Below are 56723 nucleotides of genomic sequence, written 5' to 3' on the forward strand. Positions count from 1 at the left end.
CGGCGGAGATGGGGGGGTCCCCCCCGCGCCCCCAGTTCCCGTCCCGACCGGGGGGCCGGCCCCCGGACCCCCGCTCCTCAAACGCCGGAGGGGCTGAGTTTTTGGCGGAGGGGCTGATTTTTCGCCGGCCGGGGTCTGATCTTTTCAGCCCGTCCGGCGTTTGGGGACGAGGCCGTTCAGGCCGAAAGGGGGGTCTGGGGGCGGCAGCCCCCCGGGTCGGGACGGGAAGGGGCGGCGGGGGCGAGAACATTCGTAGGTTCCACCGAATGCACCCGTGGCGCTGGCCTGCACGAATCGCCAGTAGAATCCGTACACGTGACTTCCGCTCCCGCCAAGCCCCGCATCCCGAACGTCCTCGCCGGACGCTACGCCTCCGCCGAGCTCGCCACGCTCTGGTCGCCCGAGCAGAAGGTGAAGCTGGAGCGGCAGCTCTGGCTCGCCGTACTCAAGGCCCAGAAGGACCTCGGCATCGAGGTGCCGGACACGGCGATCGCCGACTACGAGCGGGTCCTCGACACCGTCGACCTGGCCTCCATCGCCGAGCGCGAGAAGGTCACGCGGCACGACGTGAAGGCGCGGATCGAGGAGTTCAACGACCTCGCAGGGCACGAGCACGTGCACAAGGGCATGACCTCCCGCGACCTCACCGAGAACGTCGAGCAGCTGCAGATCCGGCTCTCGCTGGAGCTGATGCGCGACCGCACGGTGGCGGTCCTGGCCCGCCTGGGCAAGCTGGCGGGCGAGTACGGCGAGCTGGTCATGGCCGGCCGCTCCCACAATGTGGCGGCGCAGGCCACCACCCTCGGCAAGCGCTTCGCGACCGCCGCCGACGAGCTGCTCGTCGCGTACGGCCGGGTGGAGGAGCTCCTCGGCCGCTACCCCCTGCGTGGCATCAAGGGCCCGGTCGGCACGGCGCAGGACATGCTCGATCTGCTCGGCGGTGACGCGGGCAAGCTGGCCGACCTGGAGAACCGGATCGCCCAGCACCTCGGCTTCTCGCAGGCGTTCACCTCGGTCGGCCAGGTCTACCCGCGCTCCCTCGACTACGAGGTCGTCACCGCGCTGGTGCAGCTGGCGGCGGCCCCTTCCTCGCTCGCGAAGACGATCCGTCTGATGGCCGGGCACGAGCTGGTGACCGAGGGCTTCAAGCCGGGCCAGGTCGGCTCCTCGGCGATGCCGCACAAGATGAACACCCGCTCCTGCGAGCGCGTCAACGGCCTGATGGTCATCCTGCGCGGCTATGCGTCGATGACCGGCGAGCTGGCCGGCGACCAGTGGAACGAGGGCGACGTGTCCTGCTCGGTGGTGCGCCGGGTCGCGCTGCCGGACGCGTTCTTCGCGCTGGACGGTCTGCTGGAGACGTTCCTGACCGTGCTGGACGAGTTCGGTGCCTTCCCGGCGGTCGTGGCCCGTGAGCTGGACCGCTACCTTCCCTTCCTGGCCACGACCAAGGTGCTGATGGGTGCGGTGCGCGCGGGAGTGGGCCGTGAGGTGGCGCACGAGGCCATCAAGGAGAACGCCGTCGCCTCCGCCCTCGCGATGCGCGAGCAGGGCGCGGAGCGCAACGAGCTCCTCGACAAGCTGGCCGCCGACGAGCGCATCCCGCTCGACCGTGGGCAGCTGGACGCGCTGATGGCGGACAAGCTGTCCTTCACGGGCGCCGCAGCCGACCAGGTCGGCGTCGTCGTCGGCCGCATCGAGGAGATCGTCAAGCAGCACCCGGAGGCGGCGGGCTACACGCCGGGGGCGATCCTCTGACCCGCTTCACCGCGGCGGACCTGGAGGCCGCCCGCGACCGCCTCGTCCCGGACGTGGTCGCGGACGGCCTTTCTGTACTCTTTTGCGGCATAAATCCCGGCCTCATGACGGCGGCCACGGGACATCACTTCGCCCGCCCCGGCAACCGCTTCTGGCCGGTGCTGCACCGGTCGGGCTTCACGCCCAGGCTCATGAAGCCGTCGGAGCAGGGCGAGTTGCTGTCGTACGGGCTGGGCATCACGAACGTCGTGGCCAGGGCGACGGCGCGGGCCGACGAGCTCGGTCCGCGGGAGTACCGCGAGGGCGGGCGGCTGCTGGCGCTGAAGGTGGCACGGCTGCGGCCGCGCTGGCTGGCGGTGGTGGGAGTCACCGCGTACCGGGCGGCGTTCGACGACCGCAGGGCCCAGGTGGGGCCGCAGGAGCGGACGTTCGGCCGGACGCGGGTGTGGGTGCTGCCGAATCCGAGCGGGCTGAACGCGCACTGGACGGTGGAGACGATGGTGGAGGAGTTCGCGCGCTTGAAGGCGGCGGCGGGCTCCTGAAGCTCAGACGGGGTCTATGTCCGAGGCAACGGCGAGCAGGCGGGCCTCCTCGGTTTCACCCCGATCGGCGATCCCGAGGGCGATCCAGCGTTCGGTGCCGGGCAGCTGCCACAGGTTCAGCTGCTGCGTGAGGATGCTCGTCGCCAGCCAGGGTTCCGGTATGTCCTCGCCGCGATCGATGCGCACGCGGAGCGTGGGCATGCCCCATGGGTGGTGCTGCTCGCCCCAACGGGCGTTCAGCACCTGGGAGATCCACTCTCCGAGCACATGCACGTCGTCCACGTCCACTAACCGCACGATGCGGTAACCGGATCCCGCCAGGAACAGATCCGACCCGATGTACTCCGCGGAGAGATCCGCGGTGCACAGCGCATCGATCGTGGCGAGGTGCTTGTCCATGTCCATGTGATCCAGTATTGCGGCCGCCACTGACAATTGGCGGCGCGTCATCCGCCTTCAGCCGTCAGGCATCGCGCCGCCGCAGGCTCCACGCCCCCGCGAGCAGCGCGGCCGCCGTCCAAAGCCCCGTCACCGCAAGCCCGGTCCACGGGCCGAGGGCGCCGTCCCACCTCCCGTGGAACACCACCTGCCCCGCCCGGTCCGGCAGGACGTCCGCCACGGAACCGGACATGTCCCCGATGACGAAGGACACCATGAGCAGGAACGGGATCAGGATGCTCAGCGTGGCGACACCGCTGCGCAGCACGGCTGTCAGGCCTGCCGCGAGCAGCGCCATCAACGTCAGATAGAGGGCGCAGCCGACGACTCCCCGCAGTTCCTCGCCCCAGGTCAGCCCGTCCGCCTTCGTCCCGAGCACCGCCCTGCCGGCAGCGAGGCTCGCTCCTCCCGTCGCCAGACCCACCCCGAGCACGGGCACGGCGATCGCCACCGCCTTGGCGACGAACCACCGGCCTCGCCGCGGCACCGCGGCCAACGTGACGCGCAGGGCGCCGCCCCGGAACTCGGACGACACGGCGGTCGTACCGAAGGCGATCGCCGCGATCTGCCCGAAACTGACGCCGAAGAACACCGAGAACAGCGGGTCGAAGTCCGCTCCATCGCTGTCGCTTGCGGCGAGCGCCGAGAACGCGGCGGTGGCGAGCAGGACCGCGGCCAGACTGCCGAGCAGCGAGCGCAGTGTGCGGATCTTGAGCCACTCCGAGTGGAGCAAGGGCGTGCATTCCATGGTCAGGCCTCCTGGTGCTGTGCGGTGAACTCGGTTTCTGCGCCGGTCAGGTCCAGATAGGCCTGCTCCAACGTGCCCTCTTCCGCCGCCAGTTCGAGCAGCGGCACACCGGCGGCGGAGGCGAGGCGACCGATGTCGTCCACGCGTGCGTGGTCCACGATCCAGCGCCCGTCCTCGTGCTCGACGGCGTCGTGGCCGTGCCGGGCGAGCGCGCTCTTGAGTGCCGTGGGGTCCGTCGTCCGGATCCGCACGCGTGGCCGCACGCGCGCGTCGATGAAGTCCCGCATCGGGCTGTCGGCCAGCAGGCGTCCGCGTCCCAGGACGACGAGGTGGTCGGCGAAGGACGCGGTCTCGGTCATGAGATGGCTGGAGACCAGGACCGTACGGCCCTCGCCCGCGAGCCGGCGCAGCAAGGCGCGGATCCAGATGATGCCTTCGGGGTCGAGGCCGTTGGAGGGTTCGTCGAGCATGACCACCTGGGGCTCGCCCAGCAGCGCGGCGGCGATGCCCAGGCGCTGGCGCATGCCGAGGGAGTACGTCTTCACGCGGCGTCGCGCCACCGATGCGAGCCCGGTCTCCGCGAGCACCTCGTCGACGCGGCGCCGCGGGATGCGGTTGCTCGCCGCCAGTATGCGCAGGTGGTCGCGGCCGGTGCGGGAGCCGTGCGCGGCCCGGGCGTCGAGCAGGGCGCCGACGTGGCGCAGCGGTTCGTGCAGCGCGGCGTAGGGGCGGGCACCGATCGTGGCGGAGCCGGAGGTGGGCCGGTCGAGGCCGAGGACGAGCCGCATGGTGGTGGACTTTCCGGCGCCGTTGGGGCCGAGGAAGCCGGTGACACGGCCGGGGCGGACGCTGAAGGTCAGGTCGTCCACGGCACGCACGCTGCCGTACTCCTTGGTGAGGTTCTGGACGTCGATGCTGGTCATGGCAGCAGCGTCGCCGCTCGGGCGGGGTGTTCTCCTCCCCCGCCGGTGGAGAGCGGCTCCCCCACGCGGGGGAGGTCCGTTGTCAGTGGCGGCTGGCACGATGACGAAATGGCCCGCCTTCTGCGCCCGTTGCTCCGGGGGACGACGTACACACGCCTGCTGCACCTGTGGGTGCCGATGCTCGTCGTGAGCGTGTGGCTGTTCATCGACATGTCGACGCCCTGGGTGCCTGCGGCCGTCCTGGTCCCGGTCGGGCTCATCCCTGCCGTGCGCATGGGCGAGGGCGTGCAGGCGCGGCTGCTGCTGACGCCGGGCGAGCAGGATTCGGGCATCTCCGTGAACCCGTCCGCGACCTGGCGGGACCGGCTGCGCACCGTGCTGTGGCTCGAGGTGCGGATGGGGCTGGGCGCAGTGGCGACGGCGAGCTGCGTCTGGCTGCCGGCGCTGGTCTACGAGCTGGTCCGCGTCGCGCTCGGACACGCACCGGACGCCACCATCCCCGTACTGCGCGAGGCCCAACCGCACTGGGTGTACGCCCTGTTGGTGCCGTTGCCGCTGCTCGCGCTGTACGGGGTCGTGGTCGGCCTGGGCGAGCTGATCACCGCGATCGCCCGCCGGCTTCTGGGCCCGTCCACGGCCGAGCGTCTCGCGGCCCTGGAGGAGCGCACGGATCAGCTCCTGGAGCGCAACCGCATCGCCCGCGAGCTGCACGACTCCATCGGCCATGCCCTGACGGTGGCGGTCGTGCAGGCGGGCGCGGCCCGCGCGGCGGGCGACCCCGAGTTCACCGACCGGGCCCTGGGGGCCATCGAGGACACCGGGCGCGCCGCCCTGGAGGACCTGGAGCGCGTGCTCGCTGTGCTGCGCGAGGCGGAGCGGCCGGTGAGCAGCCGTCCGACGCTGGCCGAGGCGGACCGGCTCCTGGAGTCCGCGCGCGCATCCGGCGCGAAGATCGACATGGAGGTGTCCGGAGCGCTGGAGTCGATACCCGGCCCGGTCTCACGGGAGGGCTATCGCATCCTCCAGGAGGCCCTGACCAATGTGCTCCGGCACGCGGGATCCGTCCCCGTGCACGTCCGTGTCGACGTCACGGACAGCGCGCTCGCCCTGGAAGTGCGCAATCCGCTGACCGCCGACATACCCGGGCCCGGACGGGGCAGCGGGTTGCGCGGCATAAGGGAGCGCGCGGCGCTGCTCGGCGGCCGCGCGCGAACCGGACCGGACGAGGGCGACTGGCAGGTACATGTAGAGCTGCCGTTGAGTTGATCTAGGCTGGCCGGATGCCGGTGACCGTTCTCCTCGTCGACGACGAACCCCTCGTACGCGCCGGTCTGCGGGCCGTCCTGGAGGCACAGCCCGACATCGAGGTCGTGGGGGAGGCAGCCGACGGGGCAGCTGTGATCCCACTCGTGCGGCAGCTGCGACCGGACGTGGTCGCCATGGACGTACGGATGCCGCTGATGGACGGCATCGAGGCCACGCGTGCGGTGCTGCGGACGGTCGACGATCCGCCGAAGATCCTCGTCGTGACGACGTTCGAGAACGACGAGTACGTGTACGAGGCACTGCGGGCGGGCGCCGACGGGTTCCTGCTGAAGCGGGCCCGTCCGGCCGAGATCGTGCACGCGGTGCGCCTGGTCGCCGAGGGCGAGTCGCTGCTGTTCCCCGCGTCGGTACGGCAGTTGGCCGCCGATTACGGCGACAGTGGCGGGAACCGCGCCGCCCGCGCAGCGATGGAGCGGGCCCGCCTGACCGAACGGGAGGCCGAGGTGCTTCGGCTGATGGCCCGGGGCCTGTCCAACGCCGAGATCGCCACCCGCCTGATCGTCGGCACGGAGACGGTGAAGTCCCACGTCAGCGCCGTACTGGCCAAGCTGGGGGCCCGGGACCGCACCCAGGCGGTGATCGCAGCGTACGAGTCCGGTTTCGTGGCGCCAGGGTGAACGGCAGCGCGCCCCCAAACGGGCGCGGGGCTGTGACATCAGCGGCTCCGCCACGGGGCGCGACCAGCCACGACGGCGCGACAGACAAAAGACGCCCCAGCGCGGCACCACCAAGCGGCCCAACCCGGCGGAGCGACCCGGTACGATCCGGCCAACACGCGCACGAGCTGGGAGGACGGGACGTTGGGGCGGCTGACCGGCGGGGATCCCTCGCTGCTGCGAAGGATCAACTCCGCGGTGGTGCTGCATGCGCTGCGTGCCACGGACGCGGCGACACTGACGGAGATCACCCGGGTGACCGGGCTGTCCCGGCCGACCGTCGAGGGCGTCGTCGAGGGCCTCATCGAGGCGGGCTATGTCGTCGAGAAGGCGGCGGACGAGAGCGAGGTGCGACGTCAGGGGCGGCCTGCGCGGCGCTTCCGGTTCCGGGCCGAGGCCGGGCATCTGCTGGGCCTTGACATCGGCTCCCACCGGGTTGCCGCGCTCCTCGCCGATCTGGACGGGCGGGTGCTCGGCTCGGTCGCCAAGGACGTCGACGAGACCGCTCCGGCCGACGAGCGCCTGGAGCGGCTGCGCACCGCGGTGGCCGAGCTGCTGCGCCGCGCCGGGGTCGCACGCGACTCGCTGCGGGCCGTGGGGGTCGCCTCCCCCGGCATCGTCGAGGCCGACGGCACGGTGCGGCTGTGCGCGGCGCTGCCCGAGTGGACGGGGCTGCGTCTCGGCGAGCGGCTGAGCCGGTCCTTCAAGTGCCCGGTGCTGGTCGAGAACGACGCCAACGCCGCGGCCGTCGCCGAGCACTGGAAGGGCGCGGCGACCGAGTCCGACGACGTGGTGTTCGTGCTGGCCGGGCTGAGTCCCGGAGCCGGTTCGCTGATCGGCGGGCAGCTGCACCGCGGATACGGCGGGGCGGCCGGCGAGATCGGCGCGCTGCATCTGCTGGGCCGCGAGGTGACCCCGGAGACGCTGCTGTCCACCACGGACGAGCCGCTGCACCCCCTCGACGAACAGGCCGTCGCCGAGGTCTTCGCGCAGGCCCGCGAGGGCGACCAGCGGGCCCGCGCGGCCGTCGACCGCTTCATCCAGCGGCTGGTCCACGACGTGGCCGCCCTGGTCCTGGCGCTCGACCCGGAACTCGTCGTCGTCGGCGGCTGGGCGGCCGGTCTGGACGGCGTCCTTGCGCCCCTGCGCCGCGAGTTGGCGCGCTACTGCCTGCGCCCGCCGAAGGTGGCGCTGTCGCTGCTGGGCGAGGCGGCGGTGGCGACGGGCGCGCTGCGGCTCGCCCTGGACCACGTGGAGGAGCAGCTGTTCGCGGTCGAGGGCACGGTGACGGGACGGCGCTGAGCCGGCGGCGCCGCAACGCGCTGTGCCCCGGAGAGTTCCGGGGCACAGCAGGTCGGTCGGGACCGGGGCTCAGGAGGCCTGGCGCTCGGGCCCCTGGTGGATCTCCACGCCGCCCGAGTCGCCGAAGGTCAGACGGCAGGTGTCCGCACGGTAGGTGGCGACGGAGAGCGCCGCGGTGCGGCCCTCGGCGAGGAAGCGGGTGGTGACCACGAGGACGGGCGCCCCGGGGAGGCGGTCCAGTTCCTTGGCGTCGTCCGCGCGGGCGGAGCCCAGCTCGACGGCGCTCTCCCGGCCCTCCAGCTCAAGGCGCTGCAGCTCGCGCAGCACGGCACGCGCGCGTGCCGGTCCGGACGGCGCGTCTATGGCGGAGAGCTCGGGCACCGACGACTCCGGGACGTAGAGCAGCTCCGCGGCGACGGGCTGGCCCTGGGAGACGCGGGAGCGGCGCACCGTGTACACGGTGTCCTCCGGGCCCGTCTCCAGCGCGGCGGCGACGGACGCCGGCGGGGCCGCGGGCATGCAGTCGACGGCCTGCCAGACGTCCCCGGAGGCCCCCGGCCAGGCGTGCTGCTCGGTGCCGACCGCGACGCCCACGCGCGGCGGGGCGACGGTCGTCCCGACACCGCGGCGGCGCTGCAGCCTGCCTTCCAGTTCGAGCTGCTCCAGGGCCTGGCGGAGCGTGGCGCGCGCGACGCCGAAGCGGGCGGCCAGATCGCGTTCGTTGGGCAGGATCTCGCCCACGGAGAACTCGGAGTCCAATGCCTCACTGAGCACGGTCCTGAGATGCCAGTACTTCGGTTCCGGCACCGATTCCAACTGCGTGGTCCCCACCCTGTCCTCCGCAATCGCCGTGGTCCGGCGGCGTTTTAGCGCCCTTGTTTATTAAAGGTTGTTGCACTTATCTGCGACCATAGGGCGGCCCAAACCCTTGGTCAAGACCAATCCTCGATCCCATGGGCGCGACACAGGGCGCTCGCCGCACAGGGTTCACAAGGTGTTCGTACGGGACCGTCCTCGGCGCCTACGCGGAGGCCAGCGAGAGCAGCTTGTCCGGGTTGCGAATGATGTAGAGCGACTGGATGCGCCCCTCGAAGACGTCCACCTGGAAGACACTGTCCGGCTTGCCCGCCGACAGCACGACGGCCGCGAGGCCGCCGTTGAGCTCCATGAACCGGAAGGACTGGTCCGGCACGCCCTTCTGGGCGACCCCGACGAGGAAGCGGCCCACCTTGTCGGCGCTCTCCAGGACCCGCAACGGCGCCCTCGATTTGCCGCCGCTGTCACCCACCAGCCGTACGTCGGGCGCGAGCAGCGCCATGAGCCCTTCCAGGTCCCCCTCCGCCGCGGCGGCGAGGAACCGCTCGGTCAGTTCACGGCGCCGGCCGGGGTCGACCTCGTAGCGCGGCCGCCGCTCCTCGACATGCTTGCGGGCCCGCCCGGCGAGCTGGCGCACCGCCGCCTCACCGCGGTCGAGCATCACGGCGATGTCGGCGTACGGGTAGCCGAAGGCCTCGCGGAGCACGAACACCGCCCGCTCCAGGGGCGACAGCGACTCCAGGACGACGAGGACGGCGAGCGAGACGGAGTCGGCGAGCACGGCCCGTTCGGCCGTGTCCGGGACGGCGTCCCCGAAGTCGGTCGCATAGGGCTCGGGCAGCCACGGGCCGACATACGTCTCGCCCCGCGCCTTGATCTGGCGCAGCCGGTCGATGGCGAGGCGGGTGGTGATGCGCACCAGGTAGCCGCGCGGTTCGCGCACCTCGCTGCGGTCGGCGCCGGACCAGCGCAGCCAGGCCTCCTGGACGACGTCCTCCGCGTCGGCCACCCGCCCGAGCATGCGGTAGGCGACCCCCAGCAGGACGGGGCGGTGCGCTTCGAAGACGTCGGTCTCGGTGTCGGTGGTCACGGTCCCATCCCATGCGACGCGTCCGGGCATGTCCAGGAGAAATCCGCGTGTCCCGGAGCAGAATGACCGCGGGCCCGCCGGCGGTCGGCGGCCGGACTTCGGAGGTGACCATGCGGTACGCGGTTCTGGGCACGGGTGACGTCGGCCGCACGCTCGGCGGCAGGCTGGCACAGCTGGGCCACGAGGTGACACTGGGCTCACGCACAAAGGACAATCCCGCGGCCCTGGAGTGGGCGCGCAGCGCGGGCCCACAGGCACGGGCCGGCACCTTCGCCGAGGCGGCCTCGTCCGCCGAGGTGGTGGTGGTCGCCGTCGGCGGGCGGGTGGCGCTCGCCGCGCTGGAGGCGGCCGGGGCGGCGAATCTGGACGGGAAGGTCGTCGTCGACGTCTCCAACCCGATGGCGTTCGAGGACGGGGAGGTGCGGCTGTCCCCCGTGGAGTCGGACAGCGTGGGCGAGCAGATCCAGCGCGCCTTTCCGCACGCGCGCGTGGTGAAGACGCTCAACACGGTCAACTGCAAGGTGATGGTCGATCCCGCGCTGGTGCCGGGCGAGCACCAGGTCTTCGTGTGCGGTGCAGACGCGGAGGCCAAGGAGCAGGTCAGGGGCATGCTCGGGGAGTTCGGGTGGCCGCCGCACCGGGTGCTCGACCTGGGCGGCATCCGGTCGGCACGCAGTGTGGAGATGCTGCTGCCGCTGTGGCTCGATCTCTTCCGGCATCTCGGGCATGCGGAGTTCAACCTGGAGGTGCGCAGGGGTCATTGAAGGCCGTCCGGCCGGGTGGTCGGCCACCGCCAGGGGCTACCCGTCGGTAGCAATTGCTGACAAGCTGTCTACACGGCGTCCGCCGGCGAGCCCAGACGAGGAGCACCCCCATGTCCGCCACCGTCTCCTTCAAGGTCCCCACCCCCAGCGGCCCACAGGCCGTGACCGTCTCCTACGCGCGCGTAGGCCGCGGCGAACCGCTGCTCCTGCTGCACGGCATCGGTCACCACCGGCAGGCCTGGGACCCGGTGGTGGACATCCTGGCGACCGAGCGCGACGTGATCGCCGTGGATCTGCCCGGCTTCGGCCTCTCCCCGGCCCTGCCGGACGGGCTCGCCTACGACCTGCCCACGACGACGGCCGTCTTCGGCGCGTTCTGCGAGGCGCTGGAGCTCGACCGTCCGCATGTGGCGGGCAACTCGCTCGGCGGTCTGCTCGCCCTGGAACTCGGCCGCGAGCAGCTCGTGCGGTCCGTGACCGCCCTGTCCCCGGCCGGGTTCTGGTCCGAGGCCGAGCGGCGCTACGCCTTCGCCGTGCTGCTCACCATGCGGCACATCTCCCGGCGGCTGCCGCTGCCCCTGGTGGAGCGGCTGTCCCGCTCGGCGGCCGGCCGCACCATGCTGACGAGCACCATCTACGCCCGCCCGGGCCGCCGTTCACCCGAGGCCGTGGTCGCCGAGACGCTGGCCCTGGCACAGGCGACGGGCTTCGACGCGACCCTGCGGGCCGGCAACGCCGTCCGGTTCACCGACGACATCCCCACCATCCCGGTCACCGTGGCCTGGGGCACCAGGGACATGCTGCTCGTACGGCGTCAGGGGGTGCGCGCCAAGCGGATCGTCCCCCGGGCCCGGCTGGTGCGGCTGCCCGGCTGCGGGCACTGCCCGATGAACGACGATCCGGCGCTGGTCGCCCGCGTCATCCTCGACGGCAGCCGCTGACCGGGCCCGCCTCAGGCTCAGCGCACCCGATCCGAGGGCGACTCCGGCGCCGACCAGCGCACTGCCGACGGCCTGTGCGGCCCCGTAGGACCCCTTGTCGACGAGCGGGGCCGTGCAGGCGGCGGCGACCGGGATCAGGCCGGAGAACAGCGTGGCGCGCTCGGCGCCGAGCCGCTGCATGCCCATGTACCAGCACACGAAGCCGACGACGGTGACGACCGCCGCCTGCCACAGCAGCGCGGCGGTCTCCGTGGCATGGGGGCGCCGCAGCCACGCCGTGCCGTCCGCCAGGAGTCCGGCCGCCGCGGACTCGACCGCTGCCAGGCCGCACACCGTGGCGGACAGCAGCCGGGGCCCCAGAGGCCGCAGAACGGGCACGGCGAGGACGGCGAAACCGACCTCGCCGGCCAATGCGCAGGCCGAGAAGCCGATCCCCGTGCCGTCCGTACGCCCCCACCCCTGGACCGTGAAGGCACCGCAGGCGACCAGCAACGCCCCGTGCAGGACCCGGCGTTGGGGACGGCGGCCGTCCAGGAGCGGAACGACGACGGCCACCACCACGGGCGCGCATCCCACGAAGACGCCGGGCACCGCCGGTTCCGCGGAGCGTTCGGCCGCGATGACGGCCAGGTTGAAGCCGACCATCCCGACTGCGGCGAGCAGGGCGAGACGGGCCCACTGGCGGGGCGCGAGCAGCCGCAGCCGCGCCGGCGCTCCCGCCCCGGTCAGCGGGAGCAGCAGCAGACAGGCGAGGCCGTAGCGCAGGAACTGGCCGCCCGCGTACGGGTAGTGGCCAAGGACGCTGTTCGCGGTGAAGGACCCGCCGACGAGGACACAGGCGAGCGCGGCGAGGAGGGCTCCGCGGGTGGTGGGGGCGTTCATGGCAGCGACGCTAGGCAGCGCCGCGGTCCGGTTTAAGGTCCATTTCCATGACGCCATCGGAGACCAATCGGGCCGGCACCCCCGCCTGGGAGCTGCTTGTGCCGGCCGCCTCCGCGCCGGCACGCACGCGTGGACGTTCGCTGCAGGCGGCGCTGCGTGAGGCGGTGCGCACGGGGAGGCTCGCCCCGGGCACCCGGCTGCCGTCGAGCCGGGATCTCGCCGCCGATCTCGGGGTGTCGCGGGGTCTGATCACCGAGGCGTACGAGCAGCTGACGGCGGAGGGCTATCTGCGCAGCGGGCGAGGTGCGGGCACCTGGGTGGGAGGCGCGGTGCGGGCGGCGCCGCCACGCGCGCGTGACCTCGCCCCGCGCTCCCCCGGCGCACGCGCCGACTTCGTGCCCGGCACACCGGATCTGTCGCTGTTCCCGCGCGCCGCCTGGGCCGCGGCGCAGCGCGCGGTGCTGGCCGAAATGCCCCACCAGGACCTCGGCTACCCCGACCCCCGGGGGCTGCCCCAGTTGCGTACCGCCCTGGCGGAGCTGCTGGCGCGCCGCCGGGGTGTGGTCGCGGATCCGGAGCGGATCGTGGTCGTCTCCGGGGTGGCACAGGCGACGACGCTGCTGGGATTCGCGCTCCACGCGCGCGGGTTGCGCACGGTCGGCGTCGAGGATCCCGGCAGCCCCCAGCACGACGCGCTGTATGCCTCGGCCGGTGTCACCACCGTGCCCCTGCCCCTGGACGAGGAGGGGATCGTCGTCGGAGCGCTGCGGGACTCGGGCGTACGGGCCGTCGTGACCACGCCCTCCCACCAGTTCCCCACCGGGATCGCGTACTCCGCGCGGCGCCGCACCGAACTGCTCGACTGGGCACGGTCCGCGGACGGGCTCGTCCTGGAGGACGACTACGACGGCGACTTCCGCTACGACCGTGCCCCCGTGGGCGCGCTGCAAGGACTCGACCCGGAACACGTGGCCTACACGGGCTCGGTCAGCAAGTCCCTCGCCCCGGGCCTGCGGCTGGGCTGGCTGCTGGTGCCCGAGGCGCTGGCCGGGGACGTCGTCGAGCGCAAGCGCACCATGGACCTCGGCCATCCCACCCTCGACCAGGCGCTGTTCGCCCGCTTCGTGGAGCGCGGCGACTACGACCGCCAACTGCGCCGCTGCCAGCGGGCGTACCGCGAACGGCGTGATGCGCTCGTGGCCGCGTTGCAGGAGCACTTCCCGGGCGCACAGGTCGCCGGGATCGCGGCGGGACTGCACGTCATCGCCCGGCTGCCGGAACGCTACGGACCCCTGGAGCGGTTCCTCGATCGGGTGACGGCGGCCGGAGTGGCCGTACGCGGGCTGGCGGACTACACGCACAGGCACGTCGAGACCGGGGACGTGCAACTGGTTCTGGGGTACGCGCATCAGCCACCCGCACGAATCCGGGACGGCGTAAGGCTGATGGCCCAGGCCGCCGCCGTATGACCGTCGGCTGACCGGCAGACGGCTCAACCCTTGCGTCGACGGGGCCACTGATACCGCACTCCAGTTCCCTTGCCTCAGTGGTCAGTTGTTCACCTCTGGTTTCCGTGTGCGCTGCGGCGCCCGAGTAGTTGTGGCACCGCACACTGGCCGGATCCCGTCCTGGAGGCCCCCCATGTCCCTTTCGCTCCCTGGTCGTCGCAGCGTCCTGCGCGGCTCCCTCGCCGCGTCGGCGGCCCTGACCCTGCCCACCTCCCTCGGCGCGGCACCGGCGTTCGCCCTGTCGGGGCGCCCCACGGCGGGCTGGGGCGTCCAGGCGGGGGACGTGACCTGCGACTCGGGGCTGGTGTGGGTGCGCTCCGACCGTCCGGCCCGGATGATCGTCGAGACGTCCGCGACCGAGTCCTTCCGCAACCCGCACAGATGGCACGGTCCGCTGCTCGGCGCGGACTCGGACTTCACCGGCACCACCCGGCTGCGCGGGCTGCCGGCCGGGGAGCAGATCCACTACCGCGTACTGCTGGCCGACCCGGACGACCCGCGCCGCACCGGTGAGCCGGTGACCGGCACGTTCCGTACCGCCCCGTCGAAGCGTCGCCAGGGCGTGAGGTTCGTATGGTCCGGCGACCTGGCCGGGCAGGGCTGGGGCATCAACGAGTCCATCGGCGGCTACCGCATCTTCGACGCGATGGCGAAGGTGGACCCGGACTTCTTCCTGTGCAGCGGCGACAACATCTACGCCGACGGCCCGATCTCCGCCACCGCCACGCTTCCGGACGGCAGCATCTACCGGAATGTCACCACCGAGGAGAAGTCGCACGTCGCGACCACCCTGGACGACTACCGGGGCAACTTCCGCTACAACCTGCTCGACCGGGCGCTGCGCCGGTTCAACGCCCAGGTGCCGAACATCATCCAGTGGGACGACCACGAGGTCCGCAACAACTGGTACCCGGGCGAGGTCATCGGCACCGGCACGCCCTACCCGGCCGGCACCAGGCTCGACGACCTGGCACTGCGCTCCCGGCAGGCCTTCTCGGAGTACTTCCCGATCTCGACCCTCAGCGGGCGCCCGGACGGCCGGATCTACCGCAAGGTCAGCCACGGCCCGCTGCTGGACGTGTTCGTGCTCGACATGCGCACCTACCGCAACGCCAACTCGCCGGACGACCAGACCACGGACCCGGTCGGCATCCTCGGCCGCGAGCAGCTGGAGTGGCTCAAGCGGGAACTCGCCCGGTCCCGCGCGGTGTGGAAGGTGATCGCCAACGACATGCCCCTCGGACTCGTCGTGCCCGACCCGGTCGAGGGCAAGCCGAACTTCGAGGCGGTCGCGCAGGGCGACCCGGGCGCCCCGCTGGGCCGCGAGCTGCAGATCGCCGAACTGCTGCGGTTCATCAAACACCGCCGGATCACCGGCACCGTGTGGCTGACGGCCGACGTGCACCACACCTCCGCCCAGCACTACGACCCCTCACGGGCCGCGTTCAAGGACTTCGAGCCGTTCTGGGAGTTCGTCTCCGGCCCGCTCAACGCCGGCGCCTTCCCGGCCAACGCACTGGACGGCACCTTCGGCCCGGACCGGGTGTTCGTGAAGGCGCCACCGACCGCGAACGTCTCGCCGGCCCAGGGCTACCAGTTCTTCGGCGAGGTCGACATCGACGGGGACAGCGGCGAGTTGACGGTGCGGCTGCGCGAATACGACGGCACCGTGCTGTTCACGCAGGTGCTGCAGCCGGGCCGGGTCGGCCAGTAGCTCCCGTACCCTTTCCCATGGGCCGCGCACCGGCGTCATCCCCCGGTGCGCGGTGCCGCTCCGCAGCCGCGAGCTCACCGTTTCGTACGCATGTTCGCAGCCATAAAAGGAGCATAACGACACTTTACCGATCAGTCACAAAGCGTTCGTGATCACGCAACACCTTCCCTTCACAGTGGTTGCATGACTCGAGAAATGTCTGATGTGACCCGTGCGAGGCACGGCCGTCCCGTACACCACTGGCGGCGCGACGTCGTCGAACTCGCCGCCCTGTTCACGTCCGTCGCGGTGGCCGACGGCGTGGCGAACCTGGTCGGGCACGGGCCCGACGGCCCGGCGCTGCTGGTGATCTCGGCGGTCACCCTGGCCGCCACGGCGGCGTTCCACACCTGGTGGACACGTCGCCACGGTCATGCACCTCCGGCCGGCGATACCGGCGCCCGGTCGCTGCCGCGGGAGCAGCAGGCCGGGCCGTCCGACGAGTCGTCGGCGACGCCGGAGGCCGAGCCCGGTCAGAGCGCGCTGTGGCGGATGCGGACGACGGTGAAGGACGAACCGGGGTCGCTGGCCGCGCTGTGCACGGCGCTGGCCGGGCGGCAGGTCGACATCCTGAGCCTGCAGACGCATCCGCTGGCCGAGGGCACGGTGGACGAGTTCCTGCTGCGGGCCCCCGGCGGGCTCATGGCCTCCGAGCTGACCAGGGTGGTCTCGCTGGCCGGGGGTACCGATACCTGGATCGAGCGGGCCGACGCCCACGATCTGGTGGACGCCCCCACCCGGGTCCTGGGTCTGGCCGCCCGCACCGCCCTGGACGCGGCCGAACTGCCGCTCGCACTACGGCAGTTGCTGGGCCGGTGCACCATCCGCCAGCTGCCGGCCACGCCGGTCGGCGGCGGCCGCGGTCCTGGAGGCGTGCCCGTGGAGGGGGCGCTGGAGGACACCGTGATGCGGCTGCGGGCGCCGGAAGGCGGAGTGATCACCGTGGAGCGGCCGTATCTGCCGTTCACCCCGACCGAGTTCGCCCGGGCGCGGGCGCTGGTGGAGCTGGACGCCCGGCTCGGTCCGCGCGTGCCGCACAGCCAGGACGTGCTGACGCTGCCCGAGGGCAACGAGATCACCGTACGGCGGGCCGACGCACGTGACCTGGAGGCCGCGAAGGCGATGCACGAGCGGTGCTCGGCGCGGACGCTCGGCATGCGCTACCACGGGCCCGTCGGCGACGCGGACCGCTATCTGAGCCACCTGCTCAGCCCGCGCTTCGGCCGCACCCTCGCGGTGCAGACCACGTCGGGGCGCCTCGTCGGCCTCGGCCACCTGTTGTGGGACGGCGACGAGACGGAGGTCGCCCTGCTCATCGAGGACAAGTGGCAGCGTCGCGGCGTCGGCAGTGAACTGCTGGAGCGGCTGGTGGCGATGGCCGCCGAGGCGAACTGCGAGAGCGTGTACGCCGTGACACAGGCCTCCAACACCGGCATGGTCGCGGCGATGCGCGGCCTGGGTCTCCCCCTCGACTACCAGATCGAGGAGGGCACCCTGGTCATCACGGCCCGCCTGCAGACGGGCCGCGCCGGTTCCCTGCTGCCGTACGAGGCGGCGCAGGAGCAGGTCGGCGAGCGGCTCGCACGGGACTAGCTCCCGGCACAGGCCACCTGGGGACGGCCCGGCGGGAACGCCGGGCCGTCCCGTGTACCGAGGTCCTGAGGACGTCCTACGCCCTCCGCTCAATCCGGATGACGCGCGGCGGCCACTCGTATGAGGATGGACCGCATGTCACAGACCACTAACCCGCTGCCTCGCGAGGTCGCCGACGCATACGTCGACGAGCTCATCGCCCTCGACCCGGTGACCGGAACGTACCTCGGAGTGAAGGAGAGTTCGAGCAGGCTGCCCGACCTCTCGCCCGCGGGCCAGGAGGCGCTCGCGGAACTGGCGCGGCGGACCCTGGCGCGGCTCGACGAGGCCGAGCGGCAACCCGGCGCGGACAGTGACATCGAGCGCCGCTGCGGCCGGCTGCTGCGCGAGCGGCTCAATGCCGAACTGGCCGTGCACGAGGCCGAGGAGGGTCTGCGCCGGGTCGGGAACATGGCCACACCGGCGCACTCCGTGCGCGAGGTGTTCACCGTGACGCCGAACCAGTCCGAGGAGGACTGGGCGGCGATCGCCGAGCGGCTGCGTGCCGTGCCGGCCGCGTACGCCGGTTACCGCGAGTCCCTCTCCCTCGGTCTGGAGCGCAAGCTGTACGCGGCTCCGCGCCCGACGGCCACGTTCGTCGAGCAGCTCACCGAATGGTCGGACACGGACGGCAAGGGCCGCGGCTGGTTCGAGGACTTCGCCTCGGCGGGCCCCGAATCCCTGCGTGCGGAGCTGGACGAGGCGGCCCGGGCGGCGACCGCCGCCGTCGCGGAACTGCGCGACTGGATGCGCGACGTGTACGCGCCGGCGATCGAGAGCGCGCCGAACACAGTGGGCCGTGAGCGCTACGGGCGCTGGACGCGCTACTTCAACGGCACGGACCTCGACCTGGACGAGGCGTACGCGTACGGCTGGGCCGAGTTCCACCGGCTGCTCGGCGAGATGAAGCAGGAGGCGGAGAAGATCCTGCCCGGCGCCGAGACGCCCTGGGTGGCGCTCGCGCACCTCGACGAGCACGGCAAGCACATCGACGGGGTCGACGAGGTCCGCGACTGGCTGCAGGGCCTGATGGACCAGGCGATCGACGAGCTGGACGGCACGCACTTCGAACTCGCCGAGCGGGTACGGAAGGTGGAGTCGTGCATCGCCCCGCCCGGCGGCGCGGCAGCCCCGTACTACACACCCCCGACGGAGGACTTCTCCCGTCCGGGCCGCACCTGGCTGCCGACGATGGGGCAGACCCGCTTCCCGGTCTACGACCTCGTCTCGACCTGGTACCACGAGGGCGTCCCCGGTCATCATCTGCAGCTCGCGCAGTGGGCGCACGTCGCCGCGGACCTCTCCCGCTACCAGGCCACCATCGGCGGGGTCAGCGCCAACGTCGAGGGCTGGGCGCTGTACGCGGAGCGGCTGATGGACGAGCTCGGCTACCTCAAGGACGCGGAGCAGCGGCTCGGTTACCTCGACGCACAGATGATGCGGGCGGCCCGGGTCATCGTCGACATCGGCATGCACCTGGAGCTGGAGATCCCCGCCGACTCCCCCTTCCACCCCGGTGAGCGCTGGACTCCGGAGCTGGCCCAGGAGTTCTTCGGCGCCCACAGCAGCCGGTCCGCGGACTTCGTGGAGAGCGAGCTGACGCGCTACCTGACGATCCCCGGTCAGGCGATCGGCTACAAGCTGGGCGAGCGGGCCTGGCTGCGGGGCCGGGCGAAGGCGCGCGAGCGGCACGGCGACGCGTTCGACCTGAAGGCCTGGCACATGGCCGCGCTCTCGCAGGGCTCGCTCGGCCTGGACGACCTGGTGGACGAGCTCGCCCAGCTCTGACGGCCGGGCGGTTCAGCGGCGGAAGCCGCCCTCCGAGTCGATCACCTGGCCGGTGATCCAGTCCGCCTCGTCCGTGGCGAGCCACGCGATGAGGCGGGCGGGGTCGTCGGGCATCCCCCAACGCCCGGACGGGAAGCGGGAGGCGATCGCCTCGTAGGTCTCCCCGGTCGCGTAGTCCGTGTCCACCGGACCGGGGTTGACGGTGTTCACCGTGATCGCCTGCTCGGCGAGCGTCGTCGACAGGGAGCGGGTGATCGAGGCGAGGGCGCCCTTCTGGAGGGCGTAGGCGATCTCGCCGGGCATGCCGCCCGCGATGTCCTGGCCGGAGGTCATCATCACGACGCGTCCGCCCGGGGTGCGGGGCGGCAGTGCGGCGCGGTGCCGGGCGTGGGCCTGGACGAGGAGCAGCACCGAGCGGGTGTCGACCGCCCAGTGCGCGTCCAGCATCGTGACGTCGATGGCGTCGAGGGTGCCGTCGCTGCCGCTGAGGGCGTGGTTGGCGACGAGGATGTCGAGCCGTCCGCCCAGGGCGGAGGCGGCCGTGGCGATGAGTTCGGCGGGGGCGGCCGGGTCGGCGAGGTCGCCGGGTCCCGCGAGGATCCGGGCCGCGGGATCGCCGAGTGCCGCGCGCACGGAGGCGACCACGTCCTCGGTGCGGTCGGCGCCCCAGGGCATGGCGGTGTCGTGCGGGAGGTGGTGGTGCAGATAGACGCTCGCTCCGTACGCGGCGAGCCGCCGGGCCACGGCATGTCCGATGCCGGCGCGTCTGCCGGCCCCGGTCACCAGGGCGGTACGGCCGCGCAGGGGCAGCCGCTCACGGCGCAGGTCTTCGGGGGCGGGGTGCGGCAGTCGGGGCATGGACGACCATGATGGGCAAGGCTTCGATCCGGCGCACGGGATTATCCGTGCCCGACCGCCCGTGCCCGGCCTTCCGGGCCCGGCTGTCCGTGCTCGACGCGCCGCAGCTGGACGAGGCCCAGCCAGGTCTCCGGTCCCGGCTGGACATTGGCCGCGCGCACGGCGTACCGCCCCGGTTCCAGCACGACCCGGAGGCAGTCGGTCCGCTCCGTTGCGGATCCGGGCCAGGCCGAGTCGAACAGCACGACCGTGCCGGGCACTTCCCAGCGCACCTCGTGTCCCCAGTCCGCCGTGGCGAGGGCCGCGGGGACACCCGCCAGGAGTTCGGCCTCGGAGTTGGCCGCCCACCACCGTATGAAGGTGGCGTGCTCGGGCAGGAAGGCGGTGGAGGCGGGTTCGTCGCCCAGGACCAGGGCGGCCGAGTCGCCGACCGGGAGCAGCCCCACGGATCCGTCGACCTCGCAGGCCCGGTCGTAGTCCGAGGCGCTCTCCTCGCCGTCGGCGCCCGACCAGAACGGCAACACCGTCTCCGGCACCGCGATGAGCGGCCCGCCGCCCGACTCGACCCATTCCAGCGCACCGGGTTCCGCGTATCGCACCATGGCGCAGAACCGTACACGGCCGCGGAACCCGTGAATCCGGCGTCCCCCGTCCCGCCTCGCACCCGGCCCGGTTCAGCAGCCGCAGTCCTCCGCGTCCACCGGCGCCGTCAGCGGGTCGGCGGGTCGGCGCTCGCGGCTTTGCCAGGTCTCGTACTCGAAGCCCTCGCGTGCCCAGTACTCGAAGCCGCCGAGCATCTCCTTGACCTGGTAGCCGAGTTCGGCGAGGGCGAGCGCGGCGCGGGTGGCGCCGTTGCAGGCGGGGCCCCAGCAGTACGTGATCACCGGCACCGACTTGTCGAGGAGCTGTTCGGCCTGCCCGGGGATGAGCGCGGTCGGCAGGTGGACCGCACCGGGGATGTGGCCCTGGTCCCAGGACTCGGTGGAGCGGGAGTCCAGCACGACGAAACCCGGGTCGCCGTCGGAGGCGAGTGCGGCGGCGACATCGGACACATCGGCGTGGAAGACGAGGCTCGCGCGGAAGTAGGCGGCGGCCTCGGCCGGGGCCGCGGGGGCCACGCGCAGGACAGGGTTGAGGGCGGTCGCGGTGCTGCTCATGATCTGGCCTGCTTTCTCCGGGTTGTCGCTACGGCAGAAAATCTACGGCTGCCGATGACCTCCCAGAAGGGGCAATCACCGGCCCGCCCCTTGCCCGGCCGTGGATTCCCCTGCTATTCCTGCGGCATGACCGTGTTTTCCCCGGACGCCACCGACTGGCGCATCCTCGACGTCCTCCAGCGCGAGGGCCGGGCCAGCTTCGCCGAGCTGGCGCGCGCCGTCTCCATGTCGCCCAGCGCGGTCACCGAACGGGTGCGCCGCCTGGAGGAGGCGGGGGTGATCCAGGGGTACGCGGCCGTGGTGGACCCCGAGCGGCTGGGGCTGCCGATCCTCGCGTTCGTACGGCTGCGCTATCCGAACGGCAACTACAAGCCGTTCCACGACCTGGTCGCCGTGACGCCCGAGATCCTCGAGGCCCACCATGTGACGGGTGACGACTGCTTCGTGATCAAGGTCGCCGCCCGCTCGATGCGTCACCTGGAGGAGGTGTCGGGCAAGATCGGCGCGCTCGGCTCGGTGACCACGAGCGTCGTCTACTCGTCCCCGCTGCCCCGGCGGCCCCTCGGTCACTGACCTCGCTGGCGGACCACCGAGCCGGTTCTCCCCTTGACCACCTCCAGTTGGGCGTGGATACGGCGTCTCAGGTCGGCTACGTGGCTGACGATGCCGACGCTGCGGTCGCGCTCGCGCAGCGAGTCGAGCACATCGAGGACCTCGTCGAGGGTCTGGTCGTCGAGGCTGCCGAAGCCCTCGTCGATGAAGAGGGGCTCACAGGTTCGGCATCCGAGGACGCACCAGCTCTGAACAGGTGAAACGGGGTACGAAAGCCCCTCGGAGTGATCTCCGAGGGGCTTCTTTTGATGACGGGGGACGAACGGGGGACAGCGTGATCAGGCGGCGTTCTGTGCCTCATCCCGCGGGGCGGCCTCTACGACGCGGAGATGGCGATCCCCTGTCACTTCCGTATCCGAGGCGGGTGTGGCGTCTTGCTGAACCTGGTCTCCCTCGGGGACTGGGGTGGGCGACTGTGCGGAGTGCGCCTCGGCCGCGGTGGCTTGCTGATCGCTGGGCTTTTCGACGCCGTTGCGGCGCGGCACCAGGTCAACGGGGGCGTTGGCGGCTGCCTGCTCGAACTGTGGCAGAAGGCTGGTATAGGTGTCGGCGGTGAGCTGGTAGCTGCTGTGGCCGAGCAGGGCTTGGATCGCCTTCATAGATAGGCCGGCGGCCAGGCTGAGTGATGCGGCGCAGTGGCGCAGGTCGTGCAGGCGGATTGGTGGAAAGCCGATGCGCTGGATGAATCTGCCGAAGGCCTGGGAGACATTCGTCGGGTGGTGGGGACGGCCGTCGGGTCGGGTGAAGACGTAGCCGGAGTCGACGTACGGGCTGTACTTCGTGGGGTCTTGGCGGTGCTTGTCCTCCCATTCGGCGCGTTGGGCTTTCTGTACGTCGCGCCAGGCTGTGAGTAGGGCCAATGTGGCGTAGTCGAGGGCGATGGCGCGTCGGCCGCTGCGGCTTTTGGGGGTGTCTTTCCACACGTTGTAGTGGGAGTCGGTGACGAGTTGCCCGGAGACGTAGGCCACGCCTTTGGTCAGGTCGAGTTCGGTCCAGGGCAAGCCTGTTGCCTCGCCTCGGCGCGGTGCGCGGTACACCATGAGGTGCCACATGATGTACATCGGGTGGTTGACGGCCGCGTCGAGGAACTGGCCGGTCTGTTCGGGCGTCCAGACCATGACGGGTCCGGGCTTCTCGCCGGTTTCGCGCCAGCGGGCCACCCGTTCGTCGGTCCATACGAGCGGTTGGGGGCGCTCGTATTTGGGGATGACGACGAGCTTGGCCCAGTTCTGGGTGATCAGCTTCTCGTTGACGGCGTCGCTGAGTGCGGCGGCGAGGCAGTCGAGGTACTTCTTCTGCGAGGCGGGGCCGGTGTCCTGGCGGGGCTTGGCCCGGGCTGCCTTGAGGGCTTCGCGGGCCTGGTCCCAGGCCTGGCGTAGTTCCGGTGGCCGTGGGGTGGGAGCTTGTCTCCAGGCACGGTGGGCGGCTTCGTATTCCAGTTTGGCGAGCTCAGCTGCTTCCCGGTTGGCTTTCTTGATGTCGTTGTAGGCCCATATCTGCTGGAACATCTCTTGGATGTGGCGGTCGCGGAGGTCGCGCAGGGGGAGGTGGCCGAGGGCGGGTTTGAGGATGCGGTTGATGAAGTCGTGGTAGTCGCCGCGGGTTTTGCGTTTGAGGTCGACGCGTTTGGCGTGCCAGCGGTCGAGGTATGCGGCGACGGTCTCCTTGCTGTCGACGTCGATGCCGCCCTGGGCCTGATCCCACAGCTTCTGTGCTTCCTCTTTGGCTTTGGTCTGGGTGAGGAAGCCGCCCTTGCGGGGGCGTCGGCGCTTGCCGCCGGGACCGTCGGGGAGCTTGACGTAGTAGTACCAGGAGCCGTGATCGCGTTTCTTGAGCAGGGGACAGGTGGAGCCGAGTTCACGCAACGCGGGCTTGCCGTTCGCGTCGATGATGGGCTGTCCGTCTTCGTCGAGCTTGGGTTCGGTGCACTTGCATCGCTTGTAGGTGCTGCCGTCGAACACGCGGGATCCCCCTGAATGTGCCGGGTTGTGCCTTACGTGTCCTGATCATGCTGTAGCGAAGAGGACGCTTCCTTGGGCGCCGTAGGCTTCTGGTCAGGTGGCGCGGGGAAGAGGGATGTGACCACCTTTGTCCTCATCTGTGATGACTGTGCAGCGTACTCGTTCCGAGGGGCGTCGCGGCGGGATGTCGGTCGAGGAAGTGAAGTCCCTGCCGGCTGCGGTGAGTGTGGTGACGGCGGCTCGCGCGTTGGGGATCGGTTCGGACAAGGCGTACGAGTTGATCAGGGACGGCGCGTTCCCGGCGCAGACGATTCCACTGGGGCAGACGCAGAAGGTGTCGACGGCGAGCTTGTGGAAGGCGCTGGGGATCACCCTGGATGTGTAGCCACCTATGCAGCCCGGGCGTCGCGTCGTTTGCGCACGTCCGGGCTCCTCTTCGGCCTTGCTCCAGCAGGGGTGTAATTACTGACGATGCAACTTGCCCCGTACAGGTTGCTATGAGCCACGTCACATGCGGCAGCAAGCGATACCCCCTGGCCTGCAAATATCGCGTTAAGGCTGGCCAGTTCATGGGAACTTACGCATGCATGGCCCTAGCCCCGGATATACATTGACCTATGTCAGGTCTAAGGGACTCCTAACGCGTTGTCGGCGCGAGGGGTCGCAGGTGCGAATAATTGATCGGAGTCAGCTGCGTGGGACGGTTGTCGGGCTACGTGCGCGCAGGGGTGGTGCATCCGCAGGAGGCGCCGTTGCTGCGGGAGGCCGTCACGCTGCTGTTCGGTGGCGATTCGGAAGCCGAGGCGACGCGGTGGCTGACGAGCAAGGGCATGCTGACCCCGCGCGGCAACGAGTTCCGCCGTGAAGTTCTGCACCGCCTGCTGGTCAATCCGCGGCTTGCGGGTCTAGATGAGGACGGCGAGCCGATCGAGGGCTGGGACGAGCGGGTTCTGGAGCCGGACGTCTACATGCGTCTGCAGGATCTGTTCGTGGAGCGCAGCGAGAAGCGCGGCACGCCGCGTGAAGCCCACGAGTACCTGGTCACCGGCGGGTGCGCGGTGTGCGACGAGTGCACGCAGGGCATGATCGGCAGCCGCGCCCACGCTGAGGCACCGCCGTCCTATAAGTGCGACGGCTGCGGGAGAACCCGCATCAACGCCGAGAAGCTCGAAGACTTCGTGGCCGAGCACGTTCTGGCTGAGCTGCTGAAGCCGGGGGCGCGCGAACGGCTTGAGCAGTTGCAGCGTGACATCGAGGCGGAGATCGCCCGCTTGAAGGAGCACATTGCGGGTGCCGACGAGCGGTTCGCCGGCATCGGCGATCTGTACGGGCGCGGGCTGATGGTGAAGGCCGCGTTCGTCGCCGCGCAAAAGGCCAGCAAGGAAGACCTGCGGACGTCTAAGTTGCGGCTGAAGCACCTGGAGCAGATGACAGACCTGCCGATCGGTGACGTGCACGACCTGGTGGCGTGGTGGCGTACGGCCCCGTTCGCGTCGAAGCGGGGCCTGGTGCTGCTGGAGATCGAGCATGTTCGGGTCGGACGTGCGGAGGGCACCCAGGCTCCGGAGAAGCGGGTCCTGCTCGACTGGCGGCAGCCCGTCAACTGAACCGATATCGCGACCTCGTTGGCGACCGGGGCGGGGGGCGCACCCCGGTCGGTGATCGTGGACGCTCCTCAGTGGCTACATGCCCGGGATAGCGGAGGGCATGGCCTGCTGAGCGAGGTCGCCGGGTGCAACGATCATGAGCCGGGTGTTGTCGCCCAGCCTCTGCAGAGCCACGAACTCGACCTCGGTCTCCTCGTGCTGGTGCGGCAGGTAGAGGCGGCGGCGGTCGCCGTCGGGGTGGGTGACGGTGGTGACGTCGTCGTCGAGGATTCGGCGGGCGACCGGATCGGCCTGCCTGATGTGGTCGCAGACCTGACTGAGGCGTGCGTCGTCCGGGTTCGCTTTGTGCGCGAGGCGCAGTTGTGAGGCCATGGGCTTGGCCCAGGTCTCCTCCCAGTCGATGAGCTGCAGGCGCGCTTCGGGGAAAGTGAGCGCCCAGATCATGACGTTGATGCCGTGCAACATCCACGGGTAGTCGCGGGCAGCAGCCTCGTTGAAGACGCGTACGTCCCAGCTGTGGGTGTAGGTGTACGCGGGATATATCTGGCTGTGGACGATGGCCGCACCTACGGGGTCGATGGAGCTGGCGTCCGAGTGCGGGAGCGGTGGAGGTTCGCAGCCGTTGGCCTCCAGCCACAGGTGGGCACGTTGCGCGCTGTCCAGGCCCAGGACGCGCACGATCCGCTCCAAGAACTCGTCGCCGACGTGATCGAGGACGCCGCGCTCCAGCTTTCCGTACCAGCCCTCAGTCACGCCCGTGAGTTCGGCCAGGTCCCGTTGGGTGAGGCCTGTGCGGCGGCGTGCGCCGTAGCGGGCGGTGAATCCGGGCACGGCGTGCGGGTCGCGTGATTCGCGCCATGACTTGAGCATGCGGGTGATCGGAGGCAGGTTCCGCGCCATGAAGGTGTAGAGCTCCCCTGAAGTAAAGAACAGGAAAAGTATTAGGGAACCCTAACGCAACTTATACGTGTGTCCGACTTGAGGGGCCTGCCGTACAAGACATGCATATTTATGCCCATTTCAGACATTCCGACACCTCGGATAGGCGATAACCCGTACTCACAGTGCCGGTTGTGCGGGTACCGGCACGTCTAGAACCGGCCTAACGGGCTGGAATCCGGGCAATGTGTGGCACCGCCGCCGCGGTCACCTACCTCGACGGCCCCCTCGCCTCCGACCTCCGCCCCACCGGGCGCCGAGCCGTGGGCGGACATTGCATCAACGACGATCCCAGAGGTGTCAGGCATGAGCGTCTTCATCACCGGCGGCAACCGAGGCATCGGCTACGCCATAGCCACCGAGCTTGCCGAGGCCGGCCACAACGTGGCCGTCACCTACCGCTCCGGCGAGCCCCCCGCCCATTCCTACCTTCCGGGCCAGGAGCACACCGGGGGCCGCTTCCTGGCCGTGCGATGTGACGTCACCGACCCTGAGCAAGTCGACCTGGCGTTCAAGCAGGCCGAAACCGAGCACGGCCCTGTCACCTCCCTCGTCTCCAACGCGGGGATCACCCGTGACGGGCTGCTCGCCCGCATGAGCGAGGACGACTTCACCGCCGTCCTCGATGCGAACCTGACCGCCGCCTACCGGGTCGCCAAGCGCGCACTGCCGGGCATGCTGCGCGCCAAGTGCGGCCGGATGGTGTTCATTTCGTCGGCGACTGCGATGCACGGGGAGGCCGGACAGACCAACTACGCCGCCTCCAAAGCCGGGCTGATCGGACTGGCCCGGTCCATCGCCCGCGAGTACGGCTCGCGCAGCATCACCGCGAACGTCGTCGCGCCCGGGCTGACCGCCACGGACATGGCCGCCGCTCTGCCGGAGGACCGCATCAAGGCGCTGCTCGGACAGATCCCGCTCGGCCGTCTCGGGCAGCCCGAGGAGATCGCGCGCACCGTGCGGTTCCTCATCGACGAGGGCTCCTACGTCACCGGCGCGGTGATCCCGGTCGACGGTGGCGCGGGAATGGGACACTAACAGGTGACCGCATCGAGGCAGCCCGGTAGGGGCTGCGGGGGAAGGCGGAGGCGAGGCCGTAAGGCGGGACAGCGGCACTGCGTACGAGTTCAGGAAGGGGCAGCCGGTCTACGCACTGCCGGAACAAGGGGGCAGGGGTGATCGACGTTGACCGCGTTCTGGCACTGGCGGCGCAGCCTGCCCGGGCGGGATTGGGCCGCGGACGCGATGCGGACCGCATGGCCGCGCTGGCCGGACTCGCAGGCAGACGCGAGGCGTCGGCCCGACCTGTGGCGTGGTCGGCGGCCCTGTGCGCTGAGCACGGGCAGACAGGCCTTGAGGCGCCGGGCGGCGACCGGGTGGCGGTGCGGGTGTGCGGGGCGTGCCCGATCCGCAAGGAGTGCTTCGCCGTTCCCGTCTCGGGGGCGCCGCCGCAGGTGCGGGCCTGGCGCAAGCATGTGGACGAGCAGTTGTAGGTGACGCTGACGGGCGCCGGGATTCTTCGGCGCCCGTCAGCGTTTCCGCATGTCAGAGCCCATTTGCGAACGTGGTCGAGGTCACGTTGGTGTGGGATTCCGGGAGTGGACACCCCCTTTATGCATAGTAGAATTAACTCAAGAGATGAGGGAGAAAGAAACCTCACCATCACCACTTGGAGCCCGAAATGCAGCGCGTCCTCAAGATGAGCCAGGTCCACCGCAACCCGCGCCAGCCGCGCGAGTACTTCAGCGAGGACGCGCTGAACGAGCTGGCCACCTCGATCGACAAGTACGGCCTCATGCAGGCCATCGAGGTCCGCCCCGACAACGAGCTGGGCGGCTACGAGATCGTCTCCGGCGAGCGCCGCTTCCGCGCACACCAGATCCTCGGCCGCACCAAGATCCGCGCCAACATCACCTCGGAGAAGAGCGAACTCCAGCGGTTCAAGCGGTCCATGTCGGAGAACGTCACCCGCGAGGACATGACGCCGTTCGAGGAGGCCCACGGCTACCAGTGGATCCTCGACGAGGAGGAGGGCGCGACCATCGAGTCCGTGGCCGCCGACTTCGCGAAGACCACCACGTACGTGAAGCTGCGCCTCGCGCTGCTGGACCTGCGCATTGAGGTCCAGGAGCTTGTGCAGGACGGGAAGATCGGCACGCAGGCGGCTGTGCAGATCGCCACCCTCAACCTGGCCAACCAGGGCTCCGTCCTCAGCAAGTTCGTACGCGGCGAGTTCGCCTCGGACAACGAGATCGTGCACTTCGCCTACGCGATGAAGCAGCAGCAGGACCAGGCCGTCCTCATGGTCGTCGAGGAGATGACCGAGGAGCAGCGCACCGAGCGCGCGGCCGCGCAGAAGAAGACCCGCAGCACGCTCGACAAGATCGAGCAGGTGCGGGCGCTGCTCGACGAGATCGGCAAGACCGAGCCGCTGAAGCTCGCCGAGACCCTTGAGACGCAGGTCGGGGCACGCCTGGAGCAGCTCGACCGGGTCGCCGAATCGCTGACCAAGGCCCGCTTCCAGCTCAAGCAGGCCAAGGCGCACGCCGAGGCCCGCCAGCTGGTCACGGTCAACCCGGAGGCCGAGGCCGACCACAACACCGAGCAGGCGGACGGCGCCGACAAGCGGGAGCCGGTCGCGGCCTAACCGGCTCACCTCCGGGGGTGCGGGCAACCGCGTCCGCACCCCGGCTGGCGCGGCCACAACTCCGCGCCGCTTCCTTCCCGAAACCCCGTCACTGCACAGGAATCAGGTTCGTCATGCGCTACAGCGCGCCCCTCACCCCCGCCCAGGCCGAGCAGCTCGGCAACGACGTCGGCATGATCGTCGCCTTCGCCGCGAAGGCCCTCAACCACATGCACGGAACAAACATCGAACGCCTCATGCAGACCTTCACCTCGTCCAACGCTCTGGAGGTCACCGCGGCCCGCTACTTGAAAGCCCTCGAGGACGGCCACACCCCAGGCGAGGCGGCAGGCCGGGCCGGGACCGCACTCGTACGGGACTGGGCGGACGCCGTCCTCGAAGCCTCCGGGACCGCCCAGCCGCACAAGGAGAGCAAGTGACCACCAGGAGGGACTGGACCGTCATGGGCCGCGCCGACTTCGACGCAGCGGCCCCCAACGAGCTGCCCATACCAGCGGACCCCGCTCGGATCGCTGCCGTACCCGACCGGTTCGGCACCGCCGCCCTCTTCGGCGACACCGTCCCTGATCCCGGCCCGCGTCGCTCCGGCCGCGAGCAGCCGGGCGACGTCGACGGTCAAGAAGAACTGTTCTGACACCCGCCCCCTGCAAGGAGAAAGTCTGTGAGCACGAGCACCGAGACGCTGCTCAGCGATGTCCGAAGCGCCCTGCACCGCCGCCACATAAGGTCCTACTCGCCGGACAAGGACCGCCCGGGCTGGCGCGCCCAGCCCACGCAGCTGGACGACATTCCAGCCGTGATCCTGACCTGGCACGGCGCGAAAGACCCCCACACCCGTACGCCCGAGCACAGCACCATCACCGCGGTCGCAGGCTGGCTCCTCCATCTCGAACGCCACCTGGAGCAGGAGTTCATCGTGGGACGGCTCTATGCGGAACACCCTGGTCGCCGGGCCGACCGCACGCTCGTCGCCCTCCTCGCCTTCCACTCCGGCAAGAGCAACGCCGCACCAGGCAAGCAGATCACCTTCTGACCTCAACTCCCCCTCACCGTAAGGGTCTTCATGCCGATCTATCTGCCCGCGCCAGCACCATCACGACCCGCCGACGGCAAGGGATTCAACCGCCTCAGCCTGAACGCCCACATCTGGACGGGCGGCGCGCAGTGCGCCCTGATACCCACCTCGTACCCGACGCTCTTCGAGAGCTACGACACCCGCCGAGCCCGGTGGGGCGGCTTCGGAGCCTGCATTCAGCGCAAGCCGGACTGCGAGACCTGCCCGGTCCTGACCGAACTGGGCACGTCCACCGCGCAGATCACCTTCAACAGCCCGCGCGTCCTGGTCCGTATCGAGGCGACCGTCAACCCGGACGCCGGGTTCAACGCCACGCCGGTCACCGCGCTCTGGATGACCGACCAGCCAGAAGACCCGCAGTACCGCAGCAACGGACAGAAATGGACCTGGCGGCGCATCCTGCATGTCAAGGGCTGGGAGCTCGGCCGCCGGCACCGGGACGAGCTCGGTGAAGGGTTCTGGCTTCACCGCACCGCGCATGCGACCCCGCCGCACGTCGAGGTCCGCACCAAGGCCCGCCAGACCTCCATTCGTCACGCCTTCTTCGTGAACGGTACGCGGGCAGCCCTGCTCACCTGCTACAGCCGATGCCGACACGACGAGGCACTGCTCAACTCGGTCGGCCACCACACCCCAGAGCGCGCCGCCGAAGACGCGACGGCACTGGGCTGGTCGCAACTTCGCCTCCCGCAGGACCACAGCCGTGGCCGGCACCTGAACCTCCAGCTGAACAGGGGGACGTGCAGCGTCACCTTGATGGAGGGCGGAGGGGTCCTCGCCCGCCTGGAGTTCAGCGGATCCTCCTGGACGGCCGGGCAGGTCCAGAACGCGGCCGCAGCTCTGACCGCGCACACCGGTGACTGACGCCGTGGCGACGTACATCCCACCGCGGCCGTTCTTCCTACCGGACGCCCATCTGCCGAACTCGGCCTTCACGCCGTGGGCATGCCGAACCTGCACCAGCACCTGGCCGTGCGAGACAGCCGAGCCCTACCTCACTGAGGGCCGATGCCAGTGCGGTTCACGGACGTACTGGGAGAAGAGCAAGCCGCGCCGATGGCACACCGGCCCCCGCTGCTACAGCCACGCCGACCAGATGCCGCGCTCGCCGAAGAACTGCACCAGTACCACCAGGCGCACCCGCACTACCCGCCGCCCCGACCGGACCCGCCGAGACGCAGGCGCCGCCAGCGCCCTCCGTACGCGCACACGCCCAGCGGGCCCGGAGACATACGGCCGGGCACCTGGCTGTGGGTCAACCCCGGTGGCCTGCACCCGGCCAGGGGCGACATTCACCGTCTGGCGATGCTCACGCATCTGGACAGGCCGTACTGCGAGGTGTGGCTGGACGACACCACCGTCCACTGCGTCAGACCGCACCTGCTGATCCTGGAGCGCACGCCCGTCGTGAACGCGGCCCGCGCTGCAGGCGTCACCTCCCTGGTGTGCGGCAGCGGCCCTTCGCCGAGGCCGCTTCTCCCCCAGTGGCGATGGCTCGGCTGGACGCTCACCGAGCACATGGAGCATCTCGACGCCAACCCCGAGCCACAGGCAGAGCCTGTGCAGGAGGGCTTGTTCGCCGCATAGCACCTTGACGGGGCGTGGCGGAGATCACTGACGGAGAGTGGACACCCCCACCATAGATAGTAGAATTAACCTAAGAGATGAGGGAGTAGCCCGCACCGGCCCAACCAGCATAGGAGGAACAGGTGTTCGCCACTCCGGCAATCATCGACGCAATCACCGTCACTGGCGCCCACGCCCCGGAATGCGATGAATGCGAAGGCGGCGGCACCGTCACCTACCTACACGGGCCGTACGAACGCACCCGCGAGTGCGACACCTGTCACGGCACCGGTCGACACCTCCGCTGCCCCGCGTGCAGCGACGGCACCAGCCCCGGCACGGGCGATACCTGCCCCATCTGCGAAGGCTTCGCAGCCCTCACCTGACCAAAAATAGGCCACTACCCAAATGGAGATTCAGTGATCCTCGGAGACTCACTCACCGCGGAAGCCCTGGTCGCAAGCAGTAAGACCAACGCAACCATCAGCCCCAGTGGCGCGATCCGCCTCGCCATCACCCTGCACGACGGCACCATCCAGCACTTCGAGCACCCGCCCGCCGGCACCTGCACGGACTGGCGGGTCGCCGAACTCGAAGCCCCCGACTCAGGCTTCACCTTCAACGAACCCGTCACCGAACAGTGGGGCCACGCACTCACCCTCATCGCCCGCAACTCCCTTACCTGAACGGCCAGGAGGCCAGCATGGAAGACTTCGAGAAGCACACCGGCGTGACGCTCGCCCGGCCGACCCCCAAGGGCATGCTCCGCCCCTTCGGCGAAGTGCACGGACACGCCACCGACCCCATCAGCGGACAGCGGCTCGTAATGGTGCAGTGGCCCGGCGCTCCCAAACCCCTCCCGTACGAGCCCGACGAACTCGCCATCGTCGACTGACCCAGGAATAGGTCAGTACACATCTTCATGCTAGGTTCTGAGTGATGTCAGGCCCTGGCACGGCCCGACCATCCACCCACACCTCCGGACGGGCAGCGACCCCCCGCGCCCCGCCCGCCCGGAACGGCTCGTCAAATACGAGCCACCCCTCCGGCCGGGACCCGCACCCCCCTGCGGGTCCCGGCCAACCCATGGAGCAACCAACATGCCTGCCCTGAACAACCACCACGACATGCAGCACACGAGCCACGACGACGCCCTTTACGAGGCCCTCGTCCTCGAGCGATACGGCCGCTCCCTGCAGGAGATCCTGTGGGAGGAAACGAAGCGCCCGCTGCCCGAACTCCTCAAGGAACGCCACCGCCGCCCCGCACTCCCGGCCACGCCCGCCATCCGGCGCCAGCCGCGACCGGACCCGGACGCCGCCGCGCACCTCGCCGCCCTCCTGGAAGCCGACGCCCCGCGCCGCAGGCGAGCCGCGTGACCGAGGAACAGTTCCGCCGGCACGTCCGCAAGATCGCAGCCCTCCGCGGCTGGACTCTCACGTACCACACCCACAACTCACAGCGCAGCGACGCAGGATGGCCCGACGAGGTCTACGGACACCCCAAGGCCAAACGCATCATCTTCGCCGAGTTCAAGTCCGACACCGGACGCATACGCCCCGCCCAACGCGACTGGCTCAAACACCTCGCAGCTTGCGGCCTCGAAGCCGCACTGTGGCGGCCCAAAGACCTCGACCACATCGTGAACGTCCTCGCCCCCGACGGCCCCCGCGCCCAACTCCCCGACAACTTCTGACAAAGGAAGCAGACCCCGTGCACGACCGCCCCAAGCAACACTCCGAGATCCCTCCGATGCCCGGAGCCACGTGGTGCAACTCCTGCGACAGTTGGTTCAACCCCATCACCAACACCTGCCGCTGCAACAACCGCTAACCATCCAGGGAACATCCGCCATGAATCACTCTGCTCGCGCGACCAACCACACGACGGCACCCTCCACGCCGCTCGGCCCGGACCGCGAGCAGAGCACCCCCACGCCAGTCACCGGCACCGAGCTGGTCCTCGCCGAAGTCGCCCGCCTGGCCAACGAGCTCTGCAAACACCTCTCCGACAGCCAGTGGCGCACAGCAGCCCGCATCCGGGAACTCGCCGAAGCCGCCCTGCCGACCACCGGAGACCGCTGAATGCACGCCCGCTTCGAACCCCTGCCTGCCCCAACCCGCAGCCAGAAAGCGCACAACACCGCCCAGGCCCTACGCGAACGCCCGGACGAGTGGGCGCACATCGAAGACCTCGGGAACCTGAACCGAGCAACCAACCTCGCGTACCGCATTCGCACGGGCCGCCACAGTGCCTTCCGCCCTGCCGGCGCATTCGATGCCACTGCCCGCCTCGCCGACGACGGCACCGCCAGCGTCTACGCCTGCTACATCAGCGAGTAGCCGCAGGATTCCGCCTACCCAGGAGCAGCGCCTCCGATGCGGTTCCTGCCCCATTGGCACGACCGCAGAGGTGTTGGCTCCTGAAAATCGGACGGGTGTGGCTCCTAAGAGCTACACCCTTCCGAGAATCACCCCAGAACGCCTCGACCGGTGCACAGTGCCGGTCTACAGACGGAATTCCGAGGAATGCAGCACCGCGAAGTCCTCAGCGGCGGTCCACAGGCCCTCCAGCAGCCGCTCGGCATGAGCGAGAATCTGGTCCACGAGTTCCGTCAAGGGTTCGCCGAACACGGCCACGATGTACTCGTCGCCGGGACCGCCGGCCGTCAGGGTCGGCCGGAATTCCAGGCCCGGAGCGACCCGGTGGGCGAGGATGTTCCGGCGTTCCAGCAGCACCTTGTAGTCCGGATCCAGCGGCAGCTCGGTGAGGGCCTTCGCCAGGCCCTCAGCAGGCCATGCTCTCGCGTACGCCTTGGCTGTGGACTCCAGCGTGATCTTCTTGCGCTTGTCGGAGGCGGCTAGCGTGAACTCGTGACCAGCGGGACCGATAGCCGACCCGATGAAGTACAGGCCGTAGGCCGAACTCTCCACGGCCGAGTTCAGGCCGACGACGAGATCGAACAGCAGCGTCTGTGTCCGGTACCGCCACAGCGGCTTCCCCTGCGCTGAGCGGCTCGTGAGAGGAACGAGGGCCTCGGCTGCCTCGCGTGCGTTCCGGTGCCGGTAGACCGCCGCATAGAGGGCGGCAGTCGCTTCCCACCGGGCGTCATCGACGACGCGAGAGGGCGTGCGGACCACTGCCTCGTAGAAGACGTGGTCGATCTGCTTGCGTGGGAAGCCGAGGACAGCGTCAGCCGCGATCTGGGTGTTCAGCACAGCCCGATGCTGCCACCGAACAGGGGCTCCGGGGCTCCAAGCTGGACAATCTCCGCTCGGACTTGCGGACTCTCACTCCAACAGTGGCTCCGCATCCTGCCACTGCCGCACGAACTCGATGCCCTTCGGCGTCAGGACGTACGTATGCTCCACCTCTTGGTGACCAATCCTGAGGCCACCGCGCGGTCCGAGAACCTTGCGAATGAGGCCATCCTTGAGCAGATGAGAGAGGAGCAGGCCCATCCCCCTGTGGACCGTCCATTGCCGCATGCCAGGATCCGGCGCGACGGGCATGCCGTTGGCCATGCCGTACCGCTGGGCCACCGCGTCCTCCAGCACCCGGCGCTCCAGGTCGCTGTAACGACCGTTGAGCACGGCGAGGTTGGCCTTGTAGCGCAGGACCGACGCCTTCGGGATCTTCTTCTCCGCGTCGTACAGCGTGTGGTGGTTCGGGCAGAGCGCGATCAGGTTGTCGAAGGTGTGTTCCTTCACCTTCGACCAGGGCTCGATGTGGGCAATCTCCACCGTGGCTACCCGGCAGACCGGAATGGCGCACGCGTATCCGGCCTCCTCCAGCACCTCGCGCCGCAGGGCGGTAGGGATCTTGGGGCGGTCCTCGGCCATCCAGGCACCGTATCGGGGGAGTTCAGGCTCTCGTGTGGAATCTCGATGAGTGTGGCTCCTTTCGAGGGACGGCCTCACTTGTGCGAACTGCGGATTGGCGCGTACCCAGAAGATCAGCTTGGGTGCCGGGAAGGGCATCGCCGGGACCCGCGGCGCCCGTCGTGTCGATCACGACCAGCACTCGCGCGTGACCTGGTGGTTCCGGAACCATCTCCGTGGCCGCCAGCCGGGCAAACCTGGCAAATGCCGGAAGGGCGAGTCTGACGGTCCTCGGCAGTTCCAGGGGGTGCTCCCTGAACATCACAAGAGACGGATCAACAAAGCGTTCATGCGCGTGGCGAAGCATGCAAAGACTGACCTGGTCGTTCGCGCAGAGCACGATTGGGACGGGGTCCGCGCCATCATCTAAACAGTTGCTCACTCCTTCGACTGATCGCCAATATGCACGATCCTGCGGTCCTGTGGCGGGCAGCTTGCCCAGACCCGTCCTGGGCCAAGAACGGCGCGCGCCTCGACCACCCGTCAAGAACTCGCGATGGGAGGACGCCCGGGAATGTAGCCCTGCCACTCGGACCGCTCGACGATCGCCTCCCATTCAGTGCGCGGCGTAGTCGCTGGCGGAGGGACCGTGGTGAACCCGGTCGCCCACAGGGCGCCGACCGGGACTTCGAGGAGCGGAGTGAAGGGCACCTGAAGCCCATTGATTCGGTGGGCGGATCAGAGTGCCACCCCCAGATCTCCTGGAAAAGGCTTCCCCCGACGCTCACGCCGGTGAGACCTGCCGCCGCGCACGCGCCCATGGTCTCGAAGTCCACCCACGGGACCACCATGTACGGCCACGTCTCGCTGGCAGTGGTAGGACCCCACACCTCGATCGCGGCGTTAGACGTACGCGTCGCGGCGACCACCAGATTACTGAGCGTCTGCGGCGCAGGGGCACTCTCGCCAAGCTCGGTGAGCTCCACCTCGAGGTGCACCCATTCCTCCGGGTGCCCGTCCGGTACATCGATCGCGTACTGCCCGACGACGCGCTGAAGAGAATCAGGCTCGGTGGCCAGCGCGATCTTCATGTCGGCCAGCACGAGGGGACCGCGGTCAATCAGATGAAGACGGTCGTCCAGCGGGGTTAGACGGATCGTCTCTCCCTCGAAGTTCACGAATGCAGCTCCTCCGTGGGCATCAGGTCTCTTGGATATGCCCGCACCGCCAATACTGCAAGTGGCCACCGTAGCTTGCCCTAGTCCGCCCGTGCCCGGCCTCAGCCAACCGTCCCGTTATGCGTCTGCGGCACTCCGTCGACACGCGCCTGGCGGGGTCAGAACTGGTCGAGGTCCATCACACGTAGATCATGAAGGAGGTTTGTCAGTACCTGCTCCTCGTACTCCCGGGCAGTGTCGTTGACTGCAGTCACTCGAAGGTCATACCGCCACAGTCGGCTACCGGGCGCGTACTCCCGTAGCAGGGCGACGATTCTTTGGCCTGCGTTGTCATCATCCGCGCGAACGTGGAGCTGTGCTCCCGATCGTTCTAGGCCGGTGATGAGCTCCAGTGCCGCTGATGAGGGCCAACCGTAGGTGCAGACAACGGGAGCGCAGTTGGCTCCGTAGTGCTCGGCAGCAGCCTCGACGACCGCGGGATTCTCACAAACGTAGACGCTGTCCACCCCAGGGGCCAGAGACCAAGCCCCACGGAGTGAGCGGTGGGTGAGCCATACTGGCTCCCCTGCCGCTGCCGCCGCCACCGCGATAGGCACCGCAGACGCGGTACCCGTGAGCATCAGGTTGAGGCATAGCACCAGACTTGAGACTTCGTCGCAGGCAATGCCTCGGGCTGTCCAAGTTGTCCGCCAGTTCTCACCCGCAGTGATGGTGCGAGGAGCGACACGATCGGCCAAGTCTACGTCAGGGTCTGCTTCGAATGCTTTGCAGCCTGCGATCAGCACAGCCACAGCCCGGCCGAGTTCTGTGTCCTTGTCCAACCCATGCGGATCATCCAAGACGGCGGCTGCGAAAACAGGGAGAGACATCGAACCCTGGTTAGCTGTTGGCAGCTTGGCCCAGATCGCACTTACCTGATCGGCCTGACGCTTCAGGCTTCCTGATCCTGCTCTGGGGCGCGCCCTCAGCTTCAGGAACCACTGAGCCACGGAGTCCGGAATACCGGCAGCGGCGAGGCTGGACAGGGCCTCGCCGAACTCGCTATCTCGCTCGGCCTGTTTCTGGGCCTTAAGGACCCGCAGATCATCCACCTGTCCTTGGGCCTCGGCGAGGGACCGGAGCGTCACGGATCGACCAGCGAGCGCCTTCTCCAAGGGCTCAGCACTGACGCCTCTGCCAGACGTCACCCAGGAAAGTCCAAGCAGCTTGCCAACTTCACGACGCTCCGACTCGGTGAGTTCCACCTTGATCTCACCACGCACAACCCCTCTGTGCGCGATCCGCCGCCGTACCTCCTCGATGACCTTGCTGGGTCCGGGCAGCTTGGCCCAAGCCAACAGGGAGGTGTCAATGTCGCTATTCGTCACTGGGCTCTCCAGCAGCAGTAGAGAAGAGGTCTGGAGCCGGCTCTTGGTCTGCCCTTGCGGCTGTTGCTGCCGCCCGTGCCGCTAGGTGAGCTGGGTCTGGAAGCTCGAGGGGCTCCATGCGTCCTGCCGCCCAGAGCATGAGTGTGAGGTCGGCCCCGGGCAAGGGATGTGGCGCTCGGACGACCTCGTACATGGCGGCGCTGGGCACTGATGCTGCGTTCACAAGGGGCCCCGGGCCAGCCAGGAGGTAATCCATGTCGAATTCGTGGAGCAGTCCGAGGACGCTGGAGCGGTTGGGGCCGTCAACGCCGTCGAACGCTTCGTCTAGCCACAAGGGTCGCGGGCCTGTTGGGGTGCCCTGGTACATCGTGGCCAGAGCCGCGACCAGGGGCAGCATGAGGGTGACGACGCGTGCACCACCGGAGAGTTCTCCGTGTGCGTCGCGTTCGAGTGGTGTCCACCGGCCTGCCCCGATACGGCTGTCGATGACGACGGTGAACCACCGTCGGTAGTCCAGGACTTCTGTTAGGCGGCCGCGCCAGTCGGTTTCGCCTTCGTCCCTGGCTCTGCGCTGGGCCTCCTCAACCCGGCTGCGCAGGAAGAACTGGATCTGGTCTTGAGCCTCCTTGGACAGGAGGTCGAAGGCCTCTCCGCTGAGGGCGTCGAGGACCTCGGCGCCGTGGGGGTCTTCCTCCAGGGGCGCACGGCGGAGCCGGAGGGTGATCCGGCTGGTCCCCGTCGGGTGCTGCGCGAGCGTCTCGTTGATGGTCTTTTCTAGCGAGTGGACGGTCTCGAGACGGTCGCGTAGGTGCTCGATGAAGGTGGAACCGAGGAGCTTGTCCAGCGTCTCGTGCCAGGCCTGGTCGTAGCCCCGCTGGAGTTCTTCGTGCTGCTGCGCCAACCGGATGAGGGCTTCTCGTGGGCTGTACCCGATGCCCGAGCTGTCGACGACCACTTCGACCACTGGTAGCTCGTCAGGATCGTCAGACTCGATGATGCGCACGGTGCGTCCGGCGTTCACTTCCAAGATGGAGCGCAGCTGTGTGGTCTCGTCGGCGAGCTTGCGCCAAGCCCGCTGGATACGAACGTTCTGCGCGTGGGTATCTCTCTCAGGCCAGTCCGCGAGGCTGATGGCTACCCTGGCCGCCCGTGCCGCGTCCAACGCGCCAGAGGTGGTTGACGTTTGTGCAGCCCCGATGTCGAAGGCTTCGGGCAGTCCGCAGCCAACCACCCTGTTCCATTCTTCGGTAGCATCCTCTCGTACTTGCCTGGCTTTTCCTCGCTCCTCTTCAATCAGCTGGAGCTGTGCCTCCGCGCCGATACGTTCTTCGGCGTATTGAGAACGCGCCTTCTGCCTCAGCTCGGCACTTTGGCTTTGCTCTTCCAGGAGCATGTCGATCTCCTGCACGCGTGCCAGGAGCTCCTGCCCGTCTTTCGAGAGCGCCTCCAGGGCCGTACGTGCCTGTACCTTGAGGAGGTCGGCCTTCTGGCTCAGTTCGTGTGTCTTGTTCTCCTCTTCGGTGGCTCTGGATAGCTCCCGCTCGGCGATACCCTCTGCCTGCCGTGCGTTGTGGCGTTCCCCATGGAGAACCCGCCGCTCGGTGCGCAAGTTCTCTAGCCGTCCGCCGAGAGCATCGAGCTGCCGCTGGAGTAGCTGGAGCTGGTCGTCTGCTTGGGGAAGATGATGCGCATTCCTCCAGGCAGAGGCCGCACGTCGTGCCTCGGCGACCTTCTCGTGAAGGCCATCGAGAACCTGCTGTTCGGCTGCGAGGCGGCCGGCAGTGCCATCCTTGTGCTTCTCCGCAGTGGAAACGGCACGGACCAGCGCCACAAGCGTTGAGTCGTCCGGGGCGTCCGCTGTGACTGCCCTCAGCCTTGACAGGCCATCCTCTGCGGTTCGGGCCGTGGCGTTCGCCTCATCGATCTGGTCGGCAAGCGCATGGAGCTCGTTGCTGAGCGTGGCGATGCGCTGCTCGCGACGTGCTTGCCGGGCCGCGGTGCCGAGGTAGCTGGCGCCCTCATTCGGGGTCGCGCACTGCCCTGTCATGCCAGCAATGGCCCAACGTCCATCGGCGGCGATGAATGAGCCGTTCGGCGGGAGCGGTCCCGTGGTGACCCAGGCGACGGAGGACAGCACGGTCGTGACCGACTCGGCAAGGACACCGGCATCAGCGGCAGGCGTGAGTATCGCAGCCAGCGATACACCAGCGGACGTCTCACTGCCGGGGGATACGACTGCCTCAATCCCGTCGCGGGCAGCGTCCCACATGCCATCTGGTGTCACCCAGGCATCAAGGAGCCCCGCCGCCGCGAGTGCGGCCTCAATGATGCCGAGTTCCGCAGCATCAGTCCCGTCAGCGGGGTCGAGAAGCCGCCAGAGCGGAGCGCCATGGGGCGAGGGAAACGAAGGCCTCTCTCGCCGGGCCCAACCGTAAGGACCGGGGGGCGCTTCGTCCGGTTGGCTCCGGAGCCGGTCGATCTCTTTCTGCTTTTCATCTGCCTGTACTTGGAGAGCTTCAGAGGCCGCCTCGGCCTTGTTCTTCGTCGCCAGCAGCAGTTCACGCCGGGGCCCAAGGAAGTCTTGGTCGATGAGCCGTCGAAGGACGGGGCTGGCATTCTTGCCGCGGACCCGATCGACGACTTCCGTCCAGGTCTGGACCTGTTGTTCCGACGGCGGGTCTGAGATGTTGACGGACCACTGCCCGATGTGATCTACGAGACGCTGGCGTTCACCGTCTGCTTCCTCAATCGCCGAGGTCAGATTCTTGCCGGCCTGCTCATCGGCGTCCTTGAGGGTTCGTACTGCCGCGTCCTTTACTGCCGCCTCGTGTCGGATGCTTTGAAGCTCTCCGAGCAAATCATGAAGGTGCGCAACGTGGTTGCGACGTGCCTCGTACGAGGCCTGGGCGCGAGTGTCATCCCCATCAGTGATCCATTGCTGGACAGCTACGGAGAAGCCTGCATCGCAAGCCAGCTGCGCAGTGCCTTGAGCTGCCTCCCGGATCTTCTCTTGGTGGACTGACACCGCTTCGCCGAGTTCCTCGGCCCCCTTCCACAGCTCGTCAGCGGAGCTCCTGGTGCTCTTCGCGTGCTCGTCCTGCCGTGCCGCGTCCTCTGCGAGACGCTCGGCTTCCTCAGCGAGGGTGCGAGCCCGTTCCTGTGCCGCTTCCGCATTGGTGTAGGCGTCACGTCGCCGGATCTCGCTCTGCTCGGCAAGCAGATCGTCCCGCTGCCGCTTCTCCGTGGCTGACTCCTCATCGATCTTGTTGATCTTCTCGAGGGCCGTGTCACGGCGTCTACTCTCGTTGCGTGCCCTGCGTGTGATCTCGTCGAGGGTGCTGTTGGCGGCAACGACATTGTCCGCAGCATGGCGGACGGTCGCTCCGGCCCAGGGCATCCAGGCACGCCGGTTGAAGGCGCTCAGAGCATCCCGGGCCTGCTGTGCGCTGTCACGATCGTTGGTGATCTTCTCTAGTTGGTCCCAGCCTTCGGCGAGCTGGCGAATTTCGTGGTCCTTGAGGGGTGGGAAGGCCATCCGTAGCTGCTCGGACAGGAACTTCATGTCGAGGCGTTCGCCAAGCTTGGGGGTTCGGATCACGCGCAGCATGCGGACGTAGCTGTCGAGGGCCGTCTCATCACTGTCGAAGACGAGGTGCGCGAGGTTCCTCTTGTAGTCCTCTGCCGAATCGCAACGGTGCCATCCGCCGGTTGCTTCAAGGTCGCTCGCGGGGATGATGGCAGCGCCCTTCACGAGCAGGATGCCGTCGCGGACGCGGGCAGGTCCTTCACACACTGCCCAGGTCAGTGACGGTCGGCCGGACTTGGCGCGCTTGGCCTCCGCGTAGAGGAGGGCGGTGACGTACTCGGGCCCTGTGGCGGTCATACGGCCGTACTCGACCCAGATCCATCCGCGGTTCACCGACTTGGATGCGTCGCGTCGATCCTTGTCGGAATCGGTCGGTTCCACGTAGTACCGGAAGCGTTTCTTGCCGTCCCCCAGGGTGTCGATGAGGTGCGGTCCCGTGTTTCCGGCAAGCATGATCAACGTGGTGAGCGTCATCAGCGTCGACTTGCCGGTCTCGTTGCGCCCCATGAGCTGGGCTCGCCCGCCGCTGGTCCAGAACTCTGCTACCTCGAACTCCCACATGTTGACCACGCCGGCGCGTAGCTGCTGCCAGCGGTCAGTGCGTGTGGGTTCGGGAAATCCTCCTGATACTGCCGCTTCGCGCCAGCTCAGGAGCTGCTCGGGGGACAACGCCTCACTGGTGGCTCCGCGAATGTCGAGGCCGACGGTCTGGGTGGTGTTGTTCACTCCGAGTCCTCCGTAAGGGGCGTTGAGCTGGTCCAGCCCGCCCCTGGCTCTGGGTCCCGATATCTGCCGGCTGCGGCCGTCAGCGTCCAGTTGCCGCTGTCGTCGACGTTGAGAAGTCCTGCGTCGCGCAGGGTTTCTTCAGCTATTGGTCTGATCCGTTCAGGGCGCTGTTTGAAGTGGTCTGTCAGATCGGCGTGATGGTGGCGGTGCAATCCGGAGGCCAGAGCGTCGACTTGGTGAGATCTCAGGGAGATGGTTCCGTCCGTGGATCGTTGCCCGGTGGTTGCTGCCGCGTCGCACATCCTGAGTGCCACCCATGAAGCTGCGGCCGCCTTGGGCCAGTCGAGCGTCGCGTCTGCTGTCCATGCGTGGTCGGGGTGAAGGATGAGTACCAGTCCCTCGGCGCGGACTTCGACGGTTCCCCCAGTCATGGTTCGTGCTGCATCAGCCAGGCGACCGGCCATGCTCGCGGCGTACGCGGCGTCGTCTTCGTCAAGGTCGGCATACAGCAGTGCCGGCGTCTCGATGAGGATGCGCAACATGCGCGACCAGCGGGTTGCCGCCAACAGCTCCTGCTCGCCTTCTGCTCGTGCTGACAGGGCCAGGGCCACGGTGTGGGGGTCGAGGAACTGAAGGAGCGCGGCACGGTCTATGTCGTATCCGGCTCCGATGCCGGTACGCGCTGCCTCCCAGGCGCGCAGCATTTCTTCGTCGCGTGTGCGGCGGACGAGGACTCCGTGTGACTCCAGTCGACGGACCGCGAGCATCAGCATGGAGCGTTCCGGGCCTTGCTCCGGGTCGTAGGCGGTTACCGGGCTCGTCTCGAGGCTGGTGATTACACGAACCTGGTCCGAGATAGCCTGCAGGGTGGTGGTGCTGTCCCTCTCTTCACACGCGGCGGCGGCCAAGAGTGCGAGTACGAGCTCCCGTCGCCTGGGGGGTTGTGAGGTGTAGGGGGCGGCGATCGTTCCGGCGTGGGGTGTGCGGTGAAGCCGGATTATCTGCCCGGCGACGATGAGCCTGTATCCCAGTCTGCGGAACCACTCACTGAGTTGCCGCTGGTGGCGCATAACAAGCCGGTGGAGTTTGCTGTCATTGGCCGTGGTTACCAGCGGCTTAGTCAGGAGACCGACGAAGGCGCTTTGTTCCTCGAAACGCTTGTTGACGGTGAGCGCCTTCATCCCCGCTGAAACTCCAAGGTCACGTCATCGAGCACAACGACTCCTTCGGGAAGCTGGATAATCGCGGACGACTCGGCTTCGGGGGCCGGAACCATTCGGATGCGCCACCGCGAGTCTTCGGTGGATGCGCTGCGAGATCCATCCGGATGCCTTGTGCCTGCTCTCGCGGTGGACAAGAGTTCCCAGAGCAAGGCGCCCTCTGCATCGGTGAGTTGCCCCCAGCTACTGAGTGGCTGTCCGGAACGGCGCAGAACTCGTTCTTCCGCGTCGGCGAGCTCACGGCGGGCCTGGGCTGCCTTGCTCCTCGCTACGGCGCGAGCGTGGGAAAGGTCGGGGATGCGCCCCGGCGTCCCTTTCAACGCTTGGTGGCCTCGCGCCCGCACTCGACGATCCACCGCGGCAGGAGGGGCCTGCCAGAACGATGATCCGGCGGGAGCGGCATCTGGAGCGTTGAGGATCAAATGGACCGGCTGGTAGAGGCCCGTTGCCCTGCGCCAGAGGTTCCAGGCTGCCTGGTCGTCGTCAGCTCGCTCCAACTCGCCAGCCAGGGCCAGCACTTCTGCTCGGCGACTTACTGCTCCGCCTACGGAAAGCAATGTCCTGTGGCTGCGCAGTACGTCCGGTACAGCGTCTCTGACCTGGCGTCGTAGACGTCGGGACTCGTTGTCTCGGCCACAGAACCATGCTCGGAGCGTCGCCGCCGCATCCGTCAACTCACGGACCGTATCAGCAAGCACATCATCAGGTGCCTCTGCACCGAGGCGATGTAGAGCGATCGCTCGCCACGTATCGTCGTCGGCCTCTGCTATCCGGAGAGCGAGAGCCCCGATGGCCGGCGTATGCAGGTCGACGCTCGCACCCCACACGTCGACGTAGTTCCGCAATAGGGCTGTGATGGATTCGATCTTGTCCGCGGTGGGGGCTCCGCTCAAGCCGTGAGCCATTGCCGACTGCCAGCGGTGGGCAGCACGTTGCATGTCACTCAGAGTCAGCTGTACTTGCGCCCAGGCTGTATCCGCTGTCTCGTGATCTCGTCCAAGTGCCGCGCTGCAAAACTCCTCCAGGTGCTTGGCGATCAGCGCGGGCCCCAGGAGGGCAGATGTCGATGTGTCGTGTTGCGCCCGCTCCTGCGTCACAACGAAGCGATGCAACTCTGCTGCTTGCTGGGTGAGTTGATACCGCTCACGGTTCCGGAGAAAGTCCGTCTCCAGCTCGGCACGGTCCTGCCAGCTCTCGACGGTCCCCCACTTGAACAGCTGCGCCATCTTCTGATCGAGTTCCAGGGCGTCCTCACGGAGCAGACCCTCTACTACGGCGTCGCCAAAACGCGCTGCCGCGTGCTCGCGCAGCAGCCGCGGCAGATCCACCCTTGCGACTCCCGTGAGAGATCGTGCCTGCGCTTCCAGGAGTACGTCGACAATCAGCCGATACGGGGCAGAATTTCGGACAGTCAAGTATGACGCGAACCGAACCCGCCCGGGCAGCCCCGCAAGAGCCCACGCATCAACTTCTATCGCTGCACCATTACGATCCGCGCGCTGCCGAGGTAACGCATTCGAGCGAATGTTCGGAGCTTGGTTGATTGCTGCTTGTTCATCCACCCGTGATTCCTCCCAGCAGCACCTCATTGCGCTACCCAAGGACCGTAGCTTCCGGCACTGACAATCGATCCGGCCCTTGGCCCTAGCTGCCGATCAAGAAGCATTCCCAGAGAACCTTGATGCGAGACATGACACAGGTGATTTGACAGCCGCCCGACACATCCAGTCTTCTGGCGAACGAGCCTGCTTGGCTCACCTAGGCTCGACGTTGGGCGTGGGGCTGGAGCCTCATGTCCACCGCGTCTCGCATTCCGGCCTCGCTCTCGGACCTGGCCGTCCCGATCGATGAGCTGGCCCCGTACCACCGCAACCCGCGTACCGGTGACCTGGACTCGATCACTGAGTCTCTGTCCACCAACGGCCAGTACCGGCCGATCGTCGTCAACCGCGGAACGCTGACCGGGCGTCCAAACGAGATCCTCGCCGGCAACCACACGTTCAAGGCAGCCAAGCAGCTCGACTGGGAAGAGATTGCCGTCACTTGGCTCGATGTCGATGACGACGCCGCAGCGAAGATCGTCATCGTCGACAACCGGACCAGCGATCTCGCCGGGTACGACACGGTGCTCCTCGCGGACATCCTCACCGAGCTCCCCGACCTCCAGGGCACCGGCTACGACCAAGAGCAGCTCGACCAGCTCCTGGACGAGACGGCACTCCCGGCCCCCATCGAACTTCCCACAGATGGGGCCGACACGGGGGCAGCGGCGACGGTGGACTACCTGCAGTGGGGGTACATGCAGTGGTCTTCCACCCGTGTACGGATCACACAGGCCGAAGTCGAGTTGCTCGACGCGCTGTACAAGCAGTTCGTCAGCGACCACGACTCCGATCTCGGGTTCGGCTGGCACGTCCTCAACGAGGAGCACCGTGCCGAAGAGGGAGGGGTCGCGTGAACCCGCTCGACGTTCGCTTCGACCCCGCCTACCCCCTGTCCAAGCTGCGGCCCGCGGACTACAACCCGCGTCGCCTGTCCGAGGAGTCGTTCGTCCGGCTGCAGGGCTCGCTACGCCGCCACGGCGTCGTGAAGCCCGTCATCCTGAATGCCGACGGGACACTGGTCGCGGGCCACCAGAGGACCAAGGGATTGAAGGCGATCGGCGAGACGACGACGCCGGCGATGATCCTGCCGCAGAAAGTGCGGCTGCAGGACGAGATCAAGTTCAACCTCCTGCACAACCGGGTCGAGACCGAGTCGTCCGTGGCGTACGCGGAGCCTGGCCCGATCGGGCAGTGGTGCTGGATTCCCTGGCAGACCATCGAAGTTGAGGAGTCGAAGAACCTACCGTTCCAGCAGGCGATCGGGTTCATGACCGCCGCCCACGGGCCGTGGGGGTCGGTGGTTATCGACGACCAAGGCCGCATCGTGCTGAACGCCGAGTACGCGGCCGTCGCCAAGGCCCAACGCTTCGACATCCTCGCCTGGACCTGCGCCTCCTTCGATGCCGGCCAGCTCATTGAAGACCTTACTGGCGAGTACGGCGTCTACGACTGGACCGGTCTTGAGGAACAGGCACCGGTGTGGAACCAGCACATCGTGCAGCCGAACCGGCTGCGAGAGCACTCCTCGAAGGCCAAGGCTGACAAGGTCCGCTACAAGTCGGAGGTTTGGGAGCGCCTCGTACTGCCGTGGCTGACCACCTCCCACCGGGTGGTGGACTTCGGCGCCGGGCACGGCGACTACGCCCGGCACCTCCGCGGCAAGGGCTACAAGATCCATGACTACGAGCCCTACCGCACACTGAAGGGCAAGTACGCCGTCGACATCCGCACGATCGTCGGCCAGATCCGCACGATCGAACGCGAATTGAGGCAGAACGGCCTCTATGAGGTGGTGGTCCTCGACTCGGTCATCAACGCCACCACATCCCTCGACTACCAGCACTGGGTGCTCACCACCGTCAACGCGCTCTGCACAGCGGACGGGCAAGTCTGCATAGGTACACGCAACTTGGAGCGGGAGCTGGCGTACGAGAACTCTGAGCACTCCATCAGCCGCGACTCCACCCGCCTCTCCTTCCTCGACAGCGAGAACGTCGACATGCGGTTCGTACGCGGCAAGTGGCAGCGCATCCGCTACCACACCCCCGAATCCCTGCGGGGCCTGCTGTCTCGCTACTTCGAGGACGTGGAGTTGAGCGACACCACGAGGGCCACCGTGAAGGCCGTATGCCGCAAGCCGCGAGCCCTCCCCATCGAGGAATACGAACGGCCATTTTCCGAAGAATTCAATATGCCCTACCCTAACAACTACCGACATAACAAGCATCGCGGAATAGCGTCAATTCTGATAGAATTGACCAAGGAAAGGAATTCAACCATGGAGGGATAGAGGAATGAATTCGGGGGTGAACCCAGATAAGGTTCGCATAGAAATAGAAGCGCGCGACAGATACCACATCATGTGGCTGGCCGGCATACGTGAACTCGACCTGACGCAGCACTGCCTCAAGACGTTCGCCGAGTGCGACCGCCATAACATCAACACCAAGCTCAGGCGCCAGGTCCTACACCTGCCAGCCACCAACCCGCCCGCAGCCTGGTACCTGTGCGCACTGCCGATCCCATGGGACTGGACCCGAAACGCGCACCTCGCGTTCGAGTATGCACCTGGCGAGACCTGGGAAGGCGACGCGCTCGCCCGAGGCCTCGGAGTGAGTCTCAGCGACGCTCGCCCCATCAGCGGTTGGGGCGAGCACTCCATCCCACACGACGCGCCCAAGAGGAACTCGCGCCTGTATCGGAGTTGCCGCAATTGGCAGTTTGCTTGGTGGCTTCGAACCCACCGCAAAGTACCCGATGCCAAACAGTCGACTATCGGAATCCGCCCGGACGGCGGGCCAGAGCAATTGACCTTCGGGTAGCCCTTAGCTGTCTAATCGGACACACGTGGGAGCAGGGACGGTAAGGGCGGGTTACCACCTCTGCCTGGGGCAGAGGTGGCCGGGGTGGTACGTCAACGCAGATGCCTGGCGGAATCTCATGTCGCCTGCAATCAGCTCTACGCAGCGGCCTACGACAGGGGAAGGGTGTCTTGTTCAGGAATGCCAAGGTCGGCGAGGTATTGAATTCGAGCATTTATGGCCGCGGTGAAGCGGAGCCAGTTGAGGCCGCTGACAGGTTCTGTAGGTTTCGGGTTATCCGCCGAAGAAGTGACGTAGCACACGGCGTCGTAAACCTCTTCGTCAAATAGACGCTGGCAGCATACAGCGAATCGCTCCTGGTACGACATGCCAGTCCACTTGTCGTCGACGACAAGGCTCCCCCTGTCGATGTTTACTGCCGAACGCGATCCGGGGGAATCCTCCATAATGAAGAGGTAGCCGAGCCAGGGCTTCTCTCCCCCAGGGAAGAACGGAGCCAGCGATGCGCGCCTGAGATCCATCGCGCTTCCGAGTGCCTCCTCAACTCGGTTGTTGTAGTTCTTGCTGTACCCCTTTTCATCCTTTCCTGCTCCCAGCCCCTTCAGTTCGAAGGCTGCGACCAGAGTCTTGCCGTGCGTGACAACGACATCCCACTTCTTCTGAGGGCGATAGTACCCGGGGAGTCCCAGAGCGTTGCCCGATATCTTAATGTCTTTGGGGGAATAACCTGCATCGAGAAATATCTTTGCCAGCAAAGCCGCAATGGCATCAAAATGCTTGCCACCACGCACCGACCCGGAGGTGCCGGCGCCGACGGCGTCCCTAATCGCAGAGACCTCTAGTTGGGCATCCTTGACGCCCCAGTAGGCAGCGATGGCGTCCTCGAAGTCCTGGCGGCTGACCGTCAAGTTGTTCTCCTGCTAGTCGGGGAGCTGAGCTAGTCCCTGTTCGCACAGCTCCGGTCTTAGGTAGCGCATCTGAGTCGGGGTATGCGGCCTGGTCGGTGTGGTCATCGTCACGCACGTCACTGGGTAAAGGGCGGGCATCTGATCGGCAGAGTTGGCGACTTGGGAAGCGCCCCGAGGCTTCAGTGGCTGTGGAGCCGCCTTGCCGTTCCTACAGTGGGAGAGGGTTGCCTTGGGGAATTCCAAGGTCCGCGAGGTACCTGATGCGGGCATTGACGGCCGCAGAGAAGTGGCGCCAGTCAAGGCTGTCGACGGGCTCCGTCGGCTTGGGATCACTCGCCGATGAGGTGATGTAACACACCGAGTTGTACAGGCCCTCGGCCTCAAGTCGCTCGCAGAAGATGGCGAATCGGTCCTGATACGAGCACCCGTCCCAGACACCGTCAGCAGGCAAAGCTCCTGTTGCCGTCTTGACTACGGAGCGGGACTTGGGGTGGTCCTCCATTATGAAGAAGTAGCCGAGCCACGGCTTCTCTCCGGGGAACATGTTGGTGAGCGCGGCACGACGCAGGTCGACTGCACTACCCAGAGCTTCCTCAACTCGGTTGTTGTAGTTGTTCCCGAACGACGGGCCGCCAAGGGCTTTGAGTTCGAAGGCAGCGACCAAGGTCTTGCCGTGGACGACCACAACATCCCACTGCTTCTGCGGACGGTAATAGCCCGGCAGTTCCAGGCCCTGCTTCTTGCTGACCCTGATGTCTTCAGGCGGATAACCCGCGTCGAGGAAGAACTTGGCGAGCAGCGCGGCAATGGTGTCGAAGTGCTTGCCTCCGCGTACCGCACCGGCGGTGCCAGCCCCGACCCGGTCCTTGATGGCGGACATTTCGCGCTGGCTGTCCTTGGCGCCCCAGTACGCTGCGACGGCGTCTTCGAAGTCCTGGCGGCTGACCGTCAAGTTGTTCTCCTGCTAGTCGGGAAGCTGGTCCAAACCGTAGGCACGTAGAGCAGCCTTGGTTGCGGCCTGTACGTCCCGTTCATCGAAGGCCTTGGCCAGGGCCTTCCGGTCGGCCTCGGCCATCTCTGCGGGGTCGGGGACGCGGATCTTTCGCAGATACTGCGCCTGGAAGCGGAGCGTGCCGCCCCGCATCTTGACTGCGTACGCTTCCACGAATGCCTGGGCAACCTTGGAGAGCAGCAATCCGCCCAACACCCGCAGGTCCCACGTGTCAGACACGATGAAGTACAGGTTGTGGTGAGGGTACAACCCGCCCTGGTCGAGCACGGGGTGGATGGTCAACTTCATGTCCGGGAACAGCAGCTTCGGACGCCGAGTGAGACCGTGATCAACCTTATCGATCGTTTTGTACCAACGGCTGGGCTGCTTAACGGCGATGTACCGCTTGGCGAGCTGCTCGCGGTGCTCTTCGAAGTACGCAGCGAGCCTCGGATACGCGTCAAGATCAACAAGCTGGCCGCTCGTGGTCCACGGGTTGACCAGGAAGGTGCCCTTCCAGTTCAGCGAGCCGCTGGTGGTGTCTCGGACCATGGCCATCGGGAGCAGCCGATCGGGCTCCACCAGGTCGCGATCATGAGTGAGGAAGATCTTGTCTGCTCCCGTGGCGATCCCGATGCCAACCCGAGTTCCCGTGGTCTCGTCTTCCAGGAGACGGAACCGATCACTGAGGTCTTCCAGCATGGCTAGTCGGGCGGGAGAGGCTGCCGGCCACGAGTCCTCTCCGGGGAACCAGTGAGGCAAGCGGGCCGCATGGTAGGAGGGTTCCTTGACCAGATCCTGGTCCGCATCGGTAACCCATGCACGAAACTCTTCAGCCGCTCGCGCATCGAAGGCACGCGTAGTGTCCGCCGCGATGGCCTCGCCTTGAGGGGCATTCCTGATGATGGTGATTGCCGGATAGGCGGACACCTGTTCCTGGAAGGCATCCACGTCATGCATGGTCAGGACCAGGTCCATTGCGTATTGGCGGGTCACAAGCTGACGCAGCGCCCGACCGTATTGGTTGCGCATCCAGCGGTCCGCGCAGATAAAGGCGAGCCTCCCGTCTGGTTTGAGGCTGCGTAGCCCGATCTCGTAGAAGCCGATATAGATGTCCGCTCGACCGCTCATCGTCGGGCAGCCTCGGCGATAGGCGGTCATCCGCTCATCGGGGACGTCTTCGAGACGGATGTATGGAGGGTTTCCGACAACGTAATCAGCGGGGGCCACGGGTGAATCCTGTAGCAGAAAGTCACCCTGCTTGATCCAGGATCGGACGACCTTCTCGACGTCCGAGGCGTCCCATCCATCGCTGACGAGCTGCGCCGAGATGGTCTGGCGACTGTGGTCGATGTTCTGCTCGACAAGATCGAATGCCTCGACTGCGTCGATGGCATCGAGAAGGGACCTATCGTGCGCTCGGCAGGAGGCACTGATTCGGGTCGCGATCGCGCCAAGGAACGCTCCGTGACCGCAGGCAGGCTCCAAGATCCGCAGCGCGGTGAGATCCTGCTCTTCGGTGTAACCGACCAGGTCCAAGATGGAATCGACTACCCAGCGTCGCGTAAACACCTCGCCGTGCTGAACCGCTTCTCGGAGCGATTCGGGAACCGGGAGGGGCTTGGTCTCGATGTCAAAGAGTGCCTGAGCTGCCACGTGGTGACCCTACCGCTCTCGCACCACCTTGGGCGTCACGTATCGCGAGCGCAGCGAAGCCGTCGGCACGCCGACGGCTATCCGCTTCGCTGAGAGATCATGGACGGTAGGCGCGGGGCCCAGGGAGTTGTTTCATGGGCCGCCCCAACCGCGCCACCCGGGCTGCCATCACCCAGCGCCGCGCCGACGCGATCGACCTCAAGCTCGCTGGCGTCGACTGGCTGGCGATCGGCCGCAAGCTCGCAGCCGACCCAGCAATCAATTCGGACGGTGTCGCGTACCCGCAGGGGTATGGCATCGACAAGTACAAGCGGGGTCTGGAACCACCGTCCGACAAGCGCCTAATCGAGCTGGCCTGCAAGGACGTCTCCAAGGCCCTTGTGGAGCGAACCACCGTGCTGGACGAGAACACCGACGAGCTGCGCCAGCTCATGGTGGAGCGCCTCGAGCGCCTCTTCTTCACTGTCTACCGGGCCGCGATCCGCAGCGGCGACTACCAGGCCGTGGACCGCGCCGTGCGGATCATCGAGCGCAGCAGCCGCCTCCTGGGACTCGACCGGCCCGTCCGAACGGAGCTGTCAGGTCCGGACGGTGGGGCGGTGCAGGTCGAGACCGCAGGACTAGAGGAGCTGGAGCGGCTGATCAGCCTCGCCGGGGGCGATGCGGGCGAGGGTGGCCAGGGCTGACGAGGCCGCGGTCCTCCAGCTCTACCGGTCGCTTCCCGTACAGCGCCGCCGCGAGATAGCCGCAGCCTCCACCCCCGAGCTTCGTGCACAGCTCGTACGCATCGAGCGCGAGTTGGCGATGGACCGCTCCCCCGGGGCGATGGCCGCTGTCCTCACGGACGGGCGGGAGATGCAGGCCCCGCACCTGGCAAAGATCGACGCAGCGTTCGAGCAGGTCGCTGCAGGGAAGCCGACGAAGCTCCTGCTGACGATGCCACCTCGGCACGGCAAGAGCCGCCGCGCCGCGAGGTGGGCTCCGCTTTGGTATCTGCGGCGTCGCCCTGAGCACCGAGTGATGATCGCCTCCTACTCCTCCGACCTTGCCGATGATCACGGCCGGTGGATCAGGGACGCGATCCTCACCTACGGCCCACAGATCGGCATCAGCCTGCGGCCCGGGTCGTCTGCCGCGAACCGTTTCGACCTGGCCGGCACGGAGGGCGGCGCGGTCATGGCCGGTGTGGGCGGTGGCCTCACCGGCAAGGGCGCGCACCTGGCCGTGGTGGACGATCCGATCAAGGACGCCGCCGAGGCCTCCTCCCCTACGATGCGCAAGCGGTTGTGGGAGTGGTGGCAGGCTGTCCTGCTGACTCGTATCGAGCCCGGCGGCTCGGTCATCCTGATCCAGACTCGCTGGGACGAGGACGACCTCGCCGGCCGGGTCTTGGCGGACGAAGGCGACCGGTGGACGGTCATCGACCTACCCGCCCTTGCTCTGTCCGAGGACGACGCTCTCGGCCGGTCGGTCGGTACCCCCTTGTGGCCAGAGCGGTACGACACCGACGCGCTCGCAGAGATTCGCCGTTCCGTGGGCGAGCGAGTCTGGTGGTCCCTCTATATGCAGCAGCCGCGCCCGCAGGACGGCGGCGTGTGGCAGTGGCAATGGATCACCGGTAACCGCATCAGCGCAGCCCGGTTCCGCGGCATCGATCTGGCCCGGATCGTCGTCGCTGTCGACCCGGCAGGCGGAGAGTCTGCCGTCGGTGACGAGACCGGCATCGTGGCAGCGGCCAGCGACCGCGAAGGGCACCTGTATGTCCTCGATGACCGCTCCGGCAACCATGGCGCCGACGCGTGGGGGCGGAAGACCTGTCTCCTCGCGATCGAGCTGCGCGCGGACGCCATCGTGGTGGAGGCAAACTACGGCGGCGATATGAGCCGCCAGATCCTCCAACAGGCCTGGCAGGAACTCCAGCGCGAGCAGTGCACCGAAAACATGCTGATGCCCGCGGTTCTGCCGGTCACCGCCAAGCACGGCAAGCGGCTCCGAGCGGAGCCGATCGCGCAGCTGTACGAGCAGGGCCGAGTGCACCATGTTGGCGAATGGCCCACCCTAGAGCAGCAGATGGTCACCTGGGTGGCCGGCATGGACAGTCCGGACCGGATGGACGCCGCTGTGCACGCGCTGACGCAACTGGCAGATCCACAACACCGCCACGCCAGCTCGATGTCCTATCGGGATGATCGGCTGGCACAGCGCCGCTGATCCATAGCGCCAATCGCTCAGAGGGCGGTACGTGGCCTGATGTCCGTTTCGCGCTTTCGGGAAGGGTGTGCAGGTTGGCCGCCATGGTGCCGGGCGGTTGATCCCGGACACGAAGCCCTTCGAAATGGCGGGGCTGCGGGTGGGTCACATCCCGATGTGGCTTACGGGACGCACCAGGACCGTCGTCATCGGACTGCTCTCGCCAGCGCAGATACTCCACGCTCTGCCATGCCACGCGCTGGCCTCGATCTGCTCAGCCCGTCTGATGCACCCCGCAAAGACGGCCTGCGTCGATCCAGCACTGCGGAAAATGGATCGCCGCAGGCGAGCGTAGTCTCCTACGGTGCCCGAATGCAGATCGTCGTGACGCTGGACTGTGTTGATACCGAGGCACAAGCGGAGTTCTGGCTCGCCGCCCTCGCACCGCTGGAATACCGGCGTGCCCTCGACGCACCTCCCTACCTCAGCCTGACCGGGCCCGCGCCGGCGCCAACTCTGCTCTTGCAGCGAGTCCCGGAACCGAAGCACGGGAAGAACCGAATGCATCTCGACATCGACTTCGGCACTGCCAATCTGGCCACCGAGGTTGACCGACTCGAACGACTGGGTGCCCAGCGAACCTCTGGAGAAGAGAATGAACACGGCTTCCGATGGGTCGTACTCACCGACCCGGAAGGTAACGAGTTCTGCGTCTTCTCCCCGCCATCAGGCGCCAGCACGGAGTAGCCCACGACTCCGCCTCTCATCGCGGAATGTTACAGATCACCGGTTCTGACACAGCTTCTTACGGCCGCGGCTGGGTGAACAATCCCTGCTCGATCTCGACCAGGATTCCGCGCTCGGCCAGTCGCTTGAGTTTCAGGCGGGTGTTGTTGATGTTGTTGGGCGCGATCTCCAGGTCCATCGCTTGACACACCTGCCGCGCTCGCAGCGGCGCATCGGCTGCGGCGAACACCGCCATGATCTGCTGATAGGCAGGATGGTCCGGCAGCTTCGGGACCGGCGGCGCGGGCGGCTGTGGATCGGGCAGCTCCAGTAGCGTCTTGCGGGTGATCCGGATCTCTTCGGCGGCCCGGCCGAGCTCGTCCAGCTGAGCAGTGAGCTGCGCGATCTGTTCCCTCGTCGTCTCGGCCTGAGTGGCGATCTCCCCCTCTCGCTCCTCCAGGCGCGCCAGCACCGCGCCGAGGGTCAACTCCCCGCCACTCATGCGCTGCGCCAGGACGGCGCGGTGGCCCCGGTCAGCCGGCGCAGTATCACCGCGGTCATCGCCCAGTACACCCGCGACTCGCAGGTGCGGGGCAGGTGCTCATAGTCGCGCACCAGCCGACGGTGCAGCATCAAGATCCCGTAGGCACGCTCCACGATCCACCGCTGGGGGATCGGAACAAAACCAATCTGCGCGATATTGCGCTCCACGACCTCTACCTCGATGCCCACCTTCTGCCCATGTGCGACGACGGCGTTCTTGAAGCCCTGGTCGACCAGGGCCTTCTCCACGGTGTCGGTGTCGGCGACGACCTTGTCCAGCAGCGTGATGCCGACGGCGTTGTCGTGCACGGACGCGGCCACCACGACCACCGCGATCACCAGCCCCAGGACGTCAACGGCCAGGCCGCGCTTGCGGCCCGGCACTTTTTTTGCCGCATCACGCCCCGTCGACTGCGCGGGCACCCCGGCCGCAGCGTGCACACTTTGGGTGTCGAGCACCACCAGGCTCGGGTCGGCCTTCCGCCGCGCCTTCTCCCGCACCTGCCAGCGCAGCAGGTCATGGATGGTCTGGTCGGTGCCGTCGTCGCGCCAGGTGTAGAAGTAGTACTTCACCGCGCCGGGCGGCGGGAAGTCGTGCGGGAGCAGGTCCCACTGGCAGCCGGTGCGGCCCTGGTAGAGCAGCGCGTTGACGATCTCCCGCATCGCGTACCGGCCCTGATGGCCGCTGACCGAGGGGTGCACGGCCTTCCACGCCGTGATCACCGGCTCAACCAGCGTCCACTGCTCGTCAGACAGGTCGGACTTGTAGGGCTTGCGCTCACTCACGGCAACCAGCCCAGCACGCCCACTGCCGCCGAAGGGGCCCGGATACCGTCCTGCCACACATTCAGGTGACGACAAAAACACCTACACACTCACATACCGCTCTCTGAAAGGCGGAGTACGTGGAGGGTTTCACCGGGCTCTGGCACTCGATCGGCGAGAACGTGCTTGCTGACGTGCTGGGTTCGTTCATCGTCATGGGGTTGGTGACTGGCGTCGGCAGGCTGTGGCGGCGCGTCCGTCCAGCCCGCTCGGCGCACCGTCCAGCGGAAGCACGCCCAGATTCCGAACGGACGTCATCGGACCCGTCGTAGATCAGTTGCATGCCTCCTGCAGGGTCCCGGCCTGCCCACGATGAGCACGGGCCCGCGTCACCTACCCTTGAACGGTGGCGCGGGGCTGACGATGGGACCTGTCCCCCGTGGGCCTACGCACTTTCCTGACCGACGCCTGGTCGTGGCTCAACTACAAGCCGGTAATGGCCGGCACTCACGATGGGCGCCCGCACCAGGCCCTCTCACCCGCGCTGCAGGCAACCTGGCTCCCCGACGATGCGGTGCGCCGCCTGGCGGCTTACAAGCTCCTGGCGGCCTACGACTCCAACCAGGCAGGCGAACTTGCCACCCTGGCAGGCAACGAGACCGCAGCCGAGCGAAGGGAGTTCGGAGACCCAGCAACTTTCGTAGACACCGCCCTCGCCCATCTGCTGGGGAAGACGCAGCAGATCGTCGTGCCGGGGGCCGAGCACGCAGGCGCCGACGCGACACCCGAATCAGCAGCTGCTGTCGAGGTACAGCAGCGACTGCGGGAGTGGGCGGAGGCGGAGCTGCTGCCGTTGCGGATGCAGGCCGCCGAACGAAAGGCCGTGCTGCTCGGCGACGGGCTGTACCTGCTGGCCTGGGATCCTGAGAAACGCCGTGTTCGGCTCAAGACCTACGACCCAGGGTTCTACTTTCCCGTCCTCGACGACGATGCCGACCCCGGGGACTATCCCCGCCGTATCCATCTGGGCTGGGAGATACCCGCGGACCCCAAGCGCGGGCTGAAGCCGAGGGTCCGCAGGATCACATACGAACTGGGACCCGTAGTCCCAGCTACCCGCAGCAGCACCGACGGGAACGGACAGGCGAGGCGGCGTCCGATCGTGGGCGGCACGGGCAGCCACGCTCTCGAGGTCGGCGACCGGTACGTGCCGGAGTCTGATCACATCGAGCGCACCTACCCGTGGGCGCCCGACCGGCCTTCGAACGTCACCTGCTATCTGACGGACGCTGAGTGGTTCCTCGACGACCTGCGCCACGGGCAGAGCCTTG

56 protein-coding genes and 2 pseudogenes (1 of these 58 running past the window's edge) are annotated in these 56723 nt (G+C 68.0%); 35 read left to right on the plus strand and 23 right to left on the minus strand.

Annotation, left to right across the window (positions count from 1 at the left end; all coding sequences use genetic code 11):
- Nucleotides 1-315 precede the first annotated feature (315 nt).
- The gene (gene purB / locus ACWC1K_RS19160) at nt 316-1758 is read left to right on the plus strand and encodes an adenylosuccinate lyase (RefSeq protein WP_450832746.1); all 1443 of its coding nucleotides are present in this window, start codon (nt 316-318) and stop codon (nt 1756-1758) included.
- Nucleotides 1755-2300 (plus strand): G/U mismatch-specific DNA glycosylase, encoded by a 546-nt coding sequence (mug, locus tag ACWC1K_RS19165; RefSeq protein WP_450833014.1) that lies wholly within the window; start codon nt 1755-1757, stop codon nt 2298-2300. Before purB ends, mug begins: the two co-directional genes overlap by 4 nt.
- A gap of 3 nt (nt 2301-2303) precedes the next feature.
- Here mug and ACWC1K_RS19170 read toward each other — a convergent pair whose 3' ends face one another.
- Genes ACWC1K_RS19170 through ACWC1K_RS19180 form a run of 3 tightly spaced genes read right to left on the minus strand, consistent with a single transcriptional unit; the run spans nt 2304 to nt 4409 of the window.
- Entirely contained in the window at nt 2304-2705 is a 402-nt protein-coding gene (locus tag ACWC1K_RS19170) for a hypothetical protein (protein WP_450832747.1), read from the minus strand.
- Between the two features lie 58 nt (nt 2706-2763).
- On the minus strand, nt 2764-3486 hold the full coding sequence (locus ACWC1K_RS19175; RefSeq protein ID WP_450832749.1) for an ABC transporter permease: 723 nt from the start codon (nt 3484-3486) through the stop codon (nt 2764-2766).
- 2 nt (nt 3487-3488) lie between these two features.
- Nucleotides 3489-4409 (minus strand): ABC transporter ATP-binding protein, encoded by a 921-nt coding sequence (locus tag ACWC1K_RS19180; RefSeq protein ID WP_450832750.1) that lies wholly within the window; start codon nt 4407-4409, stop codon nt 3489-3491.
- A gap of 108 nt (nt 4410-4517) precedes the next feature.
- Between ACWC1K_RS19180 and ACWC1K_RS19185 the strand changes: the two genes are divergently transcribed.
- The 3 genes from ACWC1K_RS19185 to ACWC1K_RS19195 all read left to right on the plus strand — a co-directional run bounded on the left by ACWC1K_RS19185 (nt 4518) and on the right by ACWC1K_RS19195 (nt 7693).
- On the plus strand, nt 4518-5675 hold the full coding sequence (locus ACWC1K_RS19185) for a sensor histidine kinase (protein WP_450832751.1): 1158 nt from the start codon (nt 4518-4520) through the stop codon (nt 5673-5675).
- A 14-nt stretch (nt 5676-5689) separates the two neighbouring features.
- Entirely contained in the window at nt 5690-6352 is a 663-nt protein-coding gene (locus ACWC1K_RS19190; RefSeq protein ID WP_450832753.1) for a response regulator, read from the plus strand.
- Nucleotides 6353-6535: 183 nt separating this feature from the next.
- Nucleotides 6536-7693 carry an ROK family transcriptional regulator gene (locus ACWC1K_RS19195; RefSeq protein WP_450832755.1) on the plus strand — a complete coding sequence of 386 codons (1158 nt, stop codon included), beginning with the start codon at nt 6536-6538 and terminating at the stop codon, nt 7691-7693.
- Nucleotides 7694-7762: 69 nt separating this feature from the next.
- Here the strand turns inward: ACWC1K_RS19195 and ACWC1K_RS19200 are convergent, their stop codons facing one another.
- Together ACWC1K_RS19200 and ACWC1K_RS19205 are read right to left on the minus strand one after the other, a co-directional pair.
- The gene (locus tag ACWC1K_RS19200) at nt 7763-8524 is read right to left on the minus strand and encodes a GntR family transcriptional regulator (protein ID WP_450832757.1); all 762 of its coding nucleotides are present in this window, start codon (nt 8522-8524) and stop codon (nt 7763-7765) included.
- A 190-nt stretch (nt 8525-8714) separates the two neighbouring features.
- A complete protein-coding gene (locus ACWC1K_RS19205; protein WP_450832759.1) occupies nt 8715-9599 on the minus strand; it encodes an RNA polymerase sigma-70 factor in 885 nt (294 codons plus the stop codon).
- Between the two features lie 110 nt (nt 9600-9709).
- Here ACWC1K_RS19205 and ACWC1K_RS19210 point away from each other — a divergent pair, with 110 nt between their 5' ends.
- Together ACWC1K_RS19210 and ACWC1K_RS19215 are read left to right on the plus strand one after the other, a co-directional pair.
- Entirely contained in the window at nt 9710-10363 is a 654-nt protein-coding gene (locus ACWC1K_RS19210; RefSeq protein ID WP_450833016.1) for an NADPH-dependent F420 reductase, read from the plus strand.
- A gap of 110 nt (nt 10364-10473) precedes the next feature.
- A complete protein-coding gene (locus ACWC1K_RS19215) occupies nt 10474-11304 on the plus strand; it encodes an alpha/beta fold hydrolase (RefSeq protein WP_450832761.1) in 831 nt (276 codons plus the stop codon).
- A 93-nt stretch (nt 11305-11397) separates the two neighbouring features.
- Here the strand turns inward: ACWC1K_RS19215 and ACWC1K_RS19220 are convergent.
- Nucleotides 11398-12243 (minus strand): annotated as a pseudogene (locus ACWC1K_RS19220) (EamA family transporter); the annotation flags it as partial.
- On the opposite strand from ACWC1K_RS19220, the gene pdxR reads away from it, so the two are divergent.
- From pdxR to ACWC1K_RS19240, 4 genes are all read left to right on the plus strand, one after another.
- Nucleotides 12234-13655, plus strand: coding sequence for a MocR-like pyridoxine biosynthesis transcription factor PdxR (gene pdxR, locus ACWC1K_RS19225; RefSeq protein WP_450832762.1), 1422 nt, complete (start codon nt 12234-12236; stop codon nt 13653-13655). The pseudogene ACWC1K_RS19220 and the gene pdxR overlap by 10 nt on opposite strands.
- Before the next feature lie 172 nt (nt 13656-13827).
- Nucleotides 13828-15408 carry an alkaline phosphatase D family protein gene (locus tag ACWC1K_RS19230; protein ID WP_450832763.1) on the plus strand — a complete coding sequence of 527 codons (1581 nt, stop codon included), beginning with the start codon at nt 13828-13830 and terminating at the stop codon, nt 15406-15408.
- A 195-nt stretch (nt 15409-15603) separates the two neighbouring features.
- Complete coding sequence (locus tag ACWC1K_RS19235; RefSeq protein ID WP_450832765.1) at nt 15604-17040, plus strand: GNAT family N-acetyltransferase; 1437 nt, start codon at nt 15604-15606, stop codon at nt 17038-17040.
- Between the two features lie 135 nt (nt 17041-17175).
- The gene (locus ACWC1K_RS19240) at nt 17176-18867 is read left to right on the plus strand and encodes a DUF885 domain-containing protein (RefSeq protein WP_450832767.1); all 1692 of its coding nucleotides are present in this window, start codon (nt 17176-17178) and stop codon (nt 18865-18867) included.
- Between the two features lie 12 nt (nt 18868-18879).
- Here the strand turns inward: ACWC1K_RS19240 and ACWC1K_RS19245 are convergent, their stop codons facing one another.
- The 3 genes from ACWC1K_RS19245 to ACWC1K_RS19255 all read right to left on the minus strand — a co-directional run bounded on the left by ACWC1K_RS19245 (nt 18880) and on the right by ACWC1K_RS19255 (nt 20882).
- Nucleotides 18880-19725 (minus strand): SDR family oxidoreductase, encoded by an 846-nt coding sequence (locus ACWC1K_RS19245; RefSeq protein ID WP_450832769.1) that lies wholly within the window; start codon nt 19723-19725, stop codon nt 18880-18882.
- A 41-nt stretch (nt 19726-19766) separates the two neighbouring features.
- Nucleotides 19767-20327, minus strand: coding sequence for an immunity 21 family protein (locus ACWC1K_RS19250; RefSeq protein WP_450832771.1), 561 nt, complete (start codon nt 20325-20327; stop codon nt 19767-19769).
- A gap of 72 nt (nt 20328-20399) precedes the next feature.
- Nucleotides 20400-20882: a rhodanese-like domain-containing protein gene (locus ACWC1K_RS19255; RefSeq protein WP_450832773.1), complete on the minus strand. Its 483-nt coding sequence runs from the start codon at nt 20880-20882 to the stop codon at nt 20400-20402.
- Between the two features lie 126 nt (nt 20883-21008).
- Between ACWC1K_RS19255 and ACWC1K_RS19260 the strand changes: the two genes are divergently transcribed.
- The gene (locus tag ACWC1K_RS19260; RefSeq protein WP_030927812.1) at nt 21009-21455 is read left to right on the plus strand and encodes an Lrp/AsnC family transcriptional regulator; all 447 of its coding nucleotides are present in this window, start codon (nt 21009-21011) and stop codon (nt 21453-21455) included.
- Here the strand turns inward: ACWC1K_RS19260 and ACWC1K_RS19265 are convergent.
- Together ACWC1K_RS19265 and ACWC1K_RS19270 are read right to left on the minus strand one after the other, a co-directional pair.
- Nucleotides 21449-21652 (minus strand): annotated as a pseudogene (locus ACWC1K_RS19265) (SbcC/MukB-like Walker B domain-containing protein); the annotation flags it as partial. The gene ACWC1K_RS19260 and the pseudogene ACWC1K_RS19265 overlap by 7 nt on opposite strands.
- 120 nt (nt 21653-21772) lie before the next feature.
- Nucleotides 21773-23455 carry a tyrosine-type recombinase/integrase gene (locus tag ACWC1K_RS19270; protein ID WP_450832775.1) on the minus strand — a complete coding sequence of 561 codons (1683 nt, stop codon included), beginning with the start codon at nt 23453-23455 and terminating at the stop codon, nt 21773-21775.
- 184 nt (nt 23456-23639) lie between these two features.
- Between ACWC1K_RS19270 and ACWC1K_RS19275 the strand changes: the two genes are divergently transcribed.
- Together ACWC1K_RS19275 and ACWC1K_RS19280 are read left to right on the plus strand one after the other, a co-directional pair.
- The gene (locus ACWC1K_RS19275; protein WP_450832776.1) at nt 23640-23840 is read left to right on the plus strand and encodes a DNA-binding protein; all 201 of its coding nucleotides are present in this window, start codon (nt 23640-23642) and stop codon (nt 23838-23840) included.
- 292 nt (nt 23841-24132) lie between these two features.
- Nucleotides 24133-25062: a recombinase family protein gene (locus tag ACWC1K_RS19280; protein ID WP_450832778.1), complete on the plus strand. Its 930-nt coding sequence runs from the start codon at nt 24133-24135 to the stop codon at nt 25060-25062.
- A 75-nt stretch (nt 25063-25137) separates the two neighbouring features.
- Here ACWC1K_RS19280 and ACWC1K_RS19285 read toward each other — a convergent pair whose 3' ends face one another.
- Nucleotides 25138-25932: an MmyB family transcriptional regulator gene (locus ACWC1K_RS19285; protein ID WP_450832780.1), complete on the minus strand. Its 795-nt coding sequence runs from the start codon at nt 25930-25932 to the stop codon at nt 25138-25140.
- Between the two features lie 375 nt (nt 25933-26307).
- On the opposite strand from ACWC1K_RS19285, the gene fabG reads away from it, so the two are divergent.
- The 15 genes from fabG (at nt 26308) to ACWC1K_RS19360 (ending at nt 33631) form a co-directional block, all read left to right on the plus strand.
- Nucleotides 26308-27039, plus strand: a complete 732-nt coding sequence (gene fabG / locus ACWC1K_RS19290; protein WP_450832781.1) for a 3-oxoacyl-ACP reductase FabG — start codon at nt 26308-26310, stop codon at nt 27037-27039.
- 137 nt (nt 27040-27176) lie between these two features.
- Nucleotides 27177-27494, plus strand: coding sequence for a hypothetical protein (locus ACWC1K_RS19295; RefSeq protein ID WP_450832783.1), 318 nt, complete (start codon nt 27177-27179; stop codon nt 27492-27494).
- Between the two features lie 176 nt (nt 27495-27670).
- On the plus strand, nt 27671-28648 hold the full coding sequence (locus tag ACWC1K_RS19300; RefSeq protein ID WP_450832785.1) for a ParB/RepB/Spo0J family partition protein: 978 nt from the start codon (nt 27671-27673) through the stop codon (nt 28646-28648).
- Between the two features lie 113 nt (nt 28649-28761).
- Nucleotides 28762-29067 carry a hypothetical protein gene (locus ACWC1K_RS19305; protein ID WP_450832787.1) on the plus strand — a complete coding sequence of 102 codons (306 nt, stop codon included), beginning with the start codon at nt 28762-28764 and terminating at the stop codon, nt 29065-29067.
- Nucleotides 29064-29282 carry a hypothetical protein gene (locus ACWC1K_RS19310; protein WP_450832789.1) on the plus strand — a complete coding sequence of 73 codons (219 nt, stop codon included), beginning with the start codon at nt 29064-29066 and terminating at the stop codon, nt 29280-29282. The genes ACWC1K_RS19305 and ACWC1K_RS19310 overlap by 4 nt, the downstream gene beginning before the upstream one ends.
- A 27-nt stretch (nt 29283-29309) precedes the next feature.
- A complete protein-coding gene (locus ACWC1K_RS19315) occupies nt 29310-29681 on the plus strand; it encodes a hypothetical protein (protein ID WP_450832791.1) in 372 nt (123 codons plus the stop codon).
- A 30-nt stretch (nt 29682-29711) separates the two neighbouring features.
- Nucleotides 29712-30587: a hypothetical protein gene (locus ACWC1K_RS19320; RefSeq protein ID WP_450832793.1), complete on the plus strand. Its 876-nt coding sequence runs from the start codon at nt 29712-29714 to the stop codon at nt 30585-30587.
- Between the two features lie 441 nt (nt 30588-31028).
- Nucleotides 31029-31310 carry a hypothetical protein gene (locus ACWC1K_RS19325; protein ID WP_450832795.1) on the plus strand — a complete coding sequence of 94 codons (282 nt, stop codon included), beginning with the start codon at nt 31029-31031 and terminating at the stop codon, nt 31308-31310.
- Nucleotides 31311-31432: 122 nt separating this feature from the next.
- The gene (locus tag ACWC1K_RS19330) at nt 31433-31675 is read left to right on the plus strand and encodes a hypothetical protein (protein ID WP_450832797.1); all 243 of its coding nucleotides are present in this window, start codon (nt 31433-31435) and stop codon (nt 31673-31675) included.
- 33 nt (nt 31676-31708) lie between these two features.
- The gene (locus ACWC1K_RS19335) at nt 31709-31975 is read left to right on the plus strand and encodes a hypothetical protein (protein WP_450832799.1); all 267 of its coding nucleotides are present in this window, start codon (nt 31709-31711) and stop codon (nt 31973-31975) included.
- A gap of 17 nt (nt 31976-31992) precedes the next feature.
- The gene (locus ACWC1K_RS19340) at nt 31993-32184 is read left to right on the plus strand and encodes a hypothetical protein (RefSeq protein WP_366015944.1); all 192 of its coding nucleotides are present in this window, start codon (nt 31993-31995) and stop codon (nt 32182-32184) included.
- A gap of 205 nt (nt 32185-32389) precedes the next feature.
- On the plus strand, nt 32390-32668 hold the full coding sequence (locus tag ACWC1K_RS19345) for a hypothetical protein (RefSeq protein WP_450832801.1): 279 nt from the start codon (nt 32390-32392) through the stop codon (nt 32666-32668).
- Entirely contained in the window at nt 32665-32985 is a 321-nt protein-coding gene (locus ACWC1K_RS19350) for a VRR-NUC domain-containing protein (protein WP_200690597.1), read from the plus strand. The genes ACWC1K_RS19345 and ACWC1K_RS19350 overlap by 4 nt, the downstream gene beginning before the upstream one ends.
- Before the next feature lie 157 nt (nt 32986-33142).
- Entirely contained in the window at nt 33143-33373 is a 231-nt protein-coding gene (locus tag ACWC1K_RS19355) for a hypothetical protein (RefSeq protein ID WP_450832803.1), read from the plus strand.
- Nucleotides 33374-33631 carry a hypothetical protein gene (locus tag ACWC1K_RS19360; protein ID WP_450832805.1) on the plus strand — a complete coding sequence of 86 codons (258 nt, stop codon included), beginning with the start codon at nt 33374-33376 and terminating at the stop codon, nt 33629-33631. It abuts the gene before it with no gap.
- A 165-nt stretch (nt 33632-33796) separates the two neighbouring features.
- Here ACWC1K_RS19360 and ACWC1K_RS19365 read toward each other — a convergent pair whose 3' ends face one another.
- The 6 genes from ACWC1K_RS19365 to ACWC1K_RS19390 form a co-directional block, all read right to left on the minus strand.
- On the minus strand, nt 33797-34507 hold the full coding sequence (locus ACWC1K_RS19365) for a hypothetical protein (protein ID WP_450832807.1): 711 nt from the start codon (nt 34505-34507) through the stop codon (nt 33797-33799).
- A gap of 72 nt (nt 34508-34579) precedes the next feature.
- Nucleotides 34580-35131 carry an HNH endonuclease gene (locus tag ACWC1K_RS19370; RefSeq protein ID WP_450832809.1) on the minus strand — a complete coding sequence of 184 codons (552 nt, stop codon included), beginning with the start codon at nt 35129-35131 and terminating at the stop codon, nt 34580-34582.
- A gap of 1315 nt (nt 35132-36446) precedes the next feature.
- Nucleotides 36447-37655 (minus strand): TIGR02679 domain-containing protein, encoded by a 1209-nt coding sequence (locus tag ACWC1K_RS19375; RefSeq protein ID WP_450832810.1) that lies wholly within the window; start codon nt 37653-37655, stop codon nt 36447-36449.
- On the minus strand, nt 37645-41967 hold the full coding sequence (locus tag ACWC1K_RS19380) for a TIGR02680 family protein (RefSeq protein ID WP_450832812.1): 4323 nt from the start codon (nt 41965-41967) through the stop codon (nt 37645-37647). The genes ACWC1K_RS19375 and ACWC1K_RS19380 overlap by 11 nt, the downstream gene beginning before the upstream one ends.
- Nucleotides 41964-43148: a DUF2398 family protein gene (locus ACWC1K_RS19385; RefSeq protein ID WP_450832813.1), complete on the minus strand. Its 1185-nt coding sequence runs from the start codon at nt 43146-43148 to the stop codon at nt 41964-41966. Before ACWC1K_RS19385 ends, ACWC1K_RS19380 begins: the two co-directional genes overlap by 4 nt.
- Nucleotides 43145-44749, minus strand: coding sequence for a DUF2397 domain-containing protein (locus ACWC1K_RS19390; RefSeq protein ID WP_450832814.1), 1605 nt, complete (start codon nt 44747-44749; stop codon nt 43145-43147). The genes ACWC1K_RS19385 and ACWC1K_RS19390 overlap by 4 nt, the downstream gene beginning before the upstream one ends.
- Before the next feature lie 230 nt (nt 44750-44979).
- Here ACWC1K_RS19390 and ACWC1K_RS19395 point away from each other — a divergent pair, with 230 nt between their 5' ends.
- Nucleotides 44980-45645, plus strand: coding sequence for a ParB/RepB/Spo0J family partition protein (locus ACWC1K_RS19395; protein WP_450832815.1), 666 nt, complete (start codon nt 44980-44982; stop codon nt 45643-45645).
- On the plus strand, nt 45642-47081 hold the full coding sequence (locus tag ACWC1K_RS19400) for a methyltransferase domain-containing protein (protein ID WP_450832816.1): 1440 nt from the start codon (nt 45642-45644) through the stop codon (nt 47079-47081). The genes ACWC1K_RS19395 and ACWC1K_RS19400 overlap by 4 nt, the downstream gene beginning before the upstream one ends.
- A 681-nt stretch (nt 47082-47762) precedes the next feature.
- Here the strand turns inward: ACWC1K_RS19400 and ACWC1K_RS19405 are convergent.
- From ACWC1K_RS19405 to ACWC1K_RS19415, 3 genes are all read right to left on the minus strand, one after another.
- A complete protein-coding gene (locus tag ACWC1K_RS19405) occupies nt 47763-48521 on the minus strand; it encodes a PaeR7I family type II restriction endonuclease (protein ID WP_450832818.1) in 759 nt (252 codons plus the stop codon).
- Between the two features lie 208 nt (nt 48522-48729).
- Nucleotides 48730-49473 carry a PaeR7I family type II restriction endonuclease gene (locus ACWC1K_RS19410; RefSeq protein WP_450832819.1) on the minus strand — a complete coding sequence of 248 codons (744 nt, stop codon included), beginning with the start codon at nt 49471-49473 and terminating at the stop codon, nt 48730-48732.
- A 12-nt stretch (nt 49474-49485) separates the two neighbouring features.
- On the minus strand, nt 49486-51168 hold the full coding sequence (locus ACWC1K_RS19415; protein WP_450832820.1) for an Eco57I restriction-modification methylase domain-containing protein: 1683 nt from the start codon (nt 51166-51168) through the stop codon (nt 49486-49488).
- A 134-nt stretch (nt 51169-51302) separates the two neighbouring features.
- On the opposite strand from ACWC1K_RS19415, the gene ACWC1K_RS19420 reads away from it, so the two are divergent.
- The 3 genes from ACWC1K_RS19420 (at nt 51303) to ACWC1K_RS19430 (ending at nt 54105) form a co-directional block, all read left to right on the plus strand.
- A complete protein-coding gene (locus ACWC1K_RS19420) occupies nt 51303-51854 on the plus strand; it encodes a hypothetical protein (RefSeq protein WP_450832821.1) in 552 nt (183 codons plus the stop codon).
- Nucleotides 51841-53379: a terminase large subunit domain-containing protein gene (locus tag ACWC1K_RS19425; RefSeq protein WP_450832822.1), complete on the plus strand. Its 1539-nt coding sequence runs from the start codon at nt 51841-51843 to the stop codon at nt 53377-53379. The genes ACWC1K_RS19420 and ACWC1K_RS19425 overlap by 14 nt, the downstream gene beginning before the upstream one ends.
- Before the next feature lie 351 nt (nt 53380-53730).
- Nucleotides 53731-54105 carry a VOC family protein gene (locus ACWC1K_RS19430; RefSeq protein ID WP_450832823.1) on the plus strand — a complete coding sequence of 125 codons (375 nt, stop codon included), beginning with the start codon at nt 53731-53733 and terminating at the stop codon, nt 54103-54105.
- A gap of 58 nt (nt 54106-54163) precedes the next feature.
- Here ACWC1K_RS19430 and ACWC1K_RS19435 read toward each other — a convergent pair whose 3' ends face one another.
- On the minus strand, nt 54164-54586 hold the full coding sequence (locus ACWC1K_RS19435) for a hypothetical protein (protein ID WP_450832825.1): 423 nt from the start codon (nt 54584-54586) through the stop codon (nt 54164-54166).
- The gene (locus ACWC1K_RS19440; RefSeq protein ID WP_450832827.1) at nt 54583-55413 is read right to left on the minus strand and encodes an IS5 family transposase; all 831 of its coding nucleotides are present in this window, start codon (nt 55411-55413) and stop codon (nt 54583-54585) included. Before ACWC1K_RS19440 ends, ACWC1K_RS19435 begins: the two co-directional genes overlap by 4 nt.
- A gap of 418 nt (nt 55414-55831) precedes the next feature.
- Between ACWC1K_RS19440 and ACWC1K_RS19445 the strand changes: the two genes are divergently transcribed.
- On the plus strand, nt 55832-56723 hold the start of the coding sequence (locus tag ACWC1K_RS19445; RefSeq protein ID WP_450832828.1) for a hypothetical protein. The gene runs 905 nt beyond the window's last position; 892 of the gene's 1797 nt are visible here — the first part of the coding sequence; its start codon is at nt 55832-55834; its stop codon lies beyond the right edge, outside the window.

The sequence above is a fragment of the Streptomyces sp. NPDC001492 genome, from assembly GCF_053597275.1.

Coding starts and splice junctions, on each gene's coding strand:
- ACWC1K_RS19170 (WP_450832747.1), bottom strand. CDS start 2,705: ATGGACATGGACAAGCACCTCGCCACGATCGATGCGCTGTGCACCGCG.
- ACWC1K_RS19175 (WP_450832749.1), bottom strand. CDS start 3,486: ATGGAATGCACGCCCTTGCTCCACTCGGAGTGGCTCAAGATCCGCACA.
- ACWC1K_RS19180 (WP_450832750.1), bottom strand. CDS start 4,409: ATGACCAGCATCGACGTCCAGAACCTCACCAAGGAGTACGGCAGCGTG.
- ACWC1K_RS19185 (WP_450832751.1), top strand. CDS start 4,518: ATGGCCCGCCTTCTGCGCCCGTTGCTCCGGGGGACGACGTACACACGC.
- ACWC1K_RS19190 (WP_450832753.1), top strand. CDS start 5,690: ATGCCGGTGACCGTTCTCCTCGTCGACGACGAACCCCTCGTACGCGCC.
- ACWC1K_RS19210 (WP_450833016.1), top strand. CDS start 9,710: ATGCGGTACGCGGTTCTGGGCACGGGTGACGTCGGCCGCACGCTCGGC.
- ACWC1K_RS19215 (WP_450832761.1), top strand. CDS start 10,474: ATGTCCGCCACCGTCTCCTTCAAGGTCCCCACCCCCAGCGGCCCACAG.
- pdxR (WP_450832762.1), top strand. CDS start 12,234: ATGACGCCATCGGAGACCAATCGGGCCGGCACCCCCGCCTGGGAGCTG.
- ACWC1K_RS19230 (WP_450832763.1), top strand. CDS start 13,828: ATGTCCCTTTCGCTCCCTGGTCGTCGCAGCGTCCTGCGCGGCTCCCTC.
- ACWC1K_RS19235 (WP_450832765.1), top strand. CDS start 15,604: ATGTCTGATGTGACCCGTGCGAGGCACGGCCGTCCCGTACACCACTGG.
- ACWC1K_RS19240 (WP_450832767.1), top strand. CDS start 17,176: ATGTCACAGACCACTAACCCGCTGCCTCGCGAGGTCGCCGACGCATAC.
- ACWC1K_RS19245 (WP_450832769.1), bottom strand. CDS start 19,725: ATGCCCCGACTGCCGCACCCCGCCCCCGAAGACCTGCGCCGTGAGCGG.
- ACWC1K_RS19250 (WP_450832771.1), bottom strand. CDS start 20,327: ATGGTGCGATACGCGGAACCCGGTGCGCTGGAATGGGTCGAGTCGGGC.
- ACWC1K_RS19255 (WP_450832773.1), bottom strand. CDS start 20,882: ATGAGCAGCACCGCGACCGCCCTCAACCCTGTCCTGCGCGTGGCCCCC.
- ACWC1K_RS19260 (WP_030927812.1), top strand. CDS start 21,009: ATGACCGTGTTTTCCCCGGACGCCACCGACTGGCGCATCCTCGACGTC.
- ACWC1K_RS19275 (WP_450832776.1), top strand. CDS start 23,640: ATGTCGGTCGAGGAAGTGAAGTCCCTGCCGGCTGCGGTGAGTGTGGTG.
- ACWC1K_RS19285 (WP_450832780.1), bottom strand. CDS start 25,932: ATGCTCAAGTCATGGCGCGAATCACGCGACCCGCACGCCGTGCCCGGA.
- fabG (WP_450832781.1), top strand. CDS start 26,308: ATGAGCGTCTTCATCACCGGCGGCAACCGAGGCATCGGCTACGCCATA.
- ACWC1K_RS19305 (WP_450832787.1), top strand. CDS start 28,762: ATGCGCTACAGCGCGCCCCTCACCCCCGCCCAGGCCGAGCAGCTCGGC.
- ACWC1K_RS19320 (WP_450832793.1), top strand. CDS start 29,712: ATGCCGATCTATCTGCCCGCGCCAGCACCATCACGACCCGCCGACGGC.
- ACWC1K_RS19325 (WP_450832795.1), top strand. CDS start 31,029: ATGCTCACGCATCTGGACAGGCCGTACTGCGAGGTGTGGCTGGACGAC.
- ACWC1K_RS19340 (WP_366015944.1), top strand. CDS start 31,993: ATGGAAGACTTCGAGAAGCACACCGGCGTGACGCTCGCCCGGCCGACC.
- ACWC1K_RS19345 (WP_450832801.1), top strand. CDS start 32,390: ATGCCTGCCCTGAACAACCACCACGACATGCAGCACACGAGCCACGAC.
- ACWC1K_RS19355 (WP_450832803.1), top strand. CDS start 33,143: ATGAATCACTCTGCTCGCGCGACCAACCACACGACGGCACCCTCCACG.
- ACWC1K_RS19360 (WP_450832805.1), top strand. CDS start 33,374: ATGCACGCCCGCTTCGAACCCCTGCCTGCCCCAACCCGCAGCCAGAAA.
- ACWC1K_RS19370 (WP_450832809.1), bottom strand. CDS start 35,131: ATGGCCGAGGACCGCCCCAAGATCCCTACCGCCCTGCGGCGCGAGGTG.
- ACWC1K_RS19385 (WP_450832813.1), bottom strand. CDS start 43,148: ATGAAGGCGCTCACCGTCAACAAGCGTTTCGAGGAACAAAGCGCCTTC.
- ACWC1K_RS19395 (WP_450832815.1), top strand. CDS start 44,980: ATGTCCACCGCGTCTCGCATTCCGGCCTCGCTCTCGGACCTGGCCGTC.
- ACWC1K_RS19420 (WP_450832821.1), top strand. CDS start 51,303: ATGGGCCGCCCCAACCGCGCCACCCGGGCTGCCATCACCCAGCGCCGC.
- ACWC1K_RS19430 (WP_450832823.1), top strand. CDS start 53,731: ATGCAGATCGTCGTGACGCTGGACTGTGTTGATACCGAGGCACAAGCG.
- ACWC1K_RS19435 (WP_450832825.1), bottom strand. CDS start 54,586: ATGAGTGGCGGGGAGTTGACCCTCGGCGCGGTGCTGGCGCGCCTGGAG.